Source organism: Streptomyces sp. NPDC018263 (genome assembly GCF_055562575.1).
Map to the genome: position 1 here is coordinate 339,134 of NZ_JBVHFA010000001.1, position 57,178 is coordinate 396,311.

At 71.1% G+C, this 57,178-nt stretch carries 50 protein-coding genes (2 of these 50 cut by a window edge); 19 read left to right on the top strand and 31 right to left on the bottom strand.

Features of this window, described 5'->3' with window-relative positions:
* The 12 genes from ACZ3HQ_RS01530 to ACZ3HQ_RS01585 all read right to left on the bottom strand — a co-directional run.
* On the bottom strand, positions 1-1,276 hold the 5' portion of the coding sequence (locus ACZ3HQ_RS01530) for a tyrosine-type recombinase/integrase (RefSeq protein WP_467507035.1). It extends 98 nt beyond the left edge of the window; the window shows 1,276 of its 1,374 coding nt (coding positions 1-1,276); it begins with the start codon at positions 1,274-1,276; the stop codon falls past the left edge of the window.
* On the bottom strand, positions 1,273-1,446 hold the full coding sequence (locus ACZ3HQ_RS01535) for a helix-turn-helix transcriptional regulator (protein ID WP_467507954.1): 174 nt from the start codon (positions 1,444-1,446) through the stop codon (positions 1,273-1,275). The genes ACZ3HQ_RS01530 and ACZ3HQ_RS01535 overlap by 4 nt, the downstream gene beginning before the upstream one ends.
* Before the next feature lie 11 nt (positions 1,447-1,457).
* Positions 1,458-2,834, bottom strand: a complete 1,377-nt coding sequence (gene repSA / locus ACZ3HQ_RS01540) for a replication initiator protein RepSA (RefSeq protein ID WP_467507037.1) — start codon at positions 2,832-2,834, stop codon at positions 1,458-1,460.
* Positions 2,827-3,012, bottom strand: a complete 186-nt coding sequence (locus ACZ3HQ_RS01545) for a hypothetical protein (protein ID WP_467507039.1) — start codon at positions 3,010-3,012, stop codon at positions 2,827-2,829. Before ACZ3HQ_RS01545 ends, repSA begins: the two co-directional genes overlap by 8 nt.
* 85 nt (positions 3,013-3,097) lie before the next feature.
* Positions 3,098-3,652 carry a diguanylate cyclase domain-containing protein gene (locus ACZ3HQ_RS01550; RefSeq protein WP_467507041.1) on the bottom strand — a complete coding sequence of 185 codons (555 nt, stop codon included), beginning with the start codon at positions 3,650-3,652 and terminating at the stop codon, positions 3,098-3,100.
* An 88-nt stretch (positions 3,653-3,740) separates the two neighbouring features.
* On the bottom strand, positions 3,741-4,064 hold the full coding sequence (locus ACZ3HQ_RS01555; protein ID WP_467507043.1) for a SpdD-like protein: 324 nt from the start codon (positions 4,062-4,064) through the stop codon (positions 3,741-3,743).
* A 19-nt stretch (positions 4,065-4,083) separates the two neighbouring features.
* Positions 4,084-4,239: a hypothetical protein gene (locus tag ACZ3HQ_RS01560; RefSeq protein WP_382078174.1), complete on the bottom strand. Its 156-nt coding sequence runs from the start codon at positions 4,237-4,239 to the stop codon at positions 4,084-4,086.
* 12 nt (positions 4,240-4,251) lie between these two features.
* Positions 4,252-4,443: a mobile element transfer protein gene (locus ACZ3HQ_RS01565; RefSeq protein ID WP_365425947.1), complete on the bottom strand. Its 192-nt coding sequence runs from the start codon at positions 4,441-4,443 to the stop codon at positions 4,252-4,254.
* A gap of 1 nt (position 4,444) precedes the next feature.
* Entirely contained in the window at positions 4,445-4,636 is a 192-nt protein-coding gene (locus ACZ3HQ_RS01570) for a hypothetical protein (protein WP_467507045.1), read from the bottom strand.
* A 19-nt stretch (positions 4,637-4,655) separates the two neighbouring features.
* Positions 4,656-5,318: a DUF2637 domain-containing protein gene (locus ACZ3HQ_RS01575; protein ID WP_467507046.1), complete on the bottom strand. Its 663-nt coding sequence runs from the start codon at positions 5,316-5,318 to the stop codon at positions 4,656-4,658.
* A gap of 20 nt (positions 5,319-5,338) precedes the next feature.
* Positions 5,339-6,697 carry an FtsK/SpoIIIE domain-containing protein gene (locus tag ACZ3HQ_RS01580; RefSeq protein WP_467507048.1) on the bottom strand — a complete coding sequence of 453 codons (1,359 nt, stop codon included), beginning with the start codon at positions 6,695-6,697 and terminating at the stop codon, positions 5,339-5,341.
* Between the two features lie 3 nt (positions 6,698-6,700).
* The gene (locus ACZ3HQ_RS01585; protein WP_467507049.1) at positions 6,701-7,054 is read right to left on the bottom strand and encodes an SCO3933 family regulatory protein; all 354 of its coding nucleotides are present in this window, start codon (positions 7,052-7,054) and stop codon (positions 6,701-6,703) included.
* 157 nt (positions 7,055-7,211) lie between these two features.
* Between ACZ3HQ_RS01585 and ACZ3HQ_RS01590 the strand changes: the two genes are divergently transcribed.
* Together ACZ3HQ_RS01590 and ACZ3HQ_RS01595 are read left to right on the top strand one after the other, a co-directional pair.
* Positions 7,212-7,943, top strand: coding sequence for an XRE family transcriptional regulator (locus ACZ3HQ_RS01590; protein ID WP_467507051.1), 732 nt, complete (start codon positions 7,212-7,214; stop codon positions 7,941-7,943).
* A 28-nt stretch (positions 7,944-7,971) separates the two neighbouring features.
* Positions 7,972-8,442 (top strand): NUDIX hydrolase, encoded by a 471-nt coding sequence (locus tag ACZ3HQ_RS01595; protein WP_467507052.1) that lies wholly within the window; start codon positions 7,972-7,974, stop codon positions 8,440-8,442.
* On the opposite strand, the gene ACZ3HQ_RS01600 is transcribed toward ACZ3HQ_RS01595, so the two are convergent.
* A complete protein-coding gene (locus ACZ3HQ_RS01600; RefSeq protein WP_467507053.1) occupies positions 8,430-8,990 on the bottom strand; it encodes an HD domain-containing protein in 561 nt (186 codons plus the stop codon). The genes ACZ3HQ_RS01595 and ACZ3HQ_RS01600 overlap by 13 nt on opposite strands.
* A gap of 562 nt (positions 8,991-9,552) precedes the next feature.
* Here ACZ3HQ_RS01600 and ACZ3HQ_RS01605 point away from each other — a divergent pair.
* From ACZ3HQ_RS01605 to ACZ3HQ_RS01615, 3 genes are all read left to right on the top strand, one after another.
* A complete protein-coding gene (locus tag ACZ3HQ_RS01605; RefSeq protein ID WP_467507055.1) occupies positions 9,553-10,221 on the top strand; it encodes a DUF4145 domain-containing protein in 669 nt (222 codons plus the stop codon).
* A gap of 933 nt (positions 10,222-11,154) precedes the next feature.
* On the top strand, positions 11,155-13,287 hold the full coding sequence (locus tag ACZ3HQ_RS01610; protein WP_467507057.1) for a site-specific DNA-methyltransferase: 2,133 nt from the start codon (positions 11,155-11,157) through the stop codon (positions 13,285-13,287).
* 3 nt (positions 13,288-13,290) lie between these two features.
* Complete coding sequence (locus ACZ3HQ_RS01615; RefSeq protein WP_467507058.1) at positions 13,291-15,888, top strand: DEAD/DEAH box helicase; 2,598 nt, start codon at positions 13,291-13,293, stop codon at positions 15,886-15,888.
* Between the two features lie 570 nt (positions 15,889-16,458).
* Here the strand turns inward: ACZ3HQ_RS01615 and ACZ3HQ_RS01620 are convergent.
* From ACZ3HQ_RS01620 to ku, 4 genes are all read right to left on the bottom strand, one after another.
* Positions 16,459-16,791 carry a hypothetical protein gene (locus tag ACZ3HQ_RS01620; RefSeq protein WP_467507059.1) on the bottom strand — a complete coding sequence of 111 codons (333 nt, stop codon included), beginning with the start codon at positions 16,789-16,791 and terminating at the stop codon, positions 16,459-16,461.
* Positions 16,792-16,847: 56 nt separating this feature from the next.
* The gene (locus ACZ3HQ_RS01625) at positions 16,848-17,528 is read right to left on the bottom strand and encodes a hypothetical protein (protein WP_467507060.1); all 681 of its coding nucleotides are present in this window, start codon (positions 17,526-17,528) and stop codon (positions 16,848-16,850) included.
* Positions 17,529-17,879: 351 nt separating this feature from the next.
* Positions 17,880-18,947, bottom strand: coding sequence for a hypothetical protein (locus ACZ3HQ_RS01630; protein WP_467507062.1), 1,068 nt, complete (start codon positions 18,945-18,947; stop codon positions 17,880-17,882).
* A gap of 132 nt (positions 18,948-19,079) precedes the next feature.
* Positions 19,080-20,117 (bottom strand): non-homologous end joining protein Ku, encoded by a 1,038-nt coding sequence (gene ku / locus ACZ3HQ_RS01635; protein ID WP_467507064.1) that lies wholly within the window; start codon positions 20,115-20,117, stop codon positions 19,080-19,082.
* Positions 20,118-20,182: 65 nt separating this feature from the next.
* Here ku and ligD point away from each other — a divergent pair, with 65 nt between their 5' ends.
* The 8 genes from ligD to ACZ3HQ_RS01675 all read left to right on the top strand — a co-directional run bounded on the left by ligD (position 20,183) and on the right by ACZ3HQ_RS01675 (position 27,759).
* Positions 20,183-21,064 (top strand): non-homologous end-joining DNA ligase, encoded by an 882-nt coding sequence (ligD, locus tag ACZ3HQ_RS01640; protein ID WP_467507066.1) that lies wholly within the window; start codon positions 20,183-20,185, stop codon positions 21,062-21,064.
* A 145-nt stretch (positions 21,065-21,209) separates the two neighbouring features.
* Positions 21,210-21,629: an SH3 domain-containing protein gene (locus tag ACZ3HQ_RS01645; RefSeq protein ID WP_467507067.1), complete on the top strand. Its 420-nt coding sequence runs from the start codon at positions 21,210-21,212 to the stop codon at positions 21,627-21,629.
* A gap of 25 nt (positions 21,630-21,654) precedes the next feature.
* Positions 21,655-23,016, top strand: coding sequence for an FtsW/RodA/SpoVE family cell cycle protein (locus tag ACZ3HQ_RS01650; protein ID WP_467507069.1), 1,362 nt, complete (start codon positions 21,655-21,657; stop codon positions 23,014-23,016).
* A gap of 41 nt (positions 23,017-23,057) precedes the next feature.
* On the top strand, positions 23,058-24,509 hold the full coding sequence (locus ACZ3HQ_RS01655) for a penicillin-binding transpeptidase domain-containing protein (RefSeq protein ID WP_467507956.1): 1,452 nt from the start codon (positions 23,058-23,060) through the stop codon (positions 24,507-24,509).
* A gap of 120 nt (positions 24,510-24,629) precedes the next feature.
* Complete coding sequence (locus ACZ3HQ_RS01660) at positions 24,630-25,568, top strand: AurF N-oxygenase family protein (protein ID WP_467507071.1); 939 nt, start codon at positions 24,630-24,632, stop codon at positions 25,566-25,568.
* 53 nt (positions 25,569-25,621) lie between these two features.
* Positions 25,622-26,281, top strand: coding sequence for a TetR/AcrR family transcriptional regulator (locus tag ACZ3HQ_RS01665; protein WP_467507073.1), 660 nt, complete (start codon positions 25,622-25,624; stop codon positions 26,279-26,281).
* A 5-nt stretch (positions 26,282-26,286) separates the two neighbouring features.
* Positions 26,287-26,598 (top strand): hypothetical protein, encoded by a 312-nt coding sequence (locus ACZ3HQ_RS01670; protein WP_467507075.1) that lies wholly within the window; start codon positions 26,287-26,289, stop codon positions 26,596-26,598.
* A 114-nt stretch (positions 26,599-26,712) separates the two neighbouring features.
* A complete protein-coding gene (locus tag ACZ3HQ_RS01675; RefSeq protein ID WP_467507077.1) occupies positions 26,713-27,759 on the top strand; it encodes a C40 family peptidase in 1,047 nt (348 codons plus the stop codon).
* A gap of 36 nt (positions 27,760-27,795) precedes the next feature.
* Here ACZ3HQ_RS01675 and ACZ3HQ_RS01680 read toward each other — a convergent pair whose 3' ends face one another.
* Genes ACZ3HQ_RS01680 through ACZ3HQ_RS01700 form a run of 5 tightly spaced genes read right to left on the bottom strand, consistent with a single transcriptional unit; the run spans position 27,796 to position 33,410 of the window.
* Positions 27,796-29,052 (bottom strand): styrene monooxygenase/indole monooxygenase family protein, encoded by a 1,257-nt coding sequence (locus ACZ3HQ_RS01680; RefSeq protein ID WP_467507079.1) that lies wholly within the window; start codon positions 29,050-29,052, stop codon positions 27,796-27,798.
* Positions 29,053-29,082: 30 nt separating this feature from the next.
* On the bottom strand, positions 29,083-29,739 hold the full coding sequence (locus tag ACZ3HQ_RS01685) for a GTP-binding protein (RefSeq protein WP_467507080.1): 657 nt from the start codon (positions 29,737-29,739) through the stop codon (positions 29,083-29,085).
* Positions 29,720-30,142: a DUF742 domain-containing protein gene (locus ACZ3HQ_RS01690; RefSeq protein ID WP_030816741.1), complete on the bottom strand. Its 423-nt coding sequence runs from the start codon at positions 30,140-30,142 to the stop codon at positions 29,720-29,722. The genes ACZ3HQ_RS01685 and ACZ3HQ_RS01690 overlap by 20 nt, the downstream gene beginning before the upstream one ends.
* Complete coding sequence (locus ACZ3HQ_RS01695; RefSeq protein ID WP_467507082.1) at positions 30,139-30,639, bottom strand: roadblock/LC7 domain-containing protein; 501 nt, start codon at positions 30,637-30,639, stop codon at positions 30,139-30,141. Before ACZ3HQ_RS01695 ends, ACZ3HQ_RS01690 begins: the two co-directional genes overlap by 4 nt.
* The gene (locus ACZ3HQ_RS01700; RefSeq protein WP_467507083.1) at positions 30,636-33,410 is read right to left on the bottom strand and encodes a sensor histidine kinase; all 2,775 of its coding nucleotides are present in this window, start codon (positions 33,408-33,410) and stop codon (positions 30,636-30,638) included. The genes ACZ3HQ_RS01695 and ACZ3HQ_RS01700 overlap by 4 nt, the downstream gene beginning before the upstream one ends.
* Positions 33,411-33,791: 381 nt before the next feature.
* Between ACZ3HQ_RS01700 and ACZ3HQ_RS01705 the strand changes: the two genes are divergently transcribed.
* A complete protein-coding gene (locus ACZ3HQ_RS01705; protein WP_467507084.1) occupies positions 33,792-34,580 on the top strand; it encodes a hypothetical protein in 789 nt (262 codons plus the stop codon).
* Positions 34,581-34,599: 19 nt separating this feature from the next.
* On the opposite strand, the gene ACZ3HQ_RS01710 is transcribed toward ACZ3HQ_RS01705, so the two are convergent.
* Positions 34,600-35,091 carry a MarR family winged helix-turn-helix transcriptional regulator gene (locus ACZ3HQ_RS01710; RefSeq protein WP_467507086.1) on the bottom strand — a complete coding sequence of 164 codons (492 nt, stop codon included), beginning with the start codon at positions 35,089-35,091 and terminating at the stop codon, positions 34,600-34,602.
* A gap of 236 nt (positions 35,092-35,327) precedes the next feature.
* On the opposite strand from ACZ3HQ_RS01710, the gene ACZ3HQ_RS01715 reads away from it, so the two are divergent.
* Positions 35,328-36,155 (top strand): lysozyme, encoded by an 828-nt coding sequence (locus ACZ3HQ_RS01715; protein ID WP_467507088.1) that lies wholly within the window; start codon positions 35,328-35,330, stop codon positions 36,153-36,155.
* 63 nt (positions 36,156-36,218) lie between these two features.
* On the opposite strand, the gene lon is transcribed toward ACZ3HQ_RS01715, so the two are convergent.
* Positions 36,219-38,648 carry an endopeptidase La gene (gene lon, locus ACZ3HQ_RS01720; RefSeq protein ID WP_467507090.1) on the bottom strand — a complete coding sequence of 810 codons (2,430 nt, stop codon included), beginning with the start codon at positions 38,646-38,648 and terminating at the stop codon, positions 36,219-36,221.
* Between the two features lie 126 nt (positions 38,649-38,774).
* On the opposite strand from lon, the gene ACZ3HQ_RS01725 reads away from it, so the two are divergent.
* The 4 genes from ACZ3HQ_RS01725 to ACZ3HQ_RS01740 all read left to right on the top strand — a co-directional run bounded on the left by ACZ3HQ_RS01725 (position 38,775) and on the right by ACZ3HQ_RS01740 (position 45,585).
* A complete protein-coding gene (locus ACZ3HQ_RS01725; RefSeq protein ID WP_467507092.1) occupies positions 38,775-39,461 on the top strand; it encodes a spermine/spermidine synthase domain-containing protein in 687 nt (228 codons plus the stop codon).
* A gap of 108 nt (positions 39,462-39,569) precedes the next feature.
* Entirely contained in the window at positions 39,570-40,310 is a 741-nt protein-coding gene (locus ACZ3HQ_RS01730) for a response regulator transcription factor (RefSeq protein WP_030816749.1), read from the top strand.
* Entirely contained in the window at positions 40,307-41,419 is a 1,113-nt protein-coding gene (locus tag ACZ3HQ_RS01735; RefSeq protein ID WP_467507094.1) for a sensor histidine kinase, read from the top strand. The genes ACZ3HQ_RS01730 and ACZ3HQ_RS01735 overlap by 4 nt, the downstream gene beginning before the upstream one ends.
* A 314-nt stretch (positions 41,420-41,733) precedes the next feature.
* The gene (locus ACZ3HQ_RS01740) at positions 41,734-45,585 is read left to right on the top strand and encodes a multifunctional oxoglutarate decarboxylase/oxoglutarate dehydrogenase thiamine pyrophosphate-binding subunit/dihydrolipoyllysine-residue succinyltransferase subunit (RefSeq protein ID WP_467507095.1); all 3,852 of its coding nucleotides are present in this window, start codon (positions 41,734-41,736) and stop codon (positions 45,583-45,585) included.
* 94 nt (positions 45,586-45,679) lie between these two features.
* Here the strand turns inward: ACZ3HQ_RS01740 and fxsT are convergent, their stop codons facing one another.
* The 7 genes from fxsT to ACZ3HQ_RS01775 all read right to left on the bottom strand — a co-directional run.
* Entirely contained in the window at positions 45,680-48,685 is a 3,006-nt protein-coding gene (gene fxsT, locus ACZ3HQ_RS01745) for an FxSxx-COOH system tetratricopeptide repeat protein (protein WP_467507097.1), read from the bottom strand.
* Between the two features lie 129 nt (positions 48,686-48,814).
* A complete protein-coding gene (locus tag ACZ3HQ_RS01750; RefSeq protein ID WP_467507099.1) occupies positions 48,815-50,188 on the bottom strand; it encodes an aKG-HExxH-type peptide beta-hydroxylase in 1,374 nt (457 codons plus the stop codon).
* Positions 50,185-51,330, bottom strand: coding sequence for an FxsB family cyclophane-forming radical SAM/SPASM peptide maturase (locus tag ACZ3HQ_RS01755; RefSeq protein WP_467507101.1), 1,146 nt, complete (start codon positions 51,328-51,330; stop codon positions 50,185-50,187). Before ACZ3HQ_RS01755 ends, ACZ3HQ_RS01750 begins: the two co-directional genes overlap by 4 nt.
* Before the next feature lie 137 nt (positions 51,331-51,467).
* Positions 51,468-51,653 carry an FxSxx-COOH cyclophane-containing RiPP peptide gene (gene fxsA / locus ACZ3HQ_RS01760; protein WP_467507103.1) on the bottom strand — a complete coding sequence of 62 codons (186 nt, stop codon included), beginning with the start codon at positions 51,651-51,653 and terminating at the stop codon, positions 51,468-51,470.
* Positions 51,654-51,687: 34 nt separating this feature from the next.
* Positions 51,688-54,978 carry an SAV_2336 N-terminal domain-related protein gene (locus ACZ3HQ_RS01765; protein ID WP_467507104.1) on the bottom strand — a complete coding sequence of 1,097 codons (3,291 nt, stop codon included), beginning with the start codon at positions 54,976-54,978 and terminating at the stop codon, positions 51,688-51,690.
* 7 nt (positions 54,979-54,985) lie between these two features.
* On the bottom strand, positions 54,986-56,026 hold the full coding sequence (locus ACZ3HQ_RS01770; protein ID WP_467507106.1) for an AAA family ATPase: 1,041 nt from the start codon (positions 56,024-56,026) through the stop codon (positions 54,986-54,988).
* A gap of 100 nt (positions 56,027-56,126) precedes the next feature.
* A protein-coding gene (locus ACZ3HQ_RS01775) for a VMAP-C domain-containing protein (RefSeq protein ID WP_467507107.1) crosses the window boundary here: on the bottom strand, positions 56,127-57,178 show its 3' portion. 964 nt of this gene lie beyond the right edge of the window; 1,052 of the gene's 2,016 nt are visible here — the last part of the coding sequence; its start codon lies off the right edge, out of view — the gene reads right to left on this strand; the stop codon is at positions 56,127-56,129.

Sequence of the window (57,178 nt, forward strand, 5' to 3'; positions counted from 1 at the left end):
TGTTGCCCGCTCGTTGAGCGACTTCCGTAGGGTCCACACCGGCGTTCAGCCAGGTCGACAGCGCCGAGTGCCGGAGGTCATACGGGCGAGCCGCAAGCGGTGAGGCGACCGCGGCCGGCGGAAGCGCCAGGGCACGAGCCTCCTGCCACACGCGGTAATACGTCGACGAGGCGACCACTCCCCCGCGCTCACTGGCGAACAGCCGCCCGTCCTCGGCAGTGCCGAAGGTGTCGAGGTGCTGCCGCAACATGGCGACTAGTTGCGGCGGGATCGGTACGAGCCGGACCTCCTCCACGGGCCGATTCTTCAGGCCCCGGTCATCGTGGGTCTCACCGGTATCCGTCCACTGCTTCCCGACGCTGGGACGCGTCCGGTTGAGCAGCACCGTCCCCCAGCCGGCGTCAGGCAGTTTCAGGTCCGCATCGGCGAGTCCGACAGCCTCAGCCGGACGCAAAGCGCCGTAGTACATACAGGCGAACAGGCCGACAAGTCGTCGACCGCGCGCCCGGCCATACCCGCCGACATATGAAACCGCAGTCAGCAAGGAACGGGCCTGCTCAGGATTAGCCACTACCCGAGGGTCGACCTCTCCGGCGACCTTCGGCTTCTTCCAGCGAATGCCGGTGATCGGATTCTCTTTGAACTCCCCAAGGTCGACCGCGTAGTGCATCGCATTGACGAGCGTACGACGCTTGCGGCGAACGGTCTCCGCCGCCGCGGCCGTCCCATCGAGCTTCACCTTCAGTGCATCCAGGACTGCCCTGCCGACCACGACATCACTGAGGTCCGAGAGCGGGCGTGACGCCTTGGCCACCCAGTGCAGGGTGTTTGCGATCTCAGACGGCAACTCACGCTCGTCCGGGCCGGGCAGAACAAAGGCCCAGCTGCGAAGCGCCCTCCTGATCAGTTCCTCGGAGGGACGCCCCGGGCGTTCGTCGAGAAGCGCCATCGTCACAGCGGTCAGGGCCTCGTTGATCCCATTGCGTGTGTTCGGCGCCGCGTGCGGCCACTTCATGGCGAGGTACTTCTGAGCGAAGGCATACCAGGTCAGCGTGGCTGCCTTTTCGACCATGGAGTCGGGCAGCCCTGTCTCCGTGTCGAACTCTTCGCCAGCATGTGCGGCACGAAGCAGCTTGGATCGGTAGTGGTCCGCAAGCCCCTTGGTGCGGAACTGATCGGAGAATACGGCTCCGGCAACAGTCCATCTCACGTCATAGGATGACTTCTTCGTGTTCCTCTTTCGAACACCCCAGATTTTCACATCGAGAGACCTCATACCGTGGCCCTCTCTCGGGCATGCAGCCATGCGTCGAAGTCGCTGCGCCACACGCGCCATTCACCGTTGGGCAGCTTGAACGCCTGTGGCGCCTGCCCAATCTCCTGCCATCGGTAGAAGGTCCGCCGTGAAACGCCCTTGAGTTCGGTACAGACCTCGCGCACCGTCATCAACTCGTCTTTCACGTCAGTACTCCTTCCTGTACGAGGTCCCGCAGGGCTTCGCGGGCGGTTTCGCGGTTGAGTTGGAGGTCGCGGGCGATGGTGGCGGCGAGGACGGATTCGCCGGGGGTGTGGCCGTGGCCGGCGTACTGCCAGTCGGCGAGGACGAGGACGGTGTCCGGCTCGGTGTCCTCGAGGCCGAGGGCGGCGTGTTCCTGGGCGGCGCGGTAGTCGGCGCGGGCCTGACGGAGGGCACCGAGGGTGGTCGAGTAGCGACGGGACTTGGAGGAGAAGTGGCCCCGGAAGCCGAGCATGTGAGCCCAAGCCCACAGGCGCCGGTCCGGATAGAGCGGGTCGAGCAGCTTGCAGGCTTCGATCAGGCGGCGGGCGTGGTCCGGGACCTGGTGGCGGTCGAGCTCGGCGAGTTCGCCGATACGGCGGTCGAGGGTGCCGGTGTTCTCAGCGGCCTTGGTCGCGTACTTGGCCACGTACGAGGCGACGGCCTGCTCGGTGATCTCTGAGCCGTCTCCGAAGGCCTTCACGGGGCGGACGTCGAGCTGGGTGCCCCAGCGGAAGGTGCGGGCTGGTTGGTCCTCGGCGGCCGGGATCGACACCGATGTGTAGGAGTGCGCGGCGGCGGCCCGGATGGCGTCGGCGAGGAGGGCGACCGTGGCCCAGACGGGCGGCGGGGTGTCGGGGCCGTCCGGGCCGTCGAGGCGGATGACTGCGTGGAAGTGCAGGGCGCCGCGTTTCTGGAACTCGGCGACCTTGCCGTACGACAGCCGGGCGCGTTCTTTAAGCTCTCGTTGGGTGATGCCGGCGCGGGCGGCGATCTCGCGGCGGAGCCGGGTGGTGAAGCGCTGCCAGAGCTGCCCGGCGTGGTTGTTGAACAGCACCGCGCCCGCGTAGTCGTAAGTCGCCGGATCCAGGGCGGTGCCCAGCTCCGGAGCGTCCGGGGCGTGCCGTACTCCGCAGCGGCAGACACCATGGTCGGGCCGGTTGTGGACCGGGCCGAACGAGGGGGCGGTGAGGGTGGCGAAGACGCGCGGATGGTCGCGGACGGTGGCGGGGATGTCGCGTCGGTCGTCACCGGCCAGGCCCGCGCGGATGAGGTGGTAGGTGTCGCCCGCGTAGGTCCAGGCGCAGGACGGGCAGCGAGAGGCCCGGCGGTTGCCGCAGGCGAGGCGCAGTCGTCCGCCGGGCTCGTGTTCCGTGGAGTAGTGGTGCAGGGTCTCGCCGGTCGTCTTGTCCTTGTGGAGGACCCAGCCGGTCAGGTGGATCGGGTCGGAGCAGCCGCCCGTGCGGCGGATCTGGTCCTCCCAGCGGTGATAGTCGACGGCCGAAGCCACCCTCAGCAGGTCGCCGAGGGTGGTCGGGTCGAGCAGCGTCTCAGGCACCAGCGCCCTCCCGGACGCGGCGGGCGCGGACGGTGCCGAGGCCGTCGCAGGCCGAGCAGTGCGCGGTGATGGTCCGCAGGTGGCCGTGTCGGTCGCGCCCGCCGAGGGTGACGGCGACCGTGGCGAAGCCGTCGCAGGCAGGGCAGATCCTCGGCGGTGGCGGGGTGTGGTGGGCCATGATGGTGGTTCCTTTCGATTGCGGTTGGAAGGGACGGCCCCGGGTGGCGGCGTGCTTGGCGGCTTGTGCGCCACCCGGTGGCCGGTCAGTGAGGGAGGCGGGAGCCCCGTCGACCACGGCCTTTGGCCGCGTACATGGCCGCATCGGCGGCGGCGAGCGCATCGGTGAGGAGCGGTACCGGCAGCTCGGTGACGCGGCAGACGCCGACGGAGGCGGCCAGCGGGAGCGATGCTCCGTTGTAGGGCAGTGGCCGGTTGAGTGTGTCGGTGAGCGCGTCGAGGTCGACGGCGGCCAGGTCCTGGACGACGGCGACGAACTCGTCTCCGCCCAGGCGTCCGGCGGTGCCGTTACGGCCGCCGCACCAGGTCCGGAGCCGGTCGGCGGTAGCAGCGAGGGCGGCGTCCCCGGCGGCGTGGCCGTGGGCGTCGTTGAGGGTCTTGAAGTGGTCGAGGTCGACCAGGACCACGGCGGCGGACGGGTGCCGGCGAATGCAGTGTTCGGCGCGGGCGGTCCATCCGGCGCGGGTGTGCAGACCGGTCAGCGGGTCGCGGCGGGCGGAGGCGAGCCGGTGGGCGAGGACGCTTCCGTGTACGGCCCAGCCCAGTAACGGCGCCAGGGCGGCGGCTATCTGCAGATCCATGACGTTCCCCTTTGGCGATGGCGGTTGGCGGAGTGCGGTCCCGGAGGCGGCGGCGTGCTGGCGGCTTGTGCGTCGTCTCCGGGACCGGTCAGCGGCGGTGCTGCGAGGCCAGCAGCGAGCGCAGGACGACGGCGCAGACGGCGACCGAAGCGGCGGTGATGGCGATCGCGAGGAGCATGGAGACCAGGACGGCGCCGACGACCAGGACCACGGCGGTGCCGCCGCCGACCAGGGCGAGCGCGGTGCCGGGGGTGAGCTGCACGGTGGGCCGGGTCGAGGCCGGGGCCGGGGCGACGGGGACCGACGGCGCGTGCGGGGTGCCGGGCGTGATGGTGGTCGGCTCGATGACGACCGCGGTCGGGGTGACCAGGCCGGTGGGCTGGGGCATGGTCGGGAGCTTGGGCCGGAACATGGGCGGATCTCCTTTCGGGTTACTTGATGGCGGTGTCGATGACCGGGGCCAGGAGGCTGTCTGCGAGGAGGTAGCCGCCGAGCAGGAGCACGGCGACCAGCCAGAGCGGGGGGCGGATGAGCTTGACGCCGAGGACTCCGACGACGAGCAGGGCGAACCAGAGCGGGACATCCATGGCGGTGGTCTCCTAGCGGACCTTGCAGCGGTGGGTGCGGGCGGCGAGCTGGGCGGCGGACTGGCTGGAGTAGTCGGCGGACCAGCCGCAGTTGTCGTTGCTGCAGACGGCGGCGTGCTTGGTGGTGCCGTGGCGGTCGCGGTGGGTGCCGATCTGCACGGGGCCGATCCGCATCACGGAGTGGAAGAAGTCGCGGGCGGGCATGTCAGTCGATCTCCGTTCGGGTCAGGTTCGGGTCGGGGAAGGCGACGCGGATACCGGCGGCGGTGGCCGGGTCGGTGGTGAGGCGGGCGGCCTCCTCGGCGAGCAGGTGGGCGAGGAAGGGCCGGTTGGTGGCGGCCTCGCGGGCGGCGTCGAGGTGGTCGGCGGCGGTCAGGTCGGCCGGATCACGGGTCACGGCGTGTCTCCCATTGGTGTCAGGCGAGCTGGGCGGCGATGGCGTCGGCCAGGTGCGGCGGGACGCCGAGGCGGGCGCGCAGGGTGTCGGTGTCGATCCGGGCGCCGGTCCGGTGCTCGTGGTCGGCGGCGACCTTGCGGGCGTGGTCGACCAGCGCGGCCGGGACCACAACGGCCGGCGGTGCCGGGGCCGGGTCGGCGGTGGGCAGGGCGGGAGGCTCCTCGGACACCGGCACGGCTTCGGGGACGGTGACCGGTTCGCGCTCCACCTCGGTCACGGGCTGAGGGGCCGGGTCGGCGGGTGCCGGCGCAGGGTCGGAGCGGTCTGCGGGTGAGTGGGCGAGGAGGGTGCCGCCCATGAAGGCCAGGGCGGGCCAGGCGGCGACGAGGATGCGCAGCCAGGCCGGGACGTCGTTCAGGTCGAGGAGTCCGGCGGTGGCGACGTTGGCGCCGAGCGAGGCAACGAGGGCGGTCAGGAACCAGGACCAGGCCAGCCGGGACGGTCCGTCGGTGCGCAGCCGTCGCCAGGCGGCGACCAGCAGCAGGTCCACCGAGACGGGGTAGGCCCAGGCTTTCCAGCCGTCCTGTCCGGCAGCGGCGGCCAGGTCGTGCAGGTGGGCGAAGGACAGGGCACCGGCGATGACGGCTTGCACCAGGACGGCATCCACACGCAGACGAGGCATGAGGGCTTCTCCCTTCCGGGTCAGGCAGCGGCCGGAGCGGACTCGACGGCGGGGGCGGCGATCGGCTTCACGTGGCCCGGGGCGGGGCGGAAGGCGTCCAGGCCGGGCAGGTGGGGGGTGCGGTCGGCGTGCTTGTTGCAGAGGTTCACGGCCTGGCGCAGCGAGGTGTGCGGGGCGCGGATGCGGTGCCAACCGCCCGTGGAGTCACCGGCGATGGCGATCCCGCGCGCTTCGGCAGGGATCGTGATCGCGGCGAGCACGGCGTCCGGCGAGATGTCGCCGAAGGCCATGTTCGCGCTGGTTTCGTCGTTGACGCGGTGTGCGGTGCGGCCGGTGAGCTGGGCGCGGAGCATGGTGATGCCCTTGCCGAGTTCGGAGCCGAAGCGCTGCCCGCAGATCTCCAGATAGATGCCGGCCGCACGGCCGAGCTGGGCCAGGCGGACCAGAGCGGTGATGATCCGGTCCCGCCGCTTCTCCTGCTCCTTGTTGGCGAACAGGGCGAGTTCGGCGACCTCGTCGACTAGGACCACGACCGGCACCGGCCGGACGTCTTCGGGCAGGTCCCAGATGTCGGCGGCGATCTCCGCATCCGGCACGCTCACACTGATGGACTGGTGGGAGCGGATGAGGCGGTAGACGTCCTCCATGTGGGATACGAGGGCATCGAGGATCTCGGCGGCGGTGTCGGGGTTGTCGGCCAGCGCGGAGAACCGGCGGGCCAGCGGGAACAGCTCCACACCCTGTTTGCAGTCGATGCCGACCAGCGCGACGTCCAGCGGCGCGAGGCCGGCCACGAGGTTGCGCTGATAGACCGACTTCCCCGACTCCGTGGCCCCGAGGGTGAGCGCGTGGGGCACGGCCCGGTAGTCGCGGTAGTGGACCGAGCCGTCTTCACGCAGGGCGACCGGGACCCGCATGGGCCGGGTGTCATCGGCCGGGGTCGGCATCTGCACCCGCCGGAGCACGTCGTAGCCGGTCATGCGCAGCTCGACGACGCCCGAGCGCAGCTCTCGCGAGGTGACGCCGTACATGCCGAAGGAGTGCCGCAGCCGGTCGGCGGAGGCGGCGACGTCGAAGGCGTCCTGTCCGGGGCGGAGCTTGAGCCGGAGGACCAGGCCGGTCCGGGTCGGCCGCACCCGCAGGATGCGCGGGGCGCGCGGGCGGGGAATGGGCCGGTTGGTCATCCGGGCCAGGGCCAGGCGCCAGCGGGGGGCCGGGACGGTGAGGCCGCAGGCGTCCATGACCGAGCCGTACCGGACCAGGACCCGCAGCGCGGCGAGGGCGACCCCGAAGGTCAGCCAGTACCAGGCGGGGCGCCGCCACCGCAGGAGACCCGCAGCAGCGACGACCAGCACCAGGGCGACGGTCAACCACGTCACGGCTCAGGCCGCCTTCGAGGCGGAGCCCGCAGCGGCCAGCGAGGTCACCGCCACCGCGCGAAAGGCGATGCCGTGCCGCTTCTGGCCGTTGAACTCGTTCTCCCACGCCGAGGCGACCAGGCCCGTCAGCGCGACCGGGGTGCCCATGGCCAGGTCCTCGGAGACGCCGGGCTGCGGGACGGTGAGCTTGAGGATTTCGACCTCATCGGGCGTGGAGAACATGACCTCCACGACCATCAGGGTGACACCGTCCTTGTCGACGGCGATCTCACCGGTACGACGGTCCTTCACCTTGGGCTGCGGGGCCTTGGCGACCATCACGGTGGCGTTGGTGGTGTCCACGGGAATTTGACGCATCGTCTTGTCTCCTATTGGGCCGAGGTGTTGACCGACATCCCGTCGGTGAGATCAGGAGACCGTGAGGGAGGGTGGACGCATCACCATCCGTATGGACGTTTGGGGACGTCTGAGCTACCGTCAAAACGTCCCTAGCGGTCCCAGTGAAGGTCACGTCATGGCGAACGAGCGTCTGCGCGCGGCGATTTCAGCGAAGGGTGAGACGATCCAGTCCGTTGCCGAGCACGTCGGTGTGGATCCCAAGAGCGTCGAGCGGTGGATCACCACCGGCCGCACCCCGCATCGCGGGCACCGCTGGAAGGCGGCGAGCCTCCTCGGAGTCGACGAGGTCTACATCTGGCCGTCCGTGGAGAAGCAGGCGGAGAAGGCCAGCACGTCCGAGCTGATCACGTACTACCCGCACCGTGGCGCGGTGCCCGCCCCGCTCTGGTCATCCCTGATCGAGAAGGCGACGGACCAGGTCGACATCCTTGTGTACGCCGGACTGTTCCTCTTCGACAGCAATCCGGACCTGCCGGACCAGCTGGCCGAGAAGGCGAAGGCCGGCGCCCAGGTCCGCATCCTGCTCGGCGATCCCGCCTCCGAAGCGGTCCGGCAGCGCGGCGAAGAGGAGGGCATCGGCAACGACCTGGCCGCACGCGCCCGGATCACCCGGCGCTACCTCGAACCCGCCATGTCGACGCCCGGCGTCGAAGTCAGGCTGCACGACACGATCCTCTACAACTCGATCTACCGGTTCGACGAGGACGTTCTCGTGAACCCGCACGTCCTCGGAGCTCCCGCCGGCCAGAACCCGGTGATGCACTTCCGGTATCTCCCAGGAGCGCGGACCTTCCGGCACTACATGCGGAGCTTCGATCACGCGTGGGAGCGGGGCCGGGCGGCATAACAGGCTCCGGACGTGCAACGCTGAACGCATGGCCCGTGTCGACTACTTCAACGACCCCAACGCCCCGAAGGCGAACAGCCTCGTCCCCTCCGTGACCGCCGTGGCACGCAACGAGGCCGGGGAAGTCCTGCTGATCCACAAGACCGACAACGATCTTTGGGCCCTGCCCGGAGGCGGCATCGACCTGGGCGAGTCAGCGCCCGACGCAGCAGTACGCGAGACGAAGGAAGAGACCGGCTTCGACGTGGAGGTGACCGGCCTCGTCGGCATTTACACCAACCCCGGGCACGTCATGGCGTACGACGACGGCGAGGTCCGTCAGCAGTTCTCCATCTGCTTCCACGCCCGCATCACCGGCGGCGAGCTGCGGACGAGCAGCGAGAGCAAGGAAGTGGCCTTCGTCGACCCGAGCAAGCTGGACGAGCTGAACATCCACCCGTCGATGCGCATGCGGATCGATCACGGCCTGGCCGATCGGACGAAGCCCTACATCGGCTGATGCGCCATGCGGCCGCGGGTCCGCTCGACAGCTCCCCGGAGGTACGGCCGCGCCTTGCTGATCGCGTTGTGAACCTCGCTGCCCGGCTCGTAGCGGACAAGGATCTCGTCGATCCGGGTGTCGAAGTCGAAGGACTGCCCGGCGGGGCCGGTCGTCATATCCGCGAAGATCAGAGCGTCCAGGACCGGGGAGTCTTCCCGCTCGTAGACGGCCAGCTCGGCCGACAGTCCCCGCTGTTCCGCCTCGTACACGGCCCCGGAGTGGTGGGCGACCAGCCGCACCAAGCGCGCCGGCGCATCCAGCGATTCGAGGTGTCGAGCACCGTCGAGGGGATGGAAGCCGGTGTCGCGCAGCTCGGGTGCGTAGCCGATGTCGTGCAGCCATGCGGCAGCGACGAGGAGATCCCGGTCCGTCTCGGACACAGCCACGGCAGCCTCGCGAGCCCGGGCGGCCACGGCTTGGGTGTGCAGCCAGCGGTTCCCGAGCGGAGGAAGCAGGGACTCAGCGAGTTCGGCCGCTCCCTGCGGCGTGTCCAGTGCAGAAGGCATGGATGGAACGGTAGCCGAGTCGAGGAGTGAGCCGACAGCCCACGATCAGCAGTTGCCGATCATGGGTGCGGTAAGACTTTCCCTACGTTCATCAAGCCCCGGCTGCGCTCCGCTCCGCCGGGCGCGCTTCCCGGCTCTGGCTGCGCCCGCGCTCCTGCCTTCGGCCCGCTCGGCGCTGCCGCCGCCGACGCGCGCCCACATGTGGAAAGGGCCGGTGGCCATGAGTCGATCACCGTGTGGCGCGGCCCAAGGTCAAGACGATGCCTCCGGCGGGGGATCGGCCGGCACCGGGATGGAGGGGGCGCCGTTTCCGGCCGCGGGCCCGTAGTGGCGTGGGCGGGGTGCTCCCATCCCGTCCACCGCCGACCCAGGCAGAGCCGAGCAGACGCGGCCCATGGCGTCCAGGTCGTTCGTACAGTGGCGCGCTCCACCTGGACGCCATGAACCACGCCCGCTCCACGGTGTGTGGGTCGACGGCGGACGGGATGGGAGCTGGGGTTGGTGGGGGTAAGGGCTGTGGAATTCGGTACGAGGGTCGTGCAGTAACCCCTAGCATCAACTCATGGCATGGGATGAAAAATTTTCGTTTCGCGATTGCCCCTGGTGCGGCCTCACGAACACGAGGCTTGAGACCAAGACCGTCAACCAGGCGATCACGAGACGGGATGGGACAGTCCGCTACTGGGGGACTCTTGGATGCCCCTCATGTGGCAGTGCTGTCCTGATCGAACACGGCGACCCCAACGCCCGCTACGCCAGCCCGATTACCGTGGTACCGGCGGGAAAGGAAGGGGAAACAACCATTCGCCACCTTCCTGAGGATGTCGAACGGTATTACTTGGGCGCCATTCGTGTGCTGCGGGTGGGAGTTCCCGACGCGGCTGCTGTGCAGCTCCGACGCACGCTGGAGGCTGCTGCTGCTCACTTCGGCATCAAGGAGAAGGTGCTGATGAAGAGCATTGAGAAGCTCATCGAAGACGGTCATGTAACGCAGTCATTCGCGCCGGTGCTGCATCACATCCGTGCAGTCGGCAACGTTGGGGCACATGCGAGTGACGAGGACGTTGACCAGGCAGCAGCCGAAGGCGCACTGCGCTTCACCACCCAGCTCCTTCGCAACCTGTTCGAGGTTCCTGGCGAGCTAAGCGAGCTGACCAAGCAACCCACGCAAGCAGCCTTGCCGCCTGCGCCGAACGGGGCACCTGCTGCGGGTGGCCCTCCTGGCGTCTAGCTGTCGAACAGACCGAGGAGTGAAGGCGGAGTAACCAGGTCTGTGTCTGACCCGTCTACGCCGGTTTGTCAAGGAACTCGTAGCCTCTGACATCAATGCCTGACACCAACAGACACGGACAGCAGCGGGCGAAGCCGGATCGCAGCGAACCTTCCGATCAGGTGCAGAGACTGTTGACCGAAGTGGACGACTCCCCATGATCGACCTGACAAGGATGAGCACAGACCTCAAAGCCTCGGCCTCGTATGGGCGCCGTCCTCTTGTCGGCCGGCGCGCGTCGCCTTGACTCGGTCATTGAGACTCCGCCGACCTCTGCCGTTCGAAGCCCACAGCGTCCATCCTCGGGTTATGGCGCTTTCCGCTGACGTCCTCGAACTGTGCCGGGCAACGTTCGCTCAGGAGAATCTGGAGACGTTCCTCTGGTACGGAGAAGATCCTGAGGAGACCGTCAGGCCGGAGACACGAGCGTACGCGGTGGACTTCATGAACGGTTTCGCTGACAAGAACATGCCGAAACCACCGCCGTCTTCGAGCTGAGCTGGGCCGCCTGTGGGCCGTCCGAGAGCGGCTGACAGCAACCAACGCTGAGAACCACCGACAGCTAAGTAGCAGGTCGCAGCGTTGATCGATTACACGGCCGCAGGACAGGGACCCAGCCCTTCACTTCTTCCATTACTGCCGGCACTCAATGGTGCCTGATCGGAACAATCGGACGACTTGGACGCCCCGAGTCGGGGGGTGACCACGATGCGACCCTAGAAGTCGGCGACGCCCTGTGTCGGGCCGGCGACCGGAGTCTGGTTGCTAACAAGTTGGCGGAGGTGGCCGAAGCCGCCCCGAAGCGCGTCGCGGGACCGATACCCTGCGAGAACCAAGTGAGCGGTACATCTAGAGAGGGCAGCCTTGTCGTCACTGAGCAACCTCCTGCGTCAGGTGGAGCAAAAGGATCGGGCGCTGGCCGACGACCTCCGTGACCACATCAAGGCACTAACCGAGCGGCGTGCGTTCGGACTCAACTTCGAGCGTCACACCCCCGAGACCGTCGAACTGCCGGGCAGGCCGATCAGGAAGGGCGACAAGGTCCGCTTTCTTGCACCCCGCGGGCAGGGCCCCAACGTCGTCGACCAGCGCCTGTGGCGAGTCTTGAACATCAGTCGGACCGACGACGGTCGAGTGGCCTCGTTGGCGCGGAAGGTGAGCCCAGACACCGACGAGGTCGAGACAACCAGCCGGGCCTGCGACGACCTGATCGTCGTGGCTGAGTTTCGCGACCCGATCTATCCAGGCCTGGTGTCAACCGGGAAGATCGAACGTGGCGGCGATAAGCCGTTCCATACCCTCATCAACGCTGAGAACTTCCACGCGCTGCAGACGCTGCTGTACACGCATGAAGGAAAGATCGACGCAATCTATATTGATCCCCCGTATAATACGGGGGCCCGCGACTGGAAGTACAACAACGACTATGTCGACGGCGAGGACATATATCGCCACTCCAAGTGGCTAGCGTTCTTGGAACGCCGCCTCAAGTTGGCGAAGCGACTCCTCAAGCCACATGACTCGGTTCTCATCGTCACCATTGACGAGAAGGAGTATCTCCGTCTAGGCCTCCTCTTGGAACAAACCTTCCCAGAGGCCGACATCCAGATGGTTTCGTCTGTCATCAACCGGGCGGGCTCGTCCCGGGCAGGCCGGTTCGCGCGTGTGGACGAATATATCTTTTACGTATTCATCGGTGACGGGCGCATCTCCCCTTGGGTCTCAACCATGCTCGACGACGCCACTGACGAGGGCACGTTGAAGCCGAAGACGATGCCGACAGTCTGGTTCACAGCGATGCGGCGTGGGACCGCTTCTGCCGAGCGACGCGCTCGGCCTGCGCTCTTCTACCCGGTTATTCTGGACCGCGAATCTGGCGCACTCGTCAAGGTGGGCGACCCGATACCAAAGGACGCGCCGAAGTCAGAGGTGGTCCTGGAGCCCGGCACGGTGGCAGTGTGGCCGATTGCAAGTGACGGACGCGAGCAGACGTGGCGGTTCTCTGCCGCGAAGATGCGCGAATACTTTGCGGCAGGTACGGCGCGGCTGGGCAAGCGTGACCCTGAAACAGGACTGCGCCCAATCACCTATCTCCAGCCCGGAACTCTCGCGAATATCGCTAACGGGACATTCGTGGTTACCGGCAGGAGTCTAGAAGGTTCCTTGGAACTCGCTCTGGCTGACGGGGCGAAGAAAGTCGTCACCCCGCGCAGCGTGTGGAGTCAGACGAGCCACTTTGCTCGTGACCACGGCTCACACCTAATCAAATCTCTCTTGGGCGAGAAAAGGTTCGACTTTCCCAAGTCGCTGTATGCCGTGGAGGATTCGCTGCGCTTTGTCGTTGCCGATAAGCCTGACGCCGTCATCCTCGACTTCTTCGCCGGCTCTGGCACCACCGCTCACGCGGTAATGCGGCTGAACGAGCAGGACAGTGGTCGCAGGCGGTCCATTAGCGTGACGAACAACGAAGTTGGCGCGGAGGAGCAGGCAGGCCTGCGCGCACGTGGCCTGCGACCCGGTGACGCCGACTGGGAGGCACTAGGTATCTGTGATTACGTCACGAAACCTCGTATCAAGGCTGCCGTCACAGGGCTGACTCCGAGCGGAGAGCCGGTCAAGGGTGACTACAAGTTCACTTCCGAGTTTCCAATGGCAGATGGATTCGAGGAGAATGTCGAGTTCTTCACCATGACATACGAGGCCCCGAGGTCTGTCGCGCACCATCGCTCGTTCGAAGCAGTCGCGCCGATACTGTGGCTCAGGGGTGGAGCCGAAGGAACGCGAATCGACAAGGCAACCGACGATTTCGCGGTCGCCGACACGTACGGAGTGCTGTTCGACCTGGACGCCTCGCACGCTTTCCTTGACGCCCTCGCGGCCGCTGAGCGGGTGCGAGTGGCATTCATCGTGACCGACGACGATCGAGCGTTCCAAATGGTCTGCTCCGAGTTGCCGCCTCACGTCGAACCGGTCCGGCTCTACGAGTCCTACCTGACCAACTTCAAGATCAACACGGGCCGGGAGTGACCGATGAAGTACACCCTCAAGGAATATCAGGCCGATGCGGTCGGCCAGATGCTCACCTACTTTGCCGATGCCCGCGACGACTACCATGGCAAGGGTAGAAGCGTGTCATTCTCGCTCGCTGCCACCACGGGTGCGGGCAAGACCGTCATGGCCTCGGCCGTCATCGAAGGGCTGTTCTTCGGCGACCCGGACTGGGACTTCGAAGCTGACCCTGGCGCAGTTGTCCTGTGGTTCACAGACGACCCGTCCCTGAACGAACAGACGAAGGCGCGGATTCTCGATGCGTCCGGGGACCGCATCGCCTACTCCCGCCTCCAAATTATTGAGAACACCTTTAATCGGGACAAATTCGAACCCGGGAAGGTGTATTTCCTTAACTCGCAGAAGTTGTCTAAAAACTCCCTCCTGGTCCGCGGCGCTGTAGAGGACAGCGATACGCTCTTTGAGCGGGACGCTACGCCGGATCTTCGGCAGCACACAATCTGGGACACTATCCGCAACACCATCGAGGACGACCGGCTGACCCTCTATCTGGTCCTCGACGAGGCACACAAGGGCATGAGGCGCCGCACCACCGCGGACAATGCCGAGCAGCAGACCATCGTGAAGCGGCTCGTCAACGGCGCCAACGGCGTCCCACCCATCCCGGTGGTGTGGGGTATCTCCGCGACGATCGAGCGATTCACCGAAGCCATGAAGGACGTCGAGGGTAGGTACCCCTATCCGCACTACGAGATCGACCCAGCACTGATCCAGGAGTCTGGCCTCCTAAAGGACGACATCCGGCTCGACTTCCCGGCCAAGCAGGGTACTTTCGACACGGTGCTGCTTAAGCGCGGCACCCGCAAGGTCAAGGCTGCTGGACGATTGTGGGAGCAGTACGCCGAGACCCAGGACTCCCCCGGCGACACGGTCGTTCCGCTGCTCGTGGTGCAGGTGCCGAACACGCCCTCGAGGGAACTGCTGCAGAGCGCCGTGGACGCGGTTCGCGAGGAATGGCCTGAGCTTCCTGGTGACGGAATCGCGCACGTATTTGGTAACCACACACCCATCCAGATCGGGGACTTCGAGGTCCCGCACATCGCGCCGGAGAAGGTACAGGAGGCTAGCCATATCCGTGTCCTGCTCGCTAAGGACGCGATCTCGACCGGCTGGGACTGCCCCCGTGCCGAGGTGCTGGTGTCGTACCGGCCCGCGACCGACAAGACACACATCACCCAGTTGCTCGGGCGCATGGTCCGCACACCTCTAGCTCGCCGCATCGCAGGAGATGACCGGCTCAACTCCGTCGAATGTGTGCTGCCGCTCTTCAACCGAGCAACTGCGACAGAGGTCGCCGACATCTTGCTCGGAAAGAAGTCGGAGGGTGATGACGGCAACGGCGGGACCGGTGGCGGCGCCGGGCGGCGGGTGCTCATCGATCCCGTCGACATGCACGTCAACGAGGCGATCCCGGCATACGTGTGGGAAGCGTTCGATGCTCTTCCCTCTCAGTCCCTACCAAAGAGAGCCGCGAAGCCTACCAAGCGGCTCTCCGGCCTTGCTCAGGCGCTTTCTCGCGACGGACTCCTCCCCAACGCCCGAAAGTCTGCCCATGCCGAAATGTTCGCTGTGCTGGACGGACTTATGGCCCGCCACAAGAAGGAGATTGAGGCCGCCACCTACGGACTTCTCGACGTCGAAGGCGAGACCATAGTCGCCTCAGTCACCGGCAAGAAGGTCGCAGACCCCGAAAAGTTCCACGAGATCGCAGACGAGCGTTCCATAGAGGCTGACTTCAAGAACGCCCAGCGCGTCCTCTCCGCTGACCTCGCCCGCAAGTACGCCGACCACATCGCTGTCGCAGACGAAGACGACGACGGCCTATTCGACGCTCACCTCAAGGTCGCAGCTCTGGCCCAAGTCGACGGTGTCCAGGCCGAACTCGACCGCGAAGCCACCGCGCTCACGAACAACTGGCTGGCGCAGTACCGGGTTGACATCAGGGGTCTGACCGACGAGCGGCAGGCGGTCTACGATGACATCCGAGCAATGTCGACAGAGCCCCAGCGCATCGACATTCGCCGGCCCAAGGTCCGCGCCGAGGAGACCGCGACAGGCGAGGAGGGCACCAAGGTCGACACCAGACCACAGCACCTTATGTCCGACGAGAACGGCAACTTCCCGATCGGCTCCCTCAACGCATGGGAGACGGCCGTACTCGACACCGAGCGAACCCGCTCCGGGTTCCTCGCCTGGTATCGCAACCCCGGACGAGCCTCTGATGATTCTCTGGCGGTCGCGTACAAGGACGGAAAGGGCAACTGGCGCCGGATGTGCCCTGATTTTTTGTTCTTCCACGGCACCGAGGCCAACGTAAGGGTTTCCATCGTCGACCCACACGGGTTCCACCTCAGCGACGCGCTTTCGAAATTGCGAGGCCTCGCAGACTTCACCGTCGAATACGGCGACGAGTTCCACCGGATCGAAGCCGTTGCGCAGATAAAGGACAGAACCCTCCGTGTGCTCGACTTGAAAAACGACAGCGTACGTCGGGCCATCGAGCAGGCGGACGATGTCGAACGCCTGTACCTCAGCAGTGTCGCAACGGACTACTACTGATCTTGAACGGGTAAAGTCGCCTGGTCTCCTGGCGGGTGGGCGCCGGTTCGATTACGGCTGGTGGCTTGATGTATGGCGCATGCCGGAGGCGTTGCAGTGCTGTCGCGATATACAGCAAGCGCTCCCCCGCCCGGTAGCGTCCTCCCAGGGCCGTACCACGACCGGTATGGCCGCCACCGACCGATCCACAGAGCTATGGGATCAGCCAGACGGTTCGTGGACTATCCGTGGACGAGTGATCGCTAACCGACCGGCCGGGAGTCCGCGACCTGCGCATACGTTCAGAAGCAACAAGCCCTCCGGAGCCGTGTGCGCAGGTTCGAATCCTGCCGGGGGCACCTTGGATTAGGTGCCCAAAGACCCCGTCACCAGCGGAAACGCTGAGGCCGGGGTCTTCGCGTATGTGCGTCGGGGCTGAGGACTGTCACAGGCTGAGGCCGCTATCGAGAGCATCGCTTACAGAGATCTCGTGGAACTCACATGTGCCAGGCAGGGCTCAGTCACGTCATAGACCTTGAAAACCTCACCGTGCAGCAGCCACAGCTGCGGAGCAGAATTAGCCGGCCCCACTCAGCGTTTGCGAAAGCTGCGGAGCATCTTTCCCGCGCCGCTGGCCGACTTCAGGTGTTCGTTCTCCGCTGCCAACTCGGCTACCTGTACCACCAGCCCGGCGGCCAGGGACTGGAGTGCCTTGTACTGGCTTGTCTTGTGGTTCCAGGCAAAGGCCGCCCCCGTGGCGGCAAGAGTGAGAAGGCTGACGCCGATGCCTGCCACAACCTTGCCCGTGCCGGAATTGCCTTCTGCCGGAGCGGAAGTGCCGTGGCCCGTCCGGGACTGGTGTTGTTGGAGATCATCGAGATCGTCGCTCTCGTACGAGCACGCCCCGCATCGGTAATCGGTCATCGGTCTTCCTTTCCCCCGAGCAGGTGACTCTGCCACAGCTCGCGTGATTGCGGCAGTCACTTGGTGAAGCGTTGGCCCTTCGGGGTGCGGGCGATCACCCCAGTGCCGACAGCACTCGTGTCCGCCGCCAGTTGCAGCGGACTGACTCCCAGCGCTGCGGCTATCTCGGGTGCGAGGTCGAACGCCGCCTCTTTCCATATGGCCGCGTGCTCGTCCGATTCCGTCGCCTCGTCCCAGGCGCTCCGCAAGCCGAGTTCCGCTCGGCGCTCCCTTTCGACGGGCAGAGGTTCTCCTAGCGTCAGGTAGGTGTTCTCACCCTCACCGGTCTCGCAGTAGCGCCGTAGTACGACGCCGTTTTCCGCGACAAGCCATGCGGAACCATCGCCCCGAGCACCGTAGTAGTACGCCTGGGCCCGACCGTAGCGGGTGCTCAGGTTCGCGCAGAGCCGGCTTACCTCCTCACTGCGGGCGGTGTCGCACGGGTCACACCATGGACCGATGACCAGGGTCCAGCCAGCGAGTTCCGGGCTGACGTACACGCGAGCCATGCCGTCGGGATTTTCGTGGCCGTCTTCGTCGACGATGTCCGCGGCTTCGGCGAAGGTTATGACGCGGGGCTGGACCAGTCCCATCGCCTTCATGACCCCCGCTTGATCGCCGGTAGACACGGCGATCCAGGAGAGCCAGCAGGAGGAAAGGACTCTGGGTGAATCGTCCGCTGAATCGTGCACGAGCACACACTGCCAGGGAGTGTACGGACGGCGGCGGCCGGGCCAGGTCGATACCGGTTGCTGAACGCGAGTCTGCCGGCCAGCGTTTGGTTGAGGCCGGACCGGGCCCGCGTGAGTTGAGACTTGTGGGGACCCGGGGCTGTTTCGAGCTTCGTGATCCGGGGTGCGGCGGCTTGTCGGGACTCAGAAGTCGACGGCAAATAGCGCCGGTCGGCTCGGATTCACCGTCAACCCGCTGGTCGTCAGCAAGTCGGGTTGGCGGCAGTTTCGGCGATGGAGAGTTACGCCCCTCGACATCTCGCCGCCTCCCCTCAGCCGCCTGGAGCCTCGCGGTTCCCGTAGCCCGCGAACCCGACCTCACTCCGGCAACTCCACCACCGTCTCCTCGTTCTCGTTCGCCGCGTACGGATGTACGGGCGACACCGGGGTGTACGGGGTGAACCAGGTGTCCGGGTCGTCGGGGGCCGGGGCCTCGGTGGGGGGCGGGGGGTGGAGGGTGGTGGCGAAGGTTTCGAGGGCCTGGGTCACCTCGTCCGACAGGAGGCTGTAGAGGTCGGCCGTCACCTCCGCCTGGTTCAGCAGCGACTTCAGGAGGAGTTCTTCGGCCAGGCAGGTGGGGTGGTCGAACGGGGGGCGGGTGAGGCGGCCCGTCAGGGTGATCGCGGTGACGGTGAGGCGGCGGGTGAAGAGGACGGTGTAGGCGTCCGCCAGGTGCGGGGGCAGGTCGTCCAGGATCATGAAGGTGGCGTTGCTGCGGGCGACCGTGGGGCCGTCGTCCTCCAGGGCGGCCAGGTCGGTGAAGAGTTCGTCCACCAGGAGGTCGATCGCGTAGACCACGGCGCCCGCCGCTATCTCCGCCGCCTCTCTGCCCACCTCGCACTCCGGTGTCGATTCATGGTGGCCGAACGCCTCCAGCGTGAACGCCGTGAGCGCCGGGGCCAGTGCGCGCAGCCTCGTACGCATCGCCTGGCTCTCGGAGTGGCCGGGGCTGTCCGGGGGTGCGGGGGTCGTGCCCGCCGCGTGGCGCCTCGCGCGTTCCGCCGGGTCGGACGGTGGGGCGTCCGGGCCGTCGGCCGCGTCCAGGCTCTCCTGGAGCAGCTCGGAGTTCAGTTCCACCGCGCAGCGGGTCAGGCGCCAGTCGGAGAGCGCCTCGGTACGCTCCATCAGCTCCGTCACCACCTCCCGCGCCGCGTCCTCCGCGAACTCCAGCGCGGGGGCGTCCACGAACAGCTTCAGCAGGGCCCCGCCGGGATGGGCGGCGATCACGTCGTCCAGCAGGTCCACCTCCATGCCGTCCGGGCCCTCGACCGCCTCCAGCGAGTCGAAGCCCTTGCGCAGCAGGAAGACCACTCCCTCCCGGCGCAGCGCGTCGAGTTCCGGAGCCCCCTGGGGCGGGGCCATCGCCACGGTCACCACGTATGTCACACGTTCATCGTGCCTGAGGGCGCGCCGTTCGGGGAGGTGAATCCGAGGTACGGGACGCGGGGGCGTGCGCGGGCGGCGACCCTGAGGACGTGGCTGAAGCCCGTCGTGGCGGTGCGGCGCCCCTCCGCCCCCTCAAGCCGACCGCTTCCCCGCAGCCGCCTTCTTCTTCGCCGGGGCCTTCTTCGCCGCGGGCTTCTTCTCCGTCGCCTTGGAGGTGGACTTGGAGGTGGACTTGGACGCCGCCTTCTTCGCGGCCCCCTTCGGCTCCCCCGCCTTGGACGTCGACTTCCGCGCGCTCGCCGTCTTCTTCGCCGCAGTCCTGGACGTGGACTTCCGCGCCCCCGTCTCCTTCGGCGTCCTCCGCCCGTGCAGATCCCGCACCTCCGCCTCCCCGCCGCGCGACTCGCGGGCCTCGCGGACGCTCTTCTCGAGCGCCGCCATGAGGTCGAGGACCTTGCCCCCGTCGGCCGGGGCCGGGGCCTCGGGCGGGGTCTCGCCGGCGGCCTTGGCGGCGATGACCTCCTCGACGGCCTCGCGGTACTCGTCATGGAGGTCATTGAGGTCGACCTCGCCGAGGGTGTCCATGAGGGCGTCGGCGAGGTCCAGCTCCTGGTCGCGGACGGTGACGTCGACGTCGGGGGCGACGCCCTCGGGGGCGCGCACCTCGTCGGGCCAGAGCAGGCCGTGCAGGACGATCACGTCGCCGACCACCCGCAGCATCCCCAGCCGCTCCCGCCCGCGCAGCGCGAACTTGGCGATGGCGACCTTGTGGCTGCGCTTGAGGGCCTCGCGCAGCAGGGTGTACGGCTTGGCGGCCGGCGCTCCGGCGGCGGCGATGTAGTACGCCGCGTCCATCTGGAGCGGGTCGATGCGGTCGGCCGGGACGAAGGCGACGATCTCGATCGTGCGGGCGGTGGGCAGCGGGAGGTGGGAGAGGTCGTCCTCGGTGATCGGGATCATCTCGCCGTCGGCGCCCTCGTACGCCTTGCCGATCTCGGACTGGGTGACCTCGCGGTCCTCCAGTTCGCAGACCTTGCGGTAGCGGATGCGGCCGTTGTCCTCGGTGTGCACCTGGCGGAAGGAGACCGCGTGGCTCTCGGTGGCGTTCACCAGCTTGATGGGGATGCTGACGAGGCCGAAGGAGATGGCGCCGTTCCAAATGGATCGCACGTGCCGGGTCCCTTCCGTACGGTGTCGAGATATCCCATTCGTCCCGTTTCTGGGATTGTCATCCTATGACGCCAGTGACGGAGGTGGAGGGGCGGCGGGTCTCGCTCAGCAATCTGGAGAAGGTGCTGTACCCCGAGACCGGCTTCACCAAGGGCGAGCTGCTGCACTACTACGCCACCGCCGCCGGGGTGCTGCTGCCGCATCTGCGGGACCGGGCGGTGTCCTTCCTGCGCTATCCGGACGGGCCCGGCGGGGAGGCGTTCTTCACCAAGAACGTGCCGCCGGGTACGCCCGACTGGGTCAGGACCGCCGAGGTCCCCCGTTCGGCGGGCGCGGCGCGGATGGTGGTGGTCCAGGACCTGCCGAGCCTGATGTGGGCGGCGAACCTGGTGACCGAGTTCCACACCCACCAGTGGCTGGTCCAGACCCCGGACGAGGCCGACCGGGTGGTCTTCGACCTCGACCCCGGCGCGCCCGCGACGGTCGTCCACTGCTGCGAGGTCGCCCTGTGGCTGCGGGAGCGGCTCGCGGCGGACGGGATCGAGGCGTACGCCAAGACCGCCGGGTCCAAGGGCCTGCACCTGCTGGCGTCGGTGCGGGGCGGTACGCCGGCCCGGGCGAGCGACTACGCCAAGGCGCTCGCGGTGGAGGCGGAGCGGGCGATGCCGGGCCTGGTGCTGCACCGGATGACCCGGAGCCTGAGGCCCGGCAAGGTGTTCGTCGACTGGAGCCAGAACGCCGCCCGCAAGACCACCGCCGCCCCCTACACCGTGCGCGCCCGCAGCACCCCCACCGTCTCCACGCCCGTCACCTGGGACGAGGTCGAGCGCTGCCGCGACCCGGCCGAGCTGACGTTCCTCGCCGGGGACGTCGCGCCGAGGGTGGAGCGGTACGGGGACCTTCTCGCCGGCCTGCTGGACGCCGAGCGCGCGGCTCCCCTCCCCTGACCGCCCCTGACCGCCCCTGACCGCCGGCCCCGCGCCCCGAAGAGAGCAACCACGCCCTCCCCGATGGCCCACTGCGGCGCGCCACCGCACCCCGGCACTCCTAATGTGGCGGTTAGTCAGTTCCGTCCGCATTCGGAGGTCTTCCATGTCCCTGCGTTCCGTCCTCTTCCACGGCCTGGCTCTGGCGGCCGTGACGGGCGTGCTGCTCGGCGGGGCCGTGCCCGCCGGTGCCGCGGACGGCCCCGCCGGGGGTGCGCCGGCCGCCCAGCGGGCAGACGGCACCGGCGGCCCCGACGGGCACGCGGGCGGGCGCGGCGACCGCGACCCGCGCCGGTACGAGGGTGTGGTCACCGCCAAGGGCGGGATCTGGCTGCACGACCGCCCCGACCGCGGCACCCGCCGCGTCCGCTTCGCGGAGCAGGGCGAGCACGTGTCCATCTACTGCAAGGTGAACGGCGACCGGGTGGGCAGCAACCCGCTCTGGTACCTGCTCACCGACGGCACCTGGGCGTGGGCCTCGGCCCGCTACATCGGCAACGTCGGGCCCGCCCCCCGCTGGTGCTGACCCCTAGCCAGCGGAACTCCCGCCGATGACCCAGGCCGGGACCGCGCCGCCCGCCTCCCGCACCGCCGCCCCGCGCCCCCGGCTGCCCCCGCGGCGCGGGATCGAGCTGGCCCTGATCGTGCTGGCCGTGCTGCTGTCGGTGTACGGCTACTGCGCGGTCGGCCTGGCCCGCACCGGCGCCGTACCGCCCGGCGCGGCGGGGTACGGCGCCGGGCTCGGCGGTCTGGCGCTGCTGGCGCACATCGCGGTGCGGCTGCGGGCGCCGTACGCCGATCCGCTGCCGCTGCCCATCGCGGTGCTGCTGAACGGGCTCGGGCTGGTGCTGATCTACCGCCTCGACCTCCAGACCCCGGCCGACCGGGCGGCCCCGGCCCAGTTGGTGTGGTCGACGCTCGGGGTCGGGCTGTTCATCGTGGTGGTGCTGGTGCTGCGCGACCACCGGGTGCTCCAGCGGTACTCCTACCTGTGCGTGGCGGCGGCGCTGGTGCTGTTGCTGCTGCCGATCCTGTTCCCGGCGGTCAACGGCGCCCGGATCTGGATCAGGATCGCCGGGTTCTCCATCCAGCCGGGCGAGTTCGCCAAGGTGCTGCTCGCGGTGTTCTTCGCCGCGTACCTGGCCGCCAACCGCAGCGCGCTGGCGTACACCGGGCGCCGGATCTGGCGGTTGCAGTTCCCGACCGGGCGGGTGCTCGGGCCGATCGTGACGATCTGGCTGCTGAGCGTCGGGGTGCTGGTCCTGGAGCGGGACCTCGGCACCTCGCTGCTGTTCTTCGGCCTGTTCGTGGTGCTGCTGTACGTGGCGACCGGGCGGACCGGCTGGATCGCGGTGGGGCTGGTGCTGGCGGTGCTCGGCGCGTGGGCGGTGGGGCATCTGGAGCCGCATGTGCACGGCCGGATCGAGGACTGGCTGCACCCCTTCGGCACCATCGACGCGGGACAGGGGCCCAACCAGCTCGCCCAGTCCCTGTTCGCCTTCGCGGCCGGCGGCATGACCGGCACCGGCCTGGGGCTCGGTCACTCCACGCTGATCGGCTTCGCCACCAAGTCGGACTTCATCCTGGCGACGGCGGGTGAGGAACTGGGCCTCGCCGGGCTTGCGGCCGTCTTCCTGCTGTACGCCCTGCTGGTGGAGCGGGGTTTCAGGGCCGCGCTCGCCCTGCGGGAGCCGTTCGGGCGGCTGCTGGCGGTGGGGCTGGCGTCGATCCTGGCGCTCCAGGTGTTCGTGATCGCGGGCGGGGTGACCGGGCTGATCCCGCTGACCGGCATGGCGATGCCGTTCCTCGCCCAGGGCGGCTCCTCGGTGGTCACCAACTGGGCGATCGTGGCCCTGCTGATCCGGGTGAGCGACTCGGCGCGCAGCCGGTACGACGGCGAGGAGGCCCCGTGAGCGGACCCGGCGAGTACGGCGACACCCCCGCCAACCGCCCGATGGCCCCGTACATCCGGCACGCGCTGGTCTTCTGCGGCCTTTTGCTGCTGGCGCTGCTGGCGAACGCGGCGCGGGTGCAGGTGGTCGAGGCGGGCGCGTACAACGACAATCCGGCCAACCGCCGCTCGGCCATCGCCCGTTACCAGCAGCCGCGCGGGAACATCCTGGTCGGCGGCGCCCCGGTGACCGGCTCCCGCGACACCGGCGAGCAGTTGCGCTACGAACGCACCTACCTGGACGGCCCGTTGTACGCCCCGGTGACCGGCTTCGCCTCGCAGCGGTTCGGCTCGGCCTTCCTGGAGCAGGCGGAGGACCGGCTGCTGTCCGGCACCGATCCGCTGCTGTCGGGGTTCCCGGTGTGGGACGACGCGGCCGACGCACCCGGCGGGAACGTCGTCACCACGCTGAACGCCAGGGCGCAGCGGGCCGCGTACCAGGGGCTGGGCGGGCGCAAGGGCGCGGTGGCCGCGATCGAGCCGGCCACCGGCAGGGTGCTGGCGCTGGTGTCGACCCCGTCGTACGACCCGGCCCTGCTGTCGGGCAACGATACGGGCGCGTCGGCGGCGTGGGAGCGGCTGAACGCCGATCCGGACAAGCCGATGCTGAACCGGGCCGTACGGCAGACCTATCCGCCGGGGTCCACGTTCAAGGTGGTCACGGCGGCGGCCGCGCTGGACGCCGGGGTGATCACGGACGTGGACGCGCCGACCGACTCCCCCGACCCGTACCGGCTGCCGGGCACCACGACCCGGCTGACCAACGAGGCCGACGGATGCCGGGACGCCTCGCTGCGGGAGGCGTTCGCGTGGTCCTGCAACACGGTGTTCGCCAAGCTGGGCGTGGACGTGGGGCTGACGGACATGGCGGCGACGGCGCGGGCCTTCGGGTTCAACGACACCAGGCTGAGGGTGCCGTTCGCGGTGGCGCAGTCCACCTTCGACACGGTGGTGGACAAGGCGCAGTTGGGGCTGTCCTCCATCGGGCAGTACAACACGCGGGCCACCCCCCTCCAGATGGCCATGGTGTCGGCGGCGGTGGCGAACGGCGGGCAGGCGCGGGCGCCGTATCTGGTGGAGCGCACCACCCGCTCCGGGGGCGAGACGGTCGCGGGCGGCGGCCCGCATCCGCTGACGCAGGTCATGCGGGCGTCCACGGCGTCCCGGCTGAAGGAGCTGATGCGGGACGCGGTGGAGCGCGGCACCGGGGGGAACGGGGCGATCCGGGGTGCCGTGGTCGGCGGGAAGACGGGCACCGCGCAGCACGGGGTCGGCAACACCGGGCTGCCGTACGCCTGGTTCGTCTCCTGGGCGCAGGCGGACGGCGCGCCGGAGCCGGCGGTGGCGGTCGCGGTGGTGGTGGAGGACGCCTCGGCGGACCGGGGCGAGATCAGCGGGGGCGGGGACGCGGCGCCGATCGCGCGGGATGTGATGCGGGCGGTGCTGGGTTCCTGAGCCGGAGGTGAGCCGTCGTCGGGAAAAGTCGCGCACAGGGGATTGACGCCCTTGCTGACGCGCAGTCTCATAAGAGGCGGACGACGACGTACCCCTGGCTGGACGAGGTGACCAAAGGCCATGACGACCGTGACGGAAGCGGATGCGCTCGACGGACTGCGTGACGCGCTGGGCGCGCTCAGGGACCGCGAGCAGGTGGCCGAGCGACTGCTCGTCTCCTCCGCCAAGCACTCCTTCGATCCGGACAAGGAGCTGGACTGGGACGCCCCCTTCGAGGAGGGCAAGTGGTTCTGGCCCCCGGAGCTGGTGTCGCTGTACGGCACCCCGCTGTGGCACAGGATGAGCGAGGAGCAGCGCATCGACCTGTCCCGGCACGAGGCGGCCGCGCTCGCCTCGCTGGGCATCTGGTTCGAGCTGATCCTGATGCAGTTGCTGGTCCGGCACATCTACGACAAGCCGGCCACCAGCGCCCATGTGCGGTACGCGCTCACCGAGATCGAGGACGAGTGCCGGCACTCCAAGATGTTCGCCCGCGTGGTCACCCGCGGCGGCACGCCCTGGTACCCGGTGAGCCGGGCCCACCAGAACCTCGGGCGGCTGTTCAAGACCATCTCCACCACGCCGGGCTCCTTCACCGCCACCCTGCTCGGCGAGGAGGTGCTGGACTGGATGCAGCGCCTCACCTTCCCCGACGAGCGGGTGCAGCCCCTGATCCGGGGCGTCACACGCATCCACGTGGTGGAGGAGGCCCGGCACGTCCGGTACGCCCGTGAGGAGCTGCGCCGCCAGATGGTGACGGCGCCGAAGTGGTCGCGGGAGTTCACCCGCGTCACCTCCGGCGAGTTCGCGCGCATCTTCTCCATCGCCTTCATCAACCCGGACGTGTACACCAACGTCGGCCTGGACAAGCGCGAGGCGCTGGCCCAGGTGAAGGCCAGCGGACACCGGCGCGAGGTGATGCAGACCGGCGCGGGCCGGCTCACCGAGTTCCTGGACGAGATCGGCGTCCTGCGCGGCGCCGGGCGGCGGCTGTGGAAGGCGTCGGGGCTGCTGGCCTAGCGCCGGGCCACCGGGAGGGGGCGGCCGGGCGGGGAGCGATTACGCTGCGAGGCATGACCCCGCAGGCCGCCACCCCCGCCTACCGACGCCTCAGTGTGGAGCAGCGCCGCAGCCAGCTTCTGGAATCAGCGCTGGCCCTCTTCGCGCACCGCGCCCCCGAGGACGTCTCGCTGGACGACGTGGCGGAGGCGGCCGGGGTCTCCCGCCCGCTGGTCTACCGCTACTTCCCCGGCGGCAAGCAGCAGCTCTACGAGGCCGCGCTGACCTCGGCCGCCGAGGCGCTGAGGCTCTGCTTCGACGAGCCCCGCGAGGGGCCGACGGCACCCCGGCTCAGCCGGGTCCTCGACCGCTACCTGGCCTTCGTGGACGAGCACGACACCGGGTTCAGCGCGCTGCTCCAGGGCGGCAGCGTGGTGGAGACCTCCCGGACCACGGCCATCGTGGACGGGGTGCGCCGGGCAGCCGCCGAGCACCTCTACCGCCACCTCGGGGTGGCCGAGCCGGGCCCCCGGCTGCGGATGACGGTGCGGATGTGGATCGCGGCCGTCGAGGCGTCGTCGCTGATCTGGCTGGACGAGGACAAGCGGCCGCCGAGGGACGAGCTGCGGGACTGGCTGGTCGAGCAGTTCACCGCCGTCCTGGTGGTGACCGCCGGACGCGACCCGCAGACGGCGGCCGTCGTCGCCGCGATCAGCGGGGATGACCGAGACTGAAGGGCGTGAAGAGTCAGGACATCCCCTTCGAGGGCGGACCGATGGACGGCCGGGTGCTGCCCGTGCTGCTCGGCCCGACCGGCCACCCCCCGAAGACGTACCGCATCCCGGTCCCCGACGCGGCCGGCGGGCCGCCCACCGTGCTGGTCTACCGGCGTACCCCGCGCGGGCATACCAGGAGGCTGGGGCTGGTGCGCGGGTGGAAGTACGTGCACGACCCGGAGGGCCTCGGCGACGCCGACCGGCTTCGCTGGCCCTGGTCCCGGCCGAGGCGGGACAACACGCCGTACGGCAAGCCGGACGACCCGACCGGGTGACATGGTTGCGCCGGTCCGCGCACGTTCGGCGCGCGGACCCGGCGGAAAGCGGCACAAGCTCGCGGTACGGAGGCAGGCGGGAGGTCCGCCGCCCCGCGTACCGGAGGTGATGTCGTGTCAGGAACCCTGCTCCGCCTGGCCTGTACGGCCGCGATGGCGGCCCAGGTCGCCCTCGCCCCGCTCCCCGCCCTGGCCGCGCCGGAGCCGCAGCGGCCGGTGACCGAGCTGCTGACGGACCTTCAGCAGTTGTACCGGCAGACCGAGCAGGCCACCGAGACCTACAACGCCACCGCCGAAAAGCTCACCGCGCAGCGCGCCGAGGTGAAGCGGCTGGACGGCGAACTGGTCAGGGCCAGGCTGGCGTTGAAGGGCAGCCGGACGGACGCCGGACGCCTCGCGCGTGAGCAGTACCAGAACAGCTCGAACTTCTCCGTCTACGTCCGCCTGCTCCTCGCCCGCGACCCGCAGCAGGCGCTCGACGAGGGCCATGTCATCGGCCGCGTCGCCGGGGAACGCGCCGCCGCCCTGGACCGGCTGACCGGCGCCGAGAAGCGCGCGGACGCGCTCGCCAAGTCGGCGCGCAAGGCGCTGGACACCCAGCTCACCCTGGCCGAGCGGCAGAAGAAGCAGCGCGACGACGTGACCAGGCGCCTCGCCGACGTGGAGCGGATGCTCGCCTCCCTCACCCCGGAGCAGCGAGGCGAGGTGTCCCGGCTGGAACAGGACGGGGTGGCCGAGGCACAGCGCCGCCTCACCGACTCCGGCGCCCTCGGCGACGACGACCGGCCCGCCTCGGCGGAGGGCGGCCAGGCGGTCCGCTACGCCCTGGACCAGGTCGGCAAGCCGTACCGGTGGGGCGCGGAGGGACCCGCCTCCTTCGACTGCTCGGGCCTGACCTCCCGCGCCTGGGCCCGCGCGGGCACCCCCATCCCCCGCACCAGCCAGGAGCAGTGGGCCCGGCTCCCCCACGTCCCGCTGAACTCCCTGCGCCCCGGCGACCTGGTGATCTACTTCCCCGAGGCCACCCATGTCGCCCTCTACCTGGGCGACGGCAAGGTGGTCCAGGCCCCCCGCCCCGGCGAGAACATCAAGGTCTCCCCCCTGGCGGCCAACCCGGTCCTGGGCGCCGTACGACCCGACGCGGCCCCGCGCCGCCTGTGACGGGCGGACACGGGGCCGGGAGGGTCTGCGCGTGCGTCAGGCGCCCGCCGCCACCGAGCCGACGTACGCCTCCGTCTTCGCGGGGTCGTAGAAGAAGTTCTCGAAGTCGGCCGGGTCGTTGAAGCCGTTGGCGAAGCGGTCGGCGACCGGCTGGAGCTGGCCGGCGGCGCCGATGAGGTTGAGGATGTGCTCCGGCGGCGGGGCGAGCATGGCGTTGGTCCACTTGGTGACGTGCTGGGCGGTGTCCCAGTAGCGGTCGAAGGTGGCCTTCATCCACTCCTCGTCGAAGGGCTGGTCGCCGCGCTCCACGATGGAGGCCAGGTAGGCGGCGGCGCACTTGGACGCCGAGTTGGAGCCCTGGCCGGTGATCGGGTCGTTGGCCACGACCACGTCGGCGACGCCGAGGACCAGGCCGCCGCCGGGGAGCCGGCCGATGGGGTTGCGCACGGTCGGCGCGTAGCGGCCCGCCAGGGTGCCGCCGGCGTCGGTGAGTTCGACCTTGGTGGCGCGCGCGTACTCCCAGGGCAGGAACTTCTCCATGAGTTCCAGGGTCAGGGAGAGGTGCTCGGCGGGGTCCTTGACGCCGTTGAACACATCGAGCGGGCCGCCGGGTATGCCCTCCCAGAACAGGATGTCGGCGCGGCCGGAGGTGGTCAGGGTCGGCATCACGAACATCTCGCCGACACCGGGCACCAGGTTGCAGCGGACCGCGTCGAACTCCGGGTGCTCCGGGCGCGGGCCGAGCCCGTGCACGTACGCCACCGCGAGCGCGCGCTGCGGCTCGGTGTACGGGGAGCGCTCCGGGTCGCGGGCGAACATCGACACCAGCTCGCCCTTGCCGGCCGAGACCAGCACCAGGTCGTAGGTGCGGGAGAAGTAGTCGAGGTCGCCGACGGCCGCGCCGTGGATGACGAGCTGGCCGCCGCGCTGGGCGAAGGTCTCCATCCAGCCGGCCATCTTGACCCGCTGGTCCACCGACTGGGCGTAGCCGTCCAGCTTGCCGACCCAGTCGATGGCCCGCTGGGAGGGGCCGGGGTCGAAGGAGCCGGGGGCGGCGACCGAGACGCCGAGGCCCTCGATCTTCGGCGCCTGGGACTCCCAGAAGTTGAGCTGGAGGTCGCGCTCGTGCTGGAGCGCGGTGTCGAACATGCACTGGGTCGACATGACGCGGCCGGAGCGGATCTCGTCCGCCGTCCGGTTGGACATCAGGGTGACCTCGTAGCCGTGCGACTGGAGGCCGAGGGCGAGCTGGAGACCGGACTGGCCGGCTCCGACGACGAGTATCTTCCGCATGCGGGGGTGTCTCCTACGGGGGGCTTCGGGCTACTCGGGGGTTACGTCGAGCGCGTGGCCCACCAGGGCCAGAAGGGTCTCGATCGCTGAGATCCGGCGCCGCGCGTCCATGATCATGACAGGGATGTGGGCCGGTATGGTCAGGGCCTCCCGCACGTCCTCCGGCCCGAACACCTCGCTGCCGTCGAAGTGGTTGACCGCGACCACGTAGGGCAGACCGCAGCTCTCGAAGTAGTCCAGTGCCGGGAAGCAGTCCTTGAGCCGCCGGGTGTCGGCCAGGACGACGGCGCCTATCGCGCCGCGCACCAGGTCGTCCCACATGAACCAGAACCGCTGCTGGCCCGGCGTGCCGAACAGGTAGAGCACCAGGTCGTCGTCGAGCGTGATGCGGCCGAAGTCCATGGCCACGGTCGTGGAGGTCTTGTCCGGCGTGGCGGTGAGGTCGTCGGTCTCCTCGCTCGCCTGGGTCATCAGCGCCTCGGTCTGGAGCGGGGTGATCTCCGAGACCGCGGTGACCAGGGTGGTCTTGCCGACGCCGAAGCCGCCCGCCACCACGATCTTCGTGGCGACGGGTGCCCGGCTGCGGTCCTGCTGCCAGGACTTCAGTTCCTCGACGGGCTCGGCCGGCCTGTCGACGAGGGGAGCGTTCCCGACGGGGGCGGTCGCGTCAGAGACGGCGGAGTCCACTCAGCACCCTTTCCAGCAGCGCGCGGTCCGGACGGCCGGTGCCGTGACCGGTCCCGGTGCCGTAAACACGGATCTTTCCCTGGTCCGCGAGGTCGCTGAGGAGCACCCGGACCACGCCGAGCGGCATTCTCAGCAGCGCGGCGATCTCGGCCACCGTGCGCATACGGCGGCACAGTTCGACGATGGCGACCATCTCCGGCATCACGCGCGGAGCGGGGCCGTTCTCCAGTTCCCTGCGCTCCTCCGGGGCGTCGAGCGCCGCGGTGCTGGCCACGAACGTCTCCACCAGGAGGACGTGGCCGAAGCGGGTGCGGCCGCCGGTGAGCGAGTAGGGGCGCACCCGGGCGGCCTTGCGGTCGCCGCCACGCGTGGGGAGCTGCGTCTTCTTGGCGATGGCGCTCATCGGACGCTCCCGCTCGGTTCGGACTCCATGGATTTCCGCAGCTCGCTGCGGACTTCCGGGGTGAGCACATGCCCGGCCCGGCCGACGAAGAGCGCCATGTGGTACGCGATCACGCTCATGTCGCACTCGGCGGAGCCGTGCACGCCGAGCAGCGAGCCGTCGCTGATCGACATGACGAAGAGGCTGCCCTCGTCCATGGCGACCATGGTGTGCTTGACCGAGCCGTAGTCCATCAGCTTGGCGGCGCCCACGGTGAGGCTGCCGATGCCGGAGACGATGGTGGCGAGGTCGGCGGCCGAGCCGCGGGGGCCCTTGGTGACCGGCCGGTTCTGCCGGTCCGCCTCGGCGCGGTTCGGGTCGGACGACAGCAGGAGCAGGCCGTCGGAGGAGACGACCGCGACCGACTGGATTCCGGGTACTTCCTCGACCAGGTTGGTCAGCAGCCAATGCAGGTTGCGGGCTTCACTGCTCAGTCCGTAGGTACTGGGCGTGGTCAACTGCTTGCCTCCTCGGCGTGTCCCCCCGTGGACTCTTCGGCTTCTGCGCTGGTGGCGGGCCGCTGGTTCTGCGCCGTGTGCTCGGCGATCTCCGCTTCGACGTCCCGGTACCCGGCCTGCGCGCCCTGGCGGAAGCCGCCGAGCCTGCGGCGCAGGGCCTCGGCGTCGACGCCAGTGGCGCGCGGGCGGACCGGGGCCTCGGGCGCGGTGATCTTCGGGGTGCGCTTGGGCAGGCCCTTGCTCGTCAGCTTCTCCTCCGTCTCGTCCGGGGCGCGGTCGTGCGTGGCCTCGGCGGGGAGGGGGGCGGCGTGCCCGGGGGCGACGTCCGCCGTAGCGGCGGGCGCGGGGGTGGCGGCCTCAGGGGTGGCGGCCGTGTTCCCGTCGGTGGGGGCGGCCGGCGGGAGCAGCAGCTCCATCGTGGTCTCGGGGGCCGACTCCGGCGGCGCGGCGGGCACCGGCTCGGGCGGCAGCTCGCGGGTGGCCTGACGCGGGATCACCGGGTCGGCGGCGTCGGTCTTCCCGGCGCTCTCGCTGTCCGCCACGGCCTTCTCGGCGAGGGCGACGAGCGGGTCGGCGCCCTTGGGGCGGCCGCGCAGCACGTTGGAGTTGGCCTCGGCGTCGGCGCCGGGCAGCGAGAAGCTCTGCGTGCCGGCGGTGCGGGTGGCGTGGTGCGGGACGGCGGCGGCCGGGGTCTCCGCGAGCAGCGACTGCGGCAGTACGACCACTGCGGCGACCCCGCCCTGCTTCTGTTCGCGCAACTGCACCCGGATGCCGTGCCGGTGGGCGAGCCGGGCGACGACGTACAGCCCGAGGCCGAGGCCGTCCTCGCCCTCCTGCTCGTACGGCGACTCGGGGTCGAAGTCGGCGAGGCGGCCGTTGAGCCGCTCCATGCGATCGGCGGCCATGCCGATGCCCTCGTCCTGCACCGACAGCATGACCTCGCCGGACTCCAGCAGCCAGGCGGAGATCTCGACGGGCAGGTCGGGCGGGGAGAACGAGCTGGCGTTCTCCATCAGTTCGGCCAGCAGGTGGGAGAGGTCGTCGGCGGCGAAGCCGGCCACGTGGGCGTGCGGGGGCAGCGCGGCGATCCGGACGCGCTCGTACCGCTCGATCTCGCTTACGGCCGCGCGGACCACGTCGACCAGCGGGACCGGCCCGTGGGCGGGCTGGATGTGCTCGGTGCCGGAGAGGACCAGGAGGTTCTCGCTGTGGCGCCGCATGACGGTGGCGAAGTGGTCCAGCTTGAACAGGGTGGCCAGGCGCTCCGGGTCCTGCTCGCGCTCCTCCAGCCCCTCGATGACGGAGAGCTGGCGCTCGACCAGGCCGAGGGTGCGCAGCGCGAGGTTGACGAAGGTGCCGCCGATGCTCTCCCGCAACCGCTCCAACTGGGCGCTGGAGTCGCTGAGTTCGGCGCGCAGCTCCTCGCGGGCGTCGGCCATCTTCTGGCGCTGGCCGACCAGGTGCTTGCGGTCGGCCTCCAGGGTGGCGACCCGCTCGTGCAGGGCGACGGCGTGCGCGTGCAGGGCGTTCACGGAGCGGACGACCTGGGCGAACTCGTCGTTGCGCCCGGTGAAGGCGATCGGCTCCTGTCCGGCGGGGTCCTCGGCGCCGGCCAGGCGGGCCGAGCCCCGGCGCAGCACGGAGAGCGGGCGGGTCAGGGTGCGGGCCATGGCGGTGGCGACGCCGACGGCGAGGAGCATCAGGGCGCCGAGGACCGCGACGCGGATCTCCAGGGCGGTGACGTCGTCGTCCCGCAGGGTGGCGAGGTTCTGCCCCTGGCGCTCGTAGAGGGCGGACTCGGCGCCGCGCATCAGGTCGACGCGGGCGGAGAGCGCGGCGTCCAGCTTCTTGGCGCTGACGGCGAGCTGCCGGTCGCCGAAGGTGGGCTGGGCGGTGAGGAAGTCCAGGTACTTGTCGGCGGAGTTGACCTCCGGGCCGGTGACCGTGGAGTCGTAGGAGGTGACGGCCGCCTTGGGCGCGGTCTCGCGGAAGGTGGCGAGGCCGGCGTCGGCGCGCAGCCGGGCCCGCTGGGCGGCGGTGGTGAGCGCGTCCCGGCGCCTGGTGTCCGCCTCGGAGCCGCCACTGGTGGTGACGGGCAGCCCGGTGACCGGGCTGATCGAGGTGCGGGAGGTGGCGGGCACGCTCAGCGCGGCCAGCAGCAGGCCGCGCGCGGCGGCGGACTGCTGGACGGCGGTGTCGAGCCCGGCGAGCGCGTAGGCGCCGGAGCCGGCGCGCGGGGGCGTCCGGTCGGCCAGCTCCTCGGCGAGCCGGTGCAGCTCGGTGATGGTGGCCGAGTACGCCTGGTGGGTGCTGAGCGCGTCGGTCTTGCCGGTCAGGGCGGCGCGGCGGACGGTGGCGATGCCGTCCAGCGCGGTGCGCAGCCGGGACGGCAGGTCGGTGTCCGCGCGCAGGTCCTCGACCTGGCGGTCGACGCGGGTGCCGCGCTGCTCGGAGGGCGCCTTGGTCCTGGGGCGTCCGGCGGCCACGTAGGAGGTGACCTCGTCGCGCTCGTCGGCCAGTGAGTGGGCGAGCGCGAGGGCGTCCTGCGTCTCGTCCGCCAGGGTCACCAGCTTCTGGGACTCATGGAGGTCCCCGGAGGCGGTGAGCAGGGCGGGGGCGCCTGCCGCGGCTATGGCGGCGGCCACCACGGCCACGGCGACGATGAGCCGGTTGCGCACATGGGTGGGGCGTCCAGCGCCCACGGGGTTCTGCTCGGCGGTCCCCTGGGGGGCCGTCTGCCTGCCTGTGCGCCGAGGCCGCTTCTTCTGCACCGGTGCTCGCAATCCTGAACTCGTCTACGGAAGGGCCGGGCGGCGCCCCGTCGTCTCGGTGCCAAGTGGTGCGTACACCCGGTTCGTGGTTTCCGACCCTCCCAGCGCCGGTGGGCAGTGGCCGCGCATCACCTGACCCGCCACCCGAAGGAGTGAACATCGGAGGGGAGTTGGCGGGCAAGTCGTGACGGCGCGCCGGACACCCTTGCGCGGCGGGCCGGTTGGACGCGGGGGGCAGGCTTTGGCAATATTCGCCGCCACGCATTCCCGGACCGTGCCAATTGCCGCCAATTCCGGCGTCTGAGCTGCGCGGTGGCGCCGATCCGGGTGCGCGCGAAGGCCATTGCCCCCGCGCGTGAAGGGTTCGTGCAGACTGGCGGGGTGCGTACTGATCTCGTCTCGGAACCCGGCACCGCCGACCGGCCCAACGAGGACTTCGCGGGGGTCTGCCTACCCGCCTGCGGTCAGGGCGGTTGCGTGATCTTGCTGGACGGAGTGACCCCGCCCCCGTATCCGCCGGGCTGCTCGCACCCGGTGCCGTGGTTCACCGCCCGGCTGGGCGGCGCACTGACCGAACTGACCGTTTCCCACCGAGATCTGACGCTGCCGGAGATTCTCGGCCGGGCGATCACCCAAACATCGAAGGCCCATCTGACCACCTGTGACCTTTCTCACCCGCGTACGCCCCAGGCGACGGTGGTGCTGGTCCGCTGGTCGGCGGAGACGGTCGAGTACCTGGTGCTCTCGGACTCCGCACTGCTGCTGCGCGCCCCGGACGGCACGGTGACCCCGGTGCTGGACGACCGGCTGGCCAGGCTGCCGCGCGGGGCGCTGGCGAGCGCGGAACGGGTGGACGCCGAGCTGCGCAACAAGGAGGGCGGCTTCTTCACGGCCGCCGCCGACCCCGAGGTGGTCCGGTACGCGGTCACCGGCTCGGTGCCGCGCGCCGAGGTGCGCTCACTGGTCGCGCTGACCGACGGCGCGGCCCGCTGGACGGAGAAGTTCCACGAGGGCGACTGGACGGCCCTGTTCGACCTGGTCGCCAAGGAGGGCACCCGCGCGCTGGTGGACCGGGTGCGCGAGCTGGAGCTGGCGGACCGCGAGGAGCGGGCGTTCCTGGGCCGCAGCAAGACGCACGACGACGCGACGGCCGTCCACGTGGAGCTGTGAGGGCCCGCCGGGTGAACCGCTACTTCTCCGCGATGCCGTTCAACTCGTGCAGCAGCCGGGCGAGTTCGGCGACCTCACGGCGGTCCCAGTGGGCGAGCTGGCTGACGTAGCGGGCACGGCGGGCCTCTCTGACCCGGCCCACCCGGCCCCGGCCCTCGCCGGTGAGGGTGACCAGCCAGGCGCGGCCGTCGGCCGGATCGGGCTCGCGGGCGATCAGGCCGAGGTCCTCCAGGGCGCGCAACTGGCGGGACATGGTGGCCTTGCCGACGCCGATGTAGGCGGCCAGGTCGGTGGCCCGCTGGCCGCCCTGCTCGTCGAGCCGGATCAGCAGCCCGTACGCGGCCGGTTCCAGGTCGGGGTGGACCTCGCGGGCCATCTCGCCCTGGTTGGCCCGCGCCCGCCGCAGCAGCACGGTCAGTTCCCGCTCCAGTGCCAGGAATTCCTGGTCGACACAGCGCGGCGCCACGGGTGCGGTGTCCTCGCCCGTACCGTTGTTCCCGTCCTCGTGCACCTCAGTACCCCTGCCCGGTTTCGCCGTCTGAAATTTTCTGCCGGACCCCGTCATCGCCGCAGCTCCGTCAGTATTTCGCAGGCGTAGACCAACGGCGGCATCCGGACCCCCTTCCCACCCCCGTATCTACGTGCGTAGCTTCTTGGGCGGGCCCCTCGCGGCGGCCCGGCGCCACAGGCTCGTCGGTCATCGCCCCTCCCCTTTCGCCCCCCACTTTCACCCCGAAAGGCCACGCCATGCCCGTGCACAGACCCGGTCCCGCCCGCCCGCGCCCGTCCGCCGTCCTGGTCACGGCCCTGCTCGGCGCGCTCAGCCTCGTCCTCGGTCTCCTCTGCGCCGCCCCCGCCCAGGCCGCGCCCCACCGCGGCGACGCCTACCTCGGCATCGGCGTCCTCTCCCACGACGGCCGCTCCGGCACCCCGGCCGGCACCAGGGTCACCCAGACCGAGGGCGTCGACGTCTCCGGCCACCAGGGCAACGTCGACTGGGCCACCCTGTGGAACAGCGGAGTCCGCTGGGCCTACACCAAGGCCACGGAGGGCACTTACTACACCAACCCGTACTTCGCCCAGCAGTACAACGGCTCGTACAACGTGGGCATGATCCGGGGCGCGTACCACTTCGCCACCCCGGACACCACGAGCGGCGCGACGCAGGCGAACTACTTCGTGGACCACGGCGGCGGCTGGTCGCGGGACGGGCGGACGCTGCCGGGCACGCTGGACATCGAGTGGAATCCGTACGGCGACGCCTGCTACGGCAAGTCGGCCGCCTCGATGGTGAGCTGGATCGCGGACTTCCTCAACACATACCGGGCGCGCACCGGTCGCGACGCCGTGATCTACACGGCCACCAGTTGGTGGACCCAGTGCACGGGCAACAGCGCCGCCTTCGGCGCGGTCAACCCGCTGTGGATCGCCCGGTACGCCACCGCGCCGGGCACGCTGCCGGCGGGCTGGGGCGTGCAGACGATGTGGCAGTACACCTCCTCCGGCCCGACGGTCGGCGACCACGACAAGTTCAACGGCGCCCTGGACCGGGTGCAGGCGCTGGCCAACGGATAAGGCACCGCGTACGCGAAAGGCCCGAGTCCCCCTTCCTTCGGGGGGCTCGGGCCTTCGCCCCGTTCAGGCCGCGACCGGCACCTCCGCCGCGGTGGAGGCGGGCGCCAGGGCCAGCTCCAGCACCTGGCGGACGTCGGTCACCGCGTGCACGTCGAGCTTCTCCAGCACCTCGGCCGGGACGTCGTCCAGGTCGGCCTCGTTGCGCTTGGGGATGATCACGGTGGTCACCCCGGCGCGGTGCGCGGCGAGCAGCTTCTGCTTCACCCCGCCGATCGGCAGCACCCGCCCGGTCAGCGAGACCTCGCCGGTCATCGCCACGTCCGTGCGGACCAGCCGGCCGGAGAGCAGGGAGGCCAGCGCGGTGGTCATGGTGATGCCCGCGCTCGGGCCGTCCTTGGGGACCGCGCCCGCCGGGAAGTGGATGTGCACACCCCGGTCCTTCAGGTCGGCCACCGGCAGCTCCAGCTCGGCGCCCCGGCTGCGCAGGAAGCTCAGCGCGATCTGCGCCGACTCCTTCATCACGTCACCGAGCTGACCGGTCAGGGTCAGCCCCGCGGCGCCCGTCTCCGGGTCGGCGAGCGACGCCTCGACGTACAGCACGTCGCCGCCGGCGCCGGTGACCGCGAGCCCGGTCGCCACACCGGGGACGGCGGTACGGCGCTCGGCCGGGTCCTGCGCGGACTCGGGCACGTGGTGCGGACGGCCCACCAGAGCGCGCAGGTCCTCCTCGCGGACGGTGAACGGCAGTTCCCGCTCACCCAGTTCGTGCTGGGCCGCGACCTTGCGCAGCAGCCGGGCCACGGTCCGCTCCAGGGTGCGCACGCCCGCCTCGCGGGTGTACTCCCCGGCGAGCTTGCGCAGCGCGCCCTCCTCCAGGGTGACCTCGTCACCGGTGAGACCGGCCCGCTCCAACTGGCGCGGGAGCAGGTGGTCGCGGGCGATGACGACCTTCTCGTCCTCGGTGTAGCCGTCGAGGCGGACGATCTCCATCCGGTCGGCCAGCGCCTCCGGGATCGCCTCCAGGACGTTGGCGGTGGCGAGGAAGACCACGTCGGACAGGTCGAGTTCGACCTCCAGGTAGTGGTCCCGGAAGGTGTGGTTCTGCGCCGGGTCCAGCACTTCGAGCAGGGCGGCGGCCGGGTCGCCCCGGAAGTCCGAGCCGACCTTGTCGATCTCGTCGAGCAGCACGACCGGGTTCATCGACCCGGCCTCCTTGACCGCGCGGACGATACGGCCGGGCTGCGCACCGACGTAGGTGCGCCGGTGGCCCCGGATCTCCGCCTCGTCGCGGACACCGCCGAGCGCGACGCGGACGAACTTGCGCCCCATGGCGTGCGCGACGGACTCGCCCAGGCTGGTCTTGCCCACACCGGGCGGGCCGACCAGCGCCAGCACGGCACCGCCGCGCCGTCCGCCGATCACGCCGAGGCCGCGCTCACCGCGCCGCTTGCGCACCGCGAGGTACTCGGTGATGCGCGCCTTCACGTCGTCCAGACCGGCGTGCTCGGCGTCCAGGATCTCCTTGGCGCCCTGGATGTCGTACGCGTCCTCGGTCCGCTCGTTCCACGGCATCTCCAGGACGGTGTCCAGCCAGGTGCGAATCCAGGAGCCCTCCGGGGACTGGTCGGAGGAGCGCTCCAGCTTCTCCACTTCCTTGAGCGCGGCCTCTCGGACGCGCTCGGGCAGGTCGGCGGCCTCCACGCGGGCGCGGTAGTCGTCGGACTCCTCGGCCGCGTCCGGGCCGTCGCCGTTCAGCTCGCGCAGCTCCTTGCGGACCGCTTCGAGCTGGCGGCGCAGCAGGAACTCGCGCTGCTGCTTGTCGACGCCCTCCTGGACGTCCTTGGCGATGGTCTCCGCCACGTCCTGCTCGGCGAGGTGGTCGCGGAGCTGCTGGGCGGCGAGCTTCAGGCGGGCCACCGGGTCGGTGGTCTCCAGCAGCTCGGTCTTCTGGTCGGTGGTGAGGAACGGCGAGTAACCGGAGTTGTCGGCGAGCGCGGAGACGTCGTCGATGGCCTGGACCCGGTCCACGACCTGCCAGGCGCCGCGCTTGCGCAGCCAGGTGGTGGCCAGCGCCTTGTACTCCTTGACCAGGTCGGTCACCTGGCCGGGCAGCGGGTCGGGCACGGTCTCCTCGACCCGGGCGCCCTCGACCCACAGCGCGGCGCCGGGACCGGTGGTGCCCGCGCCGATGCGCACCCGGTGGCGGCCCTTGACCAGGGCGCCGGGGTCGCCGTCGGCGAGTCTGCCGACCTGCTCGACGGTGCCGAGCACACCGGTCTTCGCGTACGTGCCGTCGATGCGCGGGACCAGCAGCACCCTGGGCTTGCCGGACTCGGCGCGCGCGGCGGACTGGGCGGCCTCCACGGCGGCCCGGATCTCGGCGTCGCTCAGATCCAGCGGCACGACCATGCCGGGCAGCACGACCTCGCCGTCGAGCGGCAGCACGGGCAGAACGAGCGTGACCTCCATGGACTCACCCGACTCAGCAGCCATGATCTCCCCTTCGGCAGTCAACTTGAGTAACACTGACTCAATGCTCCTGAGCGGTTGAATGTTCCCCGAACATCGTTCGCTCTCGGCGAACGAAAATCCCGCGCCCGGCCGGGGCAGGATGTCGGCATGACTGCCACGCACGACAGCGCCGGGGAACCGGTGGTCCTGGACCGGCGCGAGGGACCGTACGGGGAGGTGGCGCTGCGCCGCAGCGGGGCGCTGCTCCAGATCATCGCCAACGGGTGCTTCCTGATGGACACCTCCGACGGCCGCTCGGAGCGGCTGCTGGTGGACGCGGCGCGGGACGCGCTGGACGACCGCCCGGCGCCGGAGGTGCTGATCGGCGGGCTCGGCGTCGGCTTCTCGCTGGCGCACGCGGCAGCCGACCCCCGCTGGGGACGCATCACCGTGGTGGAGCGCGAGAGCGCCGTCATCGACTGGCACCGCACCGGCCCGCTGGCCGAGATCTCCGCCGACGCGCTGGCCGACCCGCGCACGCGCGTCGTGGAGGCGGATCTCGTCGCCTACGTCAATGAGACTTCCGACACGTTCGACGCGGTGTGCCTCGACATCGACAACGGACCCGGCTGGACCGTCACGGAGGGCAACGAAGGGCTGTACACACCCAGCGGACTCGCCGCGTGCGCAAGGGTGTTGAGGCCCGACGGGGTCCTTGCCACGTGGTCCGCGCAGCCCTCTCCGGAATTTGAAGGAACCTTGCGGAATGCCGGGTTCCGACAGGTGCGTACCGAAGAGGTCCCCGTTGCCCGTGGCGTTCCCGACGTGGTCCATCTCGCCGTCCGACCTGGATAGCGACGGCCCGGCGTGTCCCCGTAATGTGCAGCGTGACGCGGATCATTCAAGCGTCAATCGCAGTCATGGGATCACCCCACGGATTCCGGAAAGCAACAGGGGCGGGCGATGGAGCAGACACACACCTCCCAGACCGGTGCGGCGACGACGTCACAGGGCGCGCAGCGCCGGGTACTGGTCGTCGAGGACGACCCCACGATCGTCGACGCCATCGCGGCCCGGCTCCGCGCCGAGGGATTCCTCGTGCAGACCGCCGGTGACGGTCCCTCGGCGGTCGACACGGCCGAGGCATGGCAGCCCGACCTGCTGATCCTCGACATCATGCTGCCCGGCTTCGACGGCCTGGAGGTCTGCCGCCGCGTGCAGGCGTCCCGCCCGGTGCCGGTCATGATGCTCACCGCGCGCGACGACGAGACCGACATGCTGGTCGGCCTCGGGGTCGGCGCCGACGACTACATGACCAAGCCGTTCTCCATGCGGGAGCTGGCCGCGCGCGTGCACGTCCTGCTGCGCCGCATGGAGCGTGCCGCGCTCGCCGCGACCACCCCCCGCTCCGGCATACTCCGGCTCGGCGAGCTGGAGATCGACCACGCCCAGCGCCGGGTGCGCGTGAAGTCGGACGACGTCCATCTGACGCCCACCGAGTTCGACCTGCTGGTGTGCCTGGCCAACACCCCGCGCGCGGTGCTCTCCCGCGAGCAACTGCTCGCCGAGGTCTGGGACTGGGCGGACGCCTCCGGCACCCGGACGGTGGACAGCCACATCAAGGCCCTGCGCCGGAAGATCGGCGCCGAGCGCATCCGCACGGTGCACGGGGTCGGTTACGCGCTGGAGACGCCGACGCCGTGAGTCTCGGACGGGAAGCGGGGCGCCGGCGCTCCGGGGGCGGACCCTGGGGCGGCGTACGCCCGTTCTCGATCAAGACCAAGCTGGGCGCGCTGGTCGTCATCTCGGTGCTGATCACCACCGGTCTCTCCATGATCGCGGTGCACACCAAGACCGAGCTGCGCTTCATCACGGTCTTCTCCATGATCGCCACGCTGCTGATCACCCAGTTCGTGGCGCACTCGCTCACCGCGCCGCTGGACGAGATGAACGCGGTGGCCCGCTCCATCTCGCACGGCGACTACACGCGCCGGGTGAGCGAGGGCCGCCGCGACGAACTCGGCGACCTCGCCGTCACGATCAACGTGATGGCGGACGAGCTGGAGGCCCAGGACCTCCAGCGCAAGGAGCTGGTGGCGAACGTCTCGCACGAGCTGCGCACCCCCATCGCGGGCCTGCGCGCGGTGCTGGAGAACATCGTCGACGGCGTCACCGAGGCCGACCCGGAGACCATGCGCACCGCGCTGCGCCAGACCGACCGGCTGGGCAGGCTGGTGGAGACCCTGCTGGACCTCTCCCGCCTCGACAACGGCGTGGTCCCGCTGAAGGCCCGCCGCTTCGAGGTGTGGCCGTACCTGTCCGGCGTGCTCAAGGAGGCCAACATGGTCGCCTCCGCGCGCGCCGGCATCGCCTCCGGCTCCGGCAGCCACACCCGTACCGATGTGCATCTGCACCTGGACGTGTCCCCGCCTGAGCTGACCGCGCACGCCGACCCCGAGCGCATCCACCAGGTCGTGGCGAACCTCATAGACAACGCGGTCAAGCACAGCCCGCCGCACGGCCGGGTCACGGTGAAGGCCCGGCGCGGCGCGCGTCCGGAGTCGCTGGAGCTGGAGGTGCTGGACGAGGGTCCGGGCATCCCGCGCTCGGAGTGGCACCGCGTGTTCGAGCGGTTCAACCGGGGCGCGGTCAGCCGCCCGCACGGTCCGGGCAGCGACGGCGGCACCGGTCTGGGGCTCGCCATCGCCCGCTGGGCGGTGGATCTGCACGGCGGCCGGATCGGTGTGGCCGAATCCGAGCGGGGCTGCCGGATCATCGTCACCCTTCCGGGAGCGGTTCCGGCGTCGAGTTGACGCGCCCGGCCCGCTTGGGATTCAGTCGGATGATCAAGATCACAATCGTTCGTCCAGGCGGACACGTGTGATCAGGCACGGGCCGGCGCGATGCGCGGAGCGAGGACGCTCAGGGCCCCTGTCAGGCGTGCCCGCAACGCCCCTTCCGTATCCGGAACCCCGCTTGTTTCCCGCCATTTCGCGGCCCGAAACGCGGTTCCCGATGTGACTTGCACGACGATGAACGGGCCCGACCTGACCTTCCCGCTCTTGGAGGCGTAGCCTTTATTCCCGCTGTCCATCACCTTGTGAAGCGGAAGAGGGCGGTTACCGCCGTGTCGCCACAGTCCCCCAGTAACTCGAACGTCTCCACCGACGACCAAGCCGGGAAGAACGCCGCCGCGGCGTTCGGCCCGAACGAGTGGCTCGTCGACGAGATCTATCAGCAGTACCTCCAGGACCCGAATTCGGTAGACCGTGCCTGGTGGGACTTCTTCGCCGATTACAAGCCGGGGGCGCCCGCCGCCTCGGCTCCGGCGGGTACCGCGGCCGCGGGGGCCGCGGGCACCACCCCCACCGCTCCCCCGGCCCAGGCCGCCCCGGCCCAGGCCGCCCCGGCTCAGGCCGCCGCGCCCGCCCAGGCACCGGCCCAGCCGGCCCCGGCCGCCAAGCCCGCGCAGGCCCCGGCCGCGCCGGCCCAGGCTCCGGCGCAGGCCCCTGCCGCGAAGGCCGCCCCGGCCGCCCAGGCCCCGGCGAAGCCGGCCGCGGCGCCCGCGGCGAAGCCGAAGGCCGCCGCCGCGCCCGCCACCGAGGCCCCCGAGGGCCCCGAGTACGTGACGCTGCGCGGTCCGTCCGCGGCCGTGGTGAAGAACATGAACGCCTCGCTGGAGCTGCCGACCGCCACCTCGGTGCGCGCGGTCCCGGTGAAGCTGCTGTTCGACAACCGCATCGTCATCAACAACCACCTCAAGCGCGCCCGCGGCGGGAAGATCTCCTTCACGCACCTCATCGGGTTCGCCATGGTGCAGGCCATCAAGGCCATGCCGGCGATGAACTACTCGTTCGGCGAGAAGGACGGCAAGCCGACCCTGGTCAAGCCGCCGCACGTGAACCTCGGCCTGGCCATCGACCTGGTGAAGCCCAACGGCGACCGCCAGCTCGTCGTCGCGGCCATCAAGAAGGCCGAGACGCTGAACTTCTTCGAGTTCTGGCAGGCCTACGAGGACATCGTCCGCCGCGCCCGCGAGGGCAAGCTCACGATGGACGACTTCACCGGCGTCACGGTCTCCCTGACCAACCCCGGCGGCCTCGGCACCGTCCACTCCGTGCCGCGCCTGATGCCCGGCCAGTCCGTGATCATGGGCGTCGGCTCCATGGACTACCCGGCGGAGTTCCAGGGCACCAGCCAGGACACCCTGAACAAGCTCGGCGTCTCCAAGGTCATGACGCTCACGTCGACCTACGACCACCGGGTCATCCAGGGCGCCGCCTCCGGCGAGTTCCTGCGCCAGGTCGCCAACCTGCTCCTCGGCGAGAACGGCTTCTACGACGACATCTTCGAGGCGCTGCGCATCCCCTACGAGCCGGTCCGCTGGCTCAAGGACATCGACGCCAGCCACGACGACGACGTCACCAAGGCCGCCCGTGTCTTCGAGCTGATCCACTCCTACCGGGTCCGCGGCCACGTCATGGCCGACACCGACCCGCTGGAGTACCAGCAGCGCAAGCACCCCGACCTGGACATCACCGAGCACGGGCTCACCCTGTGGGACCTGGAGCGCGAGTTCGCCGTCGGCGGCTTCGCCGGCAAGTCGATGATGAAGCTGCGCGACATCCTGGGCGTGCTGCGCGACTCGTACTGCCGCACCACCGGCATCGAGTTCATGCACATCCAGGACCCCAAGCAGCGCAAGTGGATCCAGGACCGCGTCGAGCGCCCGCACTCCAAGCCGGAGCGCGAGGAGCAGTTGCGCATCCTGCGCCGCCTGAACGCCGCCGAGGCGTTCGAGACGTTCCTGCAGACCAAGTACGTCGGCCAGAAGCGGTTCTCGCTGGAGGGCGGCGAGTCCGTCATCCCGCTGCTGGACGCGGTCATCGACTCGGCCGCCGAGTCGCGCCTGGACGAGGTCGTCATCGGCATGGCCCACCGCGGCCGGCTGAACGTGCTCGCCAACATCGTCGGCAAGTCGTACGCGCAGATCTTCCGGGAGTTCGAGGGCAACCTCGACCCGAAGTCGATGCACGGCTCCGGTGACGTGAAGTACCACCTGGGCGCCGAGGGCACCTTCACCGGGCTCGACGGCGAGCAGATCGCGGTCTCCCTGGTCGCCAACCCCTCGCACCTGGAGGCGGTCGACCCGGTCCTGGAGGGCGTCGCCCGCGCCAAGCAGGACATCATCAACAAGGGCGGCACGGACTTCACCGTGCTGCCGGTGGCGATCCACGGCGACGCGGCCTTCGCGGGCCAGGGCGTGGTGGCCGAGACCCTGAACATGTCGCAGCTCCGCGGCTACCGCACCGGCGGCACGGTCCACATCGTCATCAACAACCAGGTCGGCTTCACCGCCGCCCCGGAGTCCTCGCGCTCCTCGATGTACGCGACCGACGTGGCCCGCATGATCGAGGCCCCGATCTTCCACGTGAACGGTGACGACCCGGAGGCCGTGGTCCGCGTCGCGCGGCTCGCCTTCGAGTTCCGTCAGGCGTTCAACAAGGACGTGGTGATCGACCTCATCTGCTACCGCCGCCGCGGTCACAACGAGTCGGACAACCCGGCCTTCACCCAGCCGCTGATGTACGACCTGATCGACAAGAAGCGCTCGGTGCGCAAGCTCTACACCGAGTCCCTGATCGGTCGCGGTGACATCACCCTGGAGGAGGCCGAGCAGGCGCTCCAGGACTACCAGGGCCAGCTCGAGAAGGTCTTCACCGAGGTCCGCGAGGTCACCTCGCAGCCGGCGCAGGGCGAGTCCCAGCCGCCCAAGGACGGCTTCCCGGCGGCGGTCCCGACCGCGATCTCCGCGGAGGTCGTCAAGCGGATCGCCGAGTCCCAGGTCAACGTCCCGGACAACATCACCGTCCACCCGCGGCTCCTGCCGCAGCTCCAGCGCCGGGCGGCGATGGTGGAGGACGGCACGATCGACTGGGGCATGGGCGAGACCCTGGCCATCGGCTCGCTGCTGCTGGAGGGCACCCCGGTCCGCCTCGCGGGCCAGGACTCCCAGCGCGGCACCTTCGGCCAGCGCCACGCGGTGCTCATCGACCGGCAGACCGGCGAGGAGTACACCCCGCTCCAGTACCTCTCCGAGGACCAGGCGCGGCTGAACGTCTACAACTCCCTGCTGTCCGAGTACGCGGCCATGGGCTTCGAGTACGGCTACTCGCTGGCCCGCCCGGACGCGCTGGTGATGTGGGAGGCGCAGTTCGGCGACTTCGTCAACGGCGCGCAGACGGTCGTCGACGAGTTCATCTCCTCGGCCGAGCAGAAGTGGAACCAGACCTCCGGTGTGGTCCTGCTGCTGCCGCACGGCTACGAGGGCCAGGGCCCGGACCACTCCTCGGCCCGTCCGGAGCGGTTCCTCCAGCTCTGCGCGCAGAACAACATGACGGTCGCCATGCCGACCTCGCCGGCGAACTACTTCCACCTGCTGCGCTGGCAGGTCCACAACCCGGACCACAAGCCGCTGATCGTCTTCACCCCGAAGTCGATGCTGCGTCTGAAGGCGGCGGCCTCGAAGGCGGAGGACTTCACCTCCGGCGAGTTCCGTCCGGTCATCGGCGACGACACGGTCGACCCGGCCGCCGTCCGCAAGGTCGTCTTCTGCTCCGGCAAGGTCTACTACGACCTCGAGGCCGGCCGGCAGAAGCGCGGCGCCACGGACACGGCGATCATCCGCATCGAGCGGCTGTACCCGCTGCCCGGCGCCGAGGTCCAGGCCGAGGTCAACAAGTACCCGAACGCCGAGAAATACCTCTGGGTGCAGGAGGAGCCGGCGAACCAGGGTGCGTGGCCGTTCATCGCGCTCAACCTGATCGACCACCTGGACCTGGCCGTCGGTGCCGACGTCCCGGCGGGCGAGCGCCTGCGCCGCATCTCGCGCGCGCACGGCTCCTCCCCGGCGGTGGGCTCCGCCAAGCGCCACCAGGCGGAGCAGGAGCAGTTGGTGAACGAGGTCTTCGAGGCGTGACCCCGGCTCACTGAGCAACGCTGAAGGGCCCGGCTCTCCTGGATCTGATCCGGAGGGCCGGGCCCTTCGCCGTCCGGGCGGTGCCCGGCGGCGCTCAGCTCGCCTGCGGCTCGAAGTCCCAGTACGGGCGGTTGCGGGAGCGGGCGGAGACGGTGTGGACGTGCTGGGGGCCGAGGGTGGCGGCGAGGTCGGCGAGGGCCTCCTGTTCGACCTTCTCCGCCTGCTGGCGCTCGCGCAGCGCGCGCAGGTCGGCCGCGTAGGCGACGCGGGCGGTCAGGGTGAGCGGGTGGGTGCGGCCCAGGCTGTCGGTGGCGCGCAGGATGGTGATCTGGCTGAGGTCGGCGGCGGCCTCGGTGTCCCCGACGAGGTTGCGCAGCGCGGCCGCGTTGACGGCGCAGCCCAGCGCGTACGGGTGGGTCTCCCCCAGCGCGGCGGACATGTCGGCGAGGCTCTGCTCGATCAGTACGTGGGCGTGGTCGCGTTCGCCGACGCTGCGCAGCACCAGGGCGTGGTTGGCGCGGGCGCCGATGATGAAGGGGTGGCCCTCGGGCAGCAGCAGTTCGTAGCGGGCGAGGACGGACTCGCTGGCCTCGCGGGCCTGGTCGATGTCGCCGTGCTCGCGGGCGAAGCAGCTCTGGCTGACGGCGGCGGCCAGGGTGTGCGTGTGGCTGTCCCCGAGCTTGCGCTCCAGCCCTTCCAGGACGCGGGTGAGCAGTTCGCCCGCCCCGGCCCGGTCCCCGCCGCGCAGCCGGCACAGGGCGAGGTTGTGCTCGGCGCGCAGGGTGTTCTGGTTGTCCGGGCCCATGACGATGCGGTATTCGCGGACGTTCCTGGTCTGGATGGACTCGGCCTCGGAGTAGCGGCCCAGCAGGCGCAGGTCGACCGCGTAGGAGACCTCGGAGAACAGGGTCCAGGGGTGGCGGCCCTTGAGGAGCTGGCGGCGGGCCTCCAGGGTGCGGGTGTCGAAGCCGCGGGCCTGTTCGTAGCGGCCGAGGAGGCGCAGGGTGAAGCCGAGGTTGTTCTGGGCGTTGAGGGTGCGCGAGTCGTGCTCGCCGAACAGCTCGCGGTAGGTGGGGTAGAGCCATTCGTCGAGTTCGAGCGCGGCGTCGTACTGGCCGAGTTCGCGCAGGTCGGCGGCTAGTCCGCCGGCCATCCTGAGGTGGTCGAGGTCGTGTTCGCCGCGTTCGGCGAGGAGTTGCTCGCGGGCGGCCCGGTCGATGGCCTCGGTCTCCTGGAAGCGGCCGGCCGAGCGCAGCAGGTTGGCGTAGTGGTAGGTCACCTCCCAGACGCGGGGGTGGGAGTCGCCGAGCAGCTCGCGCCAGGTGGCGAGGGCGCGGCCGCCGAGGTTCACACCCGCCGTGTACTCCCCCGCGAACAGCATGTACCGCAGGCAGTTGAGCACCAGCCCCTGCACCCGGCGGTCCTTGCTGCGCAGTACGTCGGCGTACTTGAGGTGCGGGACGATCTCGGCGTACGCGTCCCAGTTGCGGGTGTCGGTGGGGCGGCCGGGGTCGGCCTCGGCGAGGGCGCGGCGGACCACCTCGATGAACTCGCTCCGGTCGGCCTCGGGCATGTCCTTGTGCACGATCTGGTGGACCATCCGGTGCAGGTAGACCGACTCGCCGGAGGCGACCCCCTCGTCCAGCGTGGCCTCGTGCGACTCCAGCCGGACCACGGAGTACTGGCGGAGCTGGTTGACGGCCTTGTTCCACAGCAGCGGGTCGTCCAGCAGCCCGGCGAGCTGTTCGGGCAGGTCGTCGTGGTTCATCTCCTTCAGCAGCCGGACCGGGATGAAGCCGGGCGCGAAGAAGGTGCACAGCCGCAGCAGGTCGACGGACTCGGGGACGGTCTCGCGGAGCTTGTTCAGCAGTATCGACCAGGCGGTCTGGAAGGCGAGCGGGAAGTCCGCGGACACCTTGACCACGTCCTGGTCGATCCCGCCGTCCAGCAGGGCGATGTACTCCTCCACCGAGAGGTCGGAGTCGTTGAGCCAGCCCGCGGTCTGGTCGAGCAGCAGCGGGAGGTCCTCCAGCGCCTGGGCGAGCTGGTCGGCGTCGGGTTCGGTGAGCCGGGGTGCGCGGCGGCGGATGAAGGCGACCGACTCGTCGCGGCCGTAGACGGGGACTTCGAGGAGCTTGCTGTTGTGCTCGCCCCACTCGGGGTTGCGGGAGGTGATGAGGACGTGGCCGGGGCCGGTGGGCACGAGGTCCCAGATCTGGTCGGGTTCGTCGGCACCGTCCAGCACGAGCAGCCAGCGGGAGTACGGGGTGCCCCGGCGCAGCGCGTCGCGGACGGCGCGGAGCCGCTCGCCGTACTCGGCGCCGGTGGACAGGCCGAGTTTGGGGGCGAGTTCGGCGAGGAGGCGGCGGTAGCTGACGCGTTTCTCGGCGTTGACCCACCACACCACGTCGTACTCGGAGCCGAAGCGGTAGACGTACTCGGCGGCGAGCTGGGTCTTTCCGACGCCGGACATGCCGTGCAGGGTGAGGACGCCCGCGCCGGGGTCGCTGCCCTGGAGCAGGTGGTAGGCGTCGTTGAGCAGCGGTTCGCGGCCGGTGAAGCGGGTGTTGCGGCGGGGCACCCCGCCCCACACGTCGGGCATGGCGGCCGGGAAGCGGGGTGCGGGGCGGCCCGGGTCGTCGCCCGGGCGGCTGTCGTGGGGCAGGTCGAGGCGGTCCAGGAGCCGGCGTTCGGCCTCGTCGGCGCCCATGTTGGTGAGGGCGACGGGGGCGAGGGCCGCGACGGCGGAGGGCAGCGGGGCGTTGGTGACGGAGACGGCGGCGAACCGGCCCGGATCGGCGCCGACCACCTCGCGCAGGGCCGCGTTCCACTCGTCGTGGGTGCGCGGGCCGAGCTGGAAGTACCACTCGCTGACCACGATCAGGGTGCGGCCCTCGGCGAGGGTGAGGTCGCGCAGCAGGTCGGCCAGGGGCTGGTCCGGGGGCGCGTCCCAGCGCAGGTAGACCACTCTGAGGCCGCGCCGCTCCAGCCGGTCCCCGATCCAGGCGGCCCAGGCGCGGTTGAACCCGGCGAAGCTGATGGTGACGGTCTGCCTCGCGGCCCCGTTCCCGTTCGGTGCCGGCGTACGGGCTTCAGACATCGGCGGCCTCCAGCACGTAGACAGGAAATCGTAGAACCTCGGCGCGGTCCCTGGGGAGTACGGCGACCGCCGGAGACGAACGCCTCGGTGCGCCGATCTTCGCGCAGCGGGGGGTGCGAAGCCGGCATTTCACCGGTTCGGGATCGGCGGCGTGGGGGGCTGTCGCTGCGCCCAGAGGGTGCGCACCGCCTTGACGTACGCCTGCGCGCGCGCCGTGTGCCCCCGTGGTGCGGGGCGGGCGGAGAGCCGTTCGTGGGCGGCGGCCATGCCGTCGACGAACCGGCGCCCGGCCGGGGTGAGGTCGGGCGAGGCGACGAGCGCGGGCAGGGCGGCGGCGACCTGGGCGTGGTAGCGGGCGTGTTCGGCCCAGGCGGCCTCGCGGCGGGCGGGTTCGGCGAGCGCGGTGCGCTGGAAGTGGTCGGCCAGCGCGAGATGGGCGTAGGTGCCGTGCAGCAGCCCGTCGTAGGGGCGGGGGTCGGGGCGCCAGGGGGCGAAGTAGCGGGCCTCGGGTCCGGCGCGGTGCAGTTCCACCAGTTCGCCGAGGGCGGCGAGTTTGGTGTGCTGCATCTCGTGGACGAGGGTCGCGGCGAGCGCGGTCGGGGTGGCGGGGGTGGTGCTGAGCAGCGCGCCGAACGCCTCGCGCCGGGTCCCGCTGGAGCTGCCCCGGCCGTCCGAGCCGGGCGGGGGCGCGAGCGGGACGAGGCAGCGCAGCAGGGCGATGGTCTCGGTGAGCCGCTGCTCGCCGCCGGTGCGCAGCGCCTGCGCGGTGCCGGACCAAGCGTGCAGCCAGCGCTTGCGCTCGGCGTGGTCGGGCCCGCCGGCCCCGCCGAACGCGAACGGTCCCGGGTCGCGGGGCGGGGTGCGGTACGGGTCGAGGTCGTCCAGCGGTACGGGAGCGGTGCCCGGCAGCAGGCCGGGCAGGGCGTGGGCCGGGGTCCAGGCGGGGGCGCCGGACCAGGCACCGACGCCCTGCTCCAGCCGGACGTGCACGTCGGAGGCGCCGCGTCGACGCAGGGTCAGGCGGCCGTTCTTGTGCCGCACCTCGATGGCGGCCGACCCGGTCCGCCCGATGCGCAGGACGCCGAGGGAGGGCAGGCAGAGCAGGCCGTCGCGGGCGGTGAGTGAGGTGCTGAACGGCAGGCCCGCGCGGGCGGCGGCGGCTGCGGCGAGGGCGCTGAAGTAGGCCAGTTCCAGCGGGAGTTCGCGGGCGCCGTCGGGTGTGGTCAGCGCGGTCAGGCAGCGGCGGGCCCAGGGGCCGGTGAACGGGTAGGTGAGCCGGGTCCGGGCGGGCGAGCGGGGTCCGTCGGCTGCGCGGTCGGCCTCGGTCAGCAGGGCCCAGTCCTCGCGCAGACGGCGCCCGGCGGCGCCCTCGGCGGCGTCGAGGACGGCGCGCAGCAGCAGCATGCGCCGGGTGTCCTGGTCGCGGACGAGGAGGGCGAGGGTGTCGGGGCCGCCCCCGGTGCGGCTGAGTTCGGCGAGGGCGCGGTCCAGGGGTGCCGTCACGGGGTGCCTCCTTCCTCGGCGAGCCGCGCGGCCACGTGCCGGATGAAGCGCTGGAGATCGGCGCAGTACACCGACGGGTTGTCGAAGCCGTGCCCGGCGCGGTACCGGTGCGCGTAGTGCCCGCCCCCGCACACCCCGACCAGCGGGCAGGCCCGGCAGCGCCCGGCCAGGCCCGCGAGCCCGGCCTGCCGGGCGGCGACGCCGGGGTGGGCGAGGGCCTGGTCGAAGTCGTGCCGGAACACGTCGAGCCCGGTCTCGGCGGCGCCGTCGTACGCCGACTTCAGCGAGTCGACCTGCTCGATGGAGCCGTCGGTCTCGATGACGACGGCGTCGAAGGGGGCGAGCCCCAGGGACTCGGTGGCGGCGGGCAGGCCGAGCAGCAGGGCGAGGCACTCCTCGAAGAGCCGTACCCGCGTCTCGCGCCGCCCGGCCGACCACCAGCGGTCGAAGACACGGCACAGCCAGTCGCCGTACTCGCCCCCGTGCGGGGGCGGGGCCGACCAGTTGCCGTGCGGCAGCAGCAGGTCGAGCGCGGGCGGGCGGAGGGTGAGCAGGGACTCGTAGGTGCCGACGGGGTCGGTGGTGGGGTCGACGACGGTGAGGACGCCCGCGTACGCCTCGGGGAAGTGGTCGGCGACCAGGCGGGCGCCGCGCGCGGCGGCGGGCCACGAGGGGCGCCCGGCGTGGTCGACGCGGCGGTGGTTGAGCGCGGCGCTGCCCCCGTCGAGGCTGATGCCGACACGGATGCCGTGCCGGGCGAGGACGGCGACCCGGTCGTGGGTGAGCAGGGTGGCGTTGGTCTGCACGGTGGCGTGGACCGCGCAGCCCTCGGGCACGCGGGCGCGGACGGTGTCGGTGAAGCGCGCCAGGGTGCCGGCGCCGGCCAGCAGGGGTTCGCCGCCGTGCAGGACGAGGGAGAGCGCGGTCAGGGCGTGGTCGCGGGCGTGCCGGGCGATCCGGTCGGCGGTGCGGTCGAGCACCTCGGCGGGGGCGGCGGCGGGGCGGGTGCGCCAGGTGTGGTCGGGTCCCTCGTAGAGGTAGCAGTAGCGGCAGGCGAGGTTGCAGCGGCCGTGCGCCTTGACGATGAACTGCCGGAAGGGGCGCGGTCGCGCCCGCGTCGGGGCGGCGGTCGTCCCGGACATCCCGTACCCCCGTACCGCGATGCGGGCGCGGCTCGTTCGCCCGTGTGTGCGGGGGCGTTCCCGGTCGCGGCCCGGAGTCAAACGCAAGGCGGCGGAACTTGCCGGATTCCGCCGTCGGGTGACCAAGAGCGGACGGCTCAGAGGCAGTTGTTGAAGCCCCAGAGCATCTCGGCGGGCCTGCGCGCGCGTTCGGTGAGGGTGTCCAGGACCTCGCGCAGCACGGGGTGGTCCAGGGTGCGCAGTTCCTCCAGGTCGAGTGTGAGCAGGTCCGGCAGCGGCTCGCCGTGTTCCGGTACGGCCGTCTCGTCGCCCGCGCTGGTCATCGCTGCCTCCCGTGGTGTTCTCCGGCGGTGTGGGTCAGCCGAGTCCGGCGAGCCGGTCGGCGGTGTCCTCGGCGGTCGGGGTGCCGGTGCCGAGGCTGTCCTCGGGCAGCCGCGCCCATTCGGCGCGGGCCGCGCGGTACGCGTCGCGGGCCGCGCGCGGCCGGGTGGCCGCCTCATAGGACATACCCCGCCAGTGGTGCGCCTGCGCGCCCAGTTCGACGGCGATCCGGCGGTCGCGGTCCGACTCGGCGGCCGCCTCGGCCTCCCGTGCCGACTCGGCCGCCGCCCGGAAGGCGTCCACCGCGTCGTCCAGCCGGGTCGGCCGGGCCAGGCTCCGGTACGCCTCGTACTGCGCCTGGCCCAGCTCCAGCGAGCAGCGCGCGGCCAGCAGCGGTTCGTCCGCCTCGGCCGCCGCCAGCCCGAAGAGGTGCTCCGCCTCGCGCAGGTCCACCCGGTCGCCGCGCAGCCGGTAGCGCCGGATCAGGGCGCGGCCCAGCATCAGCAGGCGGTGCGCGGTGTGCGGACTGCCGGTGTGGGTCTCGCGGCGGCAGTCCCGCAGGACGCGGATCGCCTGGGCGAGCGCCTCCCAGGCCCGCTCGCCGCTCTCGGCGTCGGCCCGGCGCAGCAGTACCTCGCCCCACTCGGCGAGGACGTCGGGGTAGTCGGCGGCCTCCCTGGAGGTGTCGGCGGCGGCGCGGGCGAACGCCTCCGACGCGTCCCGGAGTTCACGGGGATCGCCGGTCTCGGCGTACCGGGCGACCCCGATCCGGCCCGCCCGCACGTGGAGTCGGGCCCGCAGGGCGCGTCCGGTGGTCGCGGTGAGCGCGGCGTCGACGCGTTCCCGGGCCTCGGCGAGATCACCGCCGGAGCGGAGCAGGGCGTCGACCAGGTCCAGCCGGACGAGGATCAGTTCCCGCCCTCCGTCCTCCCCCGCCGCCAGCGCGTCCCGCAGCGAGCCGGCCGCCTGGGCGGCGTGCCCACGGGCCTGGACGGGGTCGTTGGTGGCGTCGGCCAGGCGCAGCAGCAGCCTGCCGTGGGCGAGGGGCAGTTCGGGCGGGCGGTGACCGCGGTCGGGCCAGATGTCGGCGAACGCCTCCAGCATGCCGACCGCGCCCTGGAGCAGCGCGCTGTCCCCGCCGAGCCGCCACTGCGCCTCCAGCGCGCCGACCCGCTCCAGCGTGAGCCGCAGCGCCTGCGCGGGCTCCAGGTCGGGGGCGGCGCAGGCGACGGCGTACTCCCGGTCGGCGCGGCGCAGCAGGTCCAGCGCGGCGGGCCGGTCGCCGCGCCGTCTGCGGTCGGTGGCGGCCGCGCGCAGCACCCGGGCCAGCGCGGCCCGCTCCCGCTGGGCGTGCGGGTGGGCCACGGCCCGCTCGGCGGCGGCCTCCGCCTCGGCCAGCAGCGCGGACCCGCCCTGCACCTCCCACAGCCGCAGCACGGCGTGCGCGTACTCGGCCCACAGTCCGGGGTCGGCCCCGGCGGCCCGCTCGTTCTCGGTGGCCCCGCGCAGCAGTTGTACGGCGTCGATCACGTCCTGCACCATGCCGTCGGCATCGAACCGGGCGAGCAGCGTACGGGCCCTGACGACGGCCGGGTGTGTGGGCCGGGGTCCGGCGGCGGTGCCGGGCCGGGTGCCGTAGAGCCGGAACTGGTCCGGCAGCGGCATGAAGCGCTCCAGCACCCGCGCGGCGACCTCGGCGAAGGGCTGCGGGACGAGGGTGGCGTCGCCGCTCTCACCGGGGTACGCGCCGAACAGGCCGGCGCCGGCGGTGTCCTCCTCCCCGCGCGCCGGGTGGCCGGTGCCGCCGAGCTGGGCGAGGGCGAGGGCCGGGAAGTTGGCGCCGCCCTTGCCGAAGCGCTGCTCGATGTACTCGGAGCAGTGCTTGAGGACGAGCAGGGCCTCGTCCCGGCCGAGCGTGGACAGCAGCGCCTCCCGTACCTCGGGCTCCATCTCGTACCACTGCCCGGCGTCCGGGCCGTGGTCCTCCGGCGCCCGCTGGACGAGGCCGCCGAGCAGCACCTCGGCGAGTTCGGCGGGGCCCGAGCCGGGCAGCATGGTGCGCTGCACCAGCCGCATCACCGGCAGGCAGAGCGGGGCGGCGGCGAGGTATACGGCGAGGCGTCCGGCGGCCGGTGAGGCGGCGGAGCGGAACCGGCTGACCCGCTCCACCGGGGACGGCCTGCGCCCGCCGCGCGTATGCGGTGCGGGCGGCTGGTCGGCGCGCACCCAGCCCACCGCGCCGGGCACCGGTCCGGCACCGGCCCCGGCGAGCAGCCGCGCCCACGCCCCGAGCGCCACGGGTTCGGGCGGCAGCACCGGCACGGGCAGTACGCCCGGCGGCGGGACGAGGGGCGCGCCGTCGGGGGTGCGCACGCGCAGCGCGGTACCGCCGGGGGTGTCGCCGCGGGTCAGTTCGCCGTACGTGACCGGCAGCCGGGTACGGCTCCACAGGCGCTGCGGGAGCGGCTGGAGCACGGCGACGGGGGCGAGCCGGGCCAGCCGGTGCAGCAGCCGGTGCGCGGCGCCGGACCGCCAGAGCGGTCCCGCGCAGTCGCTGACCAGCAGGGTGATCCGGCGCCCGGTGGGGTCGCTGAGCCGGTCGGCGGTGTGCTGCGGTGCCCCGCGCGGATCGGCGCCGGCGCTGACCGTGGCCTCGCCGTCGGGGCCGGTGTGCAGATGGGCGATCCGGATGTCCCCGAAGGCGCCCAACTGGGCGAAGACCTCTTCCAGTTCGGCGAAGAGCCGGTCCCACACCCGCATCGAGGGCGCGGCGTCCAGCACCAGTTGCAGCCGGGCGTCCCCGCGCCGCACCTCGCGGTACACGGGCAGGATCAATCCGCCTGCCTGGGCGCTGAGTTCGGCGGTCGCGGTCTCGTCCAGCTCGCGGCGGAGCGGGGGCGCCGCGCTGCGGTACGCCTGCAAGGGGCGCAGAGCGCGCTGGAGTTCGAGGGCGGAGGGCAGCGCGGGGGCGGCCGGGACGCCGACCGGGAGCGCGGTGAGCCGTGCGCCGGCTCCGATACGGGGCCGGCCGTCGCGGGGCGCCGGGTAGAGGGGGACGTGCCGGTCGGGGCCGGGGGGCAGGACCTCGGGTTCCCTCGGTGCGGGCGGGAGTTGGGGCTTGGGCGGGGAGACGGGCGGGGGCGCGGGAACCTCGCGGGCCCGTTCCACCGCGTCGGCCGGCTCGCGTTCGCCCGTCCACCGGGCCAGCCACAGGGCGTCGCTCAGCCCCTCCACGTCCGGTTCGAGTCCGGCCCCCCGCAACTGGAGCACGAGTGCGGCGAGCGGGTCGGGGGTGTCGGGGCCGTGTCGTGCCGGTGCGTCGGGCATCGGCTCCTCACCTCGGGCGGTCGAGTCGCTGGATGAGCAGGTCGGCCAGGCGCTCACGGCTCGGCGGGGCGGCCGCGTCGGTGAGGTAGAGGGCGTTCAACAACTGGTCGGTGGCGAGGAGTTCGCTGCGCGAGCGCTCCAGGAAGCGGGCGATGAGATCGTCACCGGCCCGCGCGGCCTCGTCCCCGAGGTGGGCGCGGACGAAGGTGGCGAGCCGGTTGTGGTCGGGGCGGCCCAGCTCCAGGTGGATGCAGCGGCGCATCAGCGGGGCGGGGAAGTCCCGTTCGCCGTTGCTGGTGAGCACCACGAACGGGAAGGAGGTGCAGCGCACCCGGCCGTCGCGCACCCGGACCTTGGCGCCGTCGGCGGTGAGCACCTCGGCCTCGCCGTCGGGGAGCCGGTCGGCCAGGCGGCGCAGCTCGGGTATCTCGAACTCGCCCTCCTCCAGCACGTTCAGCAGGTCGTTGGGCAGGTCGATGTCGCTCTTGTCGAGTTCGTCGATGAGCAGCACGCGCGGGGTGTCCGAGGGCAGCAGGGCGGTGCCGAGCGGGCCGAGCCGGATGTAGCCGCCGATCGCCTCGACGGAACCGGGGCTCCCGGCCGCGCTGCCGTACCCGCCCTGGGCGGCGATCTGCACGTCCTGGAGCCGGGCGATCGCGTCGTAGTGGTAGAGCCCGTCCTGGAGGGCGGAACGGCTCACGATGGACCAGCGCAGCACCTCGCCCAGCCCCAGTTCGTACGCCACCGAGTGCGCGAGCGTGCTCTTGCCCGCGCCGGGGCTGCCGGTGACCAGGAGCGGGCGGCGCAGATACAGCGCCGCGTTGATCATCTCCAGCTCCTCGGCGCCGGGCCGGTGCAGCTCGGCCAGGTGCCGGTGCGCGCCGAGCCTGCGGTCGCGGGAACCGTCGCCGTCCTCGCCCGGCTCCGGGCCGGTGTCGGCGCCGCGTGCGGAGAAGTCGCGCCAGGGCGGGGGCGGGGGCAGCCGGCTCATCCCGTCGTGGGGTTCCCCGGCGCCTCGGTAGATGAGCCACTCGCTGGATTCGGTCATGTCCGGTCCTCGTCGCTCGTCGCCGGGGGCAGCGCGCCCTTCACGGTATCGACCCGCCGGGCGCCTGGTAAGGGGATCAGGGAGGAACCGGGGCGCCGGATCACGGGGCCTCCAGCAGGTCTCCGGTGCCGGGCAGGGGGCGGTGCGGATCGTCGTACAGCAGGGTCGTGCGGTGCGCCCAGTACGACTCGGTGAGCCCGGCGTGCACCTGCTCGCGCAGGCTGTGCAGCACGCCGGGCAGGGACAGGGCGTCCTCGCCGTCGTCCACGGCCGTCTTCACGCCCCGGTGGAACTCCCCGCACACCCCGTCCGGCCGCCGCCGCCACAGCAGCACCCCGAATCCCGCCCGCAGCACCCGCCCCAGCGCGGCGGGGCCGTCCGCCGCGCCCGGATCGCCGGGGCGGCACAGCACCGGCACGGCGTGCGGGGCGAGCCCGCGCAGCGCAGCCGTGTCCGGTACGGGCCGGCGCACGCCGTCGTCGCAGTCCAGCACCTCGGCGTGCGCCGGGCGCCGGTGCAGCCGCCGCCAGCGGTCCCGGCGCTCGGCGTCGGGGTCCTCGTACGCCTCCCAGGCCGGCGCCTCGTCGGTGAGCTGGTCGCGGTCCGAGCAGCGGATCAGGACCGGGCGTTCGGCGCCGAGGGGAAGGCCGTCGGGGGTGAGGCGCCACTCGTCCACGGGCAGGCTGAGGTGCAGATGCGGCAGGGCCGCGTACAGGGTGGCGTGCCGGCCGGGCTCGTCGCAGTGCCGGAACGCCTCGGCGAGGGGCGCGGCCACGTGGCCGGCCAGGCCGTCCAGCGGGGCGCGCTCGCCCTCGTACAGCCGGGCCGGTTCCTCGTCGGGGGCGCCGCCCACGGAGACCGACCAGTCGCAGTGGTCCGGCTCCCAGCCCCGGCGCAGCACCACCAGCAGCACGGAGGGCTCGGGGTGTCCGACGCGCGGCGGCCGCACCGGCTCCAGTACCGCCGTGTCCCGGCCGCCGCCCGTGAACGCGGCCGGTGGGCGCGCCGCTTGGGCCCGGCCGAGCAGCTCGGTGCGCCGCTGGGCGAGGGTGTGCCGGTAACCGCTGTCCAGCCCGGTCGCGGTGTGCCGCACCCACTCCCACAGGGCGCGTTCGGCGGCGAGGGCGCTGGGGGCGGCCGGGCGTTCGGCGC

Coding starts and splice junctions, on each gene's coding strand:
- ACZ3HQ_RS01660 (WP_467507071.1), top strand. CDS start 24,630: ATGACGACCGTGACGGAAGCGGATGCGCTCGACGGACTGCGTGACGCG.
- ACZ3HQ_RS01645 (WP_467507067.1), top strand. CDS start 21,210: ATGTCCCTGCGTTCCGTCCTCTTCCACGGCCTGGCTCTGGCGGCCGTG.
- ACZ3HQ_RS01575 (WP_467507046.1), bottom strand. CDS start 5,318: ATGCCTCGTCTGCGTGTGGATGCCGTCCTGGTGCAAGCCGTCATCGCC.
- lon (WP_467507090.1), bottom strand. CDS start 38,648: ATGGCTGCTGAGTCGGGTGAGTCCATGGAGGTCACGCTCGTTCTGCCC.
- ACZ3HQ_RS01535 (WP_467507954.1), bottom strand. CDS start 1,446: ATGACGGTGCGCGAGGTCTGTACCGAACTCAAGGGCGTTTCACGGCGG.
- ACZ3HQ_RS01770 (WP_467507106.1), bottom strand. CDS start 56,026: ATGACCGAATCCAGCGAGTGGCTCATCTACCGAGGCGCCGGGGAACCC.
- ACZ3HQ_RS01755 (WP_467507101.1), bottom strand. CDS start 51,330: ATGTCCGGGACGACCGCCGCCCCGACGCGGGCGCGACCGCGCCCCTTC.
- ACZ3HQ_RS01555 (WP_467507043.1), bottom strand. CDS start 4,064: ATGTTCCGGCCCAAGCTCCCGACCATGCCCCAGCCCACCGGCCTGGTC.
- ACZ3HQ_RS01560 (WP_382078174.1), bottom strand. CDS start 4,239: ATGGATGTCCCGCTCTGGTTCGCCCTGCTCGTCGTCGGAGTCCTCGGC.
- ACZ3HQ_RS01680 (WP_467507079.1), bottom strand. CDS start 29,052: ATGCGGAAGATACTCGTCGTCGGAGCCGGCCAGTCCGGTCTCCAGCTC.
- ACZ3HQ_RS01585 (WP_467507049.1), bottom strand. CDS start 7,054: ATGCGTCAAATTCCCGTGGACACCACCAACGCCACCGTGATGGTCGCC.
- ACZ3HQ_RS01725 (WP_467507092.1), top strand. CDS start 38,775: ATGACTGCCACGCACGACAGCGCCGGGGAACCGGTGGTCCTGGACCGG.
- ACZ3HQ_RS01605 (WP_467507055.1), top strand. CDS start 9,553: ATGGCATGGGATGAAAAATTTTCGTTTCGCGATTGCCCCTGGTGCGGC.
- ACZ3HQ_RS01620 (WP_467507059.1), bottom strand. CDS start 16,791: ATGACCGATTACCGATGCGGGGCGTGCTCGTACGAGAGCGACGATCTC.
- ACZ3HQ_RS01665 (WP_467507073.1), top strand. CDS start 25,622: ATGACCCCGCAGGCCGCCACCCCCGCCTACCGACGCCTCAGTGTGGAG.
- fxsA (WP_467507103.1), bottom strand. CDS start 51,653: ATGACCAGCGCGGGCGACGAGACGGCCGTACCGGAACACGGCGAGCCG.
- ACZ3HQ_RS01765 (WP_467507104.1), bottom strand. CDS start 54,978: ATGCCCGACGCACCGGCACGACACGGCCCCGACACCCCCGACCCGCTC.
- ACZ3HQ_RS01715 (WP_467507088.1), top strand. CDS start 35,328: ATGCCCGTGCACAGACCCGGTCCCGCCCGCCCGCGCCCGTCCGCCGTC.
- ACZ3HQ_RS01650 (WP_467507069.1), top strand. CDS start 21,655: ATGACCCAGGCCGGGACCGCGCCGCCCGCCTCCCGCACCGCCGCCCCG.
- ACZ3HQ_RS01565 (WP_365425947.1), bottom strand. CDS start 4,443: ATGCCCGCCCGCGACTTCTTCCACTCCGTGATGCGGATCGGCCCCGTG.
- ACZ3HQ_RS01615 (WP_467507058.1), top strand. CDS start 13,291: ATGAAGTACACCCTCAAGGAATATCAGGCCGATGCGGTCGGCCAGATG.
- ACZ3HQ_RS01600 (WP_467507053.1), bottom strand. CDS start 8,990: ATGCCTTCTGCACTGGACACGCCGCAGGGAGCGGCCGAACTCGCTGAG.
- fxsT (WP_467507097.1), bottom strand. CDS start 48,685: ATGTCTGAAGCCCGTACGCCGGCACCGAACGGGAACGGGGCCGCGAGG.
- ACZ3HQ_RS01550 (WP_467507041.1), bottom strand. CDS start 3,652: ATGGATCTGCAGATAGCCGCCGCCCTGGCGCCGTTACTGGGCTGGGCC.
- ACZ3HQ_RS01595 (WP_467507052.1), top strand. CDS start 7,972: ATGGCCCGTGTCGACTACTTCAACGACCCCAACGCCCCGAAGGCGAAC.
- ACZ3HQ_RS01690 (WP_030816741.1), bottom strand. CDS start 30,142: ATGAGCGCCATCGCCAAGAAGACGCAGCTCCCCACGCGTGGCGGCGAC.
- ACZ3HQ_RS01545 (WP_467507039.1), bottom strand. CDS start 3,012: ATGGCCCACCACACCCCGCCACCGCCGAGGATCTGCCCTGCCTGCGAC.
- ACZ3HQ_RS01590 (WP_467507051.1), top strand. CDS start 7,212: ATGGCGAACGAGCGTCTGCGCGCGGCGATTTCAGCGAAGGGTGAGACG.
- ligD (WP_467507066.1), top strand. CDS start 20,183: ATGACGCCAGTGACGGAGGTGGAGGGGCGGCGGGTCTCGCTCAGCAAT.
- ACZ3HQ_RS01730 (WP_030816749.1), top strand. CDS start 39,570: ATGGAGCAGACACACACCTCCCAGACCGGTGCGGCGACGACGTCACAG.
- ACZ3HQ_RS01655 (WP_467507956.1), top strand. CDS start 23,058: ATGGCCCCGTACATCCGGCACGCGCTGGTCTTCTGCGGCCTTTTGCTG.